Annotated in this window: 44 protein-coding genes, 9 tRNA genes and 2 pseudogenes (1 of these 55 running past the window's edge); 10 read left to right on the top strand and 45 right to left on the bottom strand. The window is 34.2% G+C overall.

Annotated features, from left to right (window positions below; translation table 11 throughout):
• On the bottom strand, positions 1 to 1,140 hold the 5' portion of the coding sequence (fdhF, locus tag V7S50_RS24115) for a formate dehydrogenase subunit alpha (RefSeq protein ID WP_242255458.1). It extends 1,797 nt beyond the left edge of the window; 1,140 of the gene's 2,937 nt are visible here — the first part of the coding sequence; its start codon is at positions 1,138 to 1,140; the stop codon falls past the left edge of the window.
• A 301-nt stretch (positions 1,141 to 1,441) separates the two neighbouring features.
• Here fdhF and fdhD point away from each other — a divergent pair, with 301 nt between their 5' ends.
• Both fdhD and V7S50_RS24105 read left to right on the top strand, forming a co-directional pair.
• Positions 1,442 to 2,248: a formate dehydrogenase accessory sulfurtransferase FdhD gene (fdhD, locus tag V7S50_RS24110; RefSeq protein ID WP_242255468.1), complete on the top strand. Its 807-nt coding sequence runs from the start codon at positions 1,442 to 1,444 to the stop codon at positions 2,246 to 2,248.
• A gap of 276 nt (positions 2,249 to 2,524) precedes the next feature.
• On the top strand, positions 2,525 to 3,031 hold the full coding sequence (locus tag V7S50_RS24105; protein WP_336376600.1) for a GNAT family N-acetyltransferase: 507 nt from the start codon (positions 2,525 to 2,527) through the stop codon (positions 3,029 to 3,031).
• Positions 3,032 to 3,402: 371 nt separating this feature from the next.
• Here the strand turns inward: V7S50_RS24105 and V7S50_RS24100 are convergent, their stop codons facing one another.
• The gene (locus V7S50_RS24100) at positions 3,403 to 3,525 is read right to left on the bottom strand and encodes a hypothetical protein (RefSeq protein WP_001068389.1); all 123 of its coding nucleotides are present in this window, start codon (positions 3,523 to 3,525) and stop codon (positions 3,403 to 3,405) included.
• Positions 3,526 to 3,854: 329 nt separating this feature from the next.
• On the opposite strand from V7S50_RS24100, the gene V7S50_RS24095 reads away from it, so the two are divergent.
• From V7S50_RS24095 to V7S50_RS24085, 3 genes are all read left to right on the top strand, one after another.
• The gene (locus tag V7S50_RS24095) at positions 3,855 to 4,526 is read left to right on the top strand and encodes a response regulator transcription factor (protein ID WP_000238951.1); all 672 of its coding nucleotides are present in this window, start codon (positions 3,855 to 3,857) and stop codon (positions 4,524 to 4,526) included.
• 64 nt (positions 4,527 to 4,590) lie between these two features.
• Entirely contained in the window at positions 4,591 to 6,054 is a 1,464-nt protein-coding gene (locus V7S50_RS24090; protein ID WP_242255474.1) for a sensor histidine kinase, read from the top strand.
• A gap of 292 nt (positions 6,055 to 6,346) precedes the next feature.
• On the top strand, positions 6,347 to 6,859 hold the full coding sequence (locus V7S50_RS24085; protein WP_000351216.1) for a GNAT family N-acetyltransferase: 513 nt from the start codon (positions 6,347 to 6,349) through the stop codon (positions 6,857 to 6,859).
• 33 nt (positions 6,860 to 6,892) lie between these two features.
• On the opposite strand, the gene pdxR is transcribed toward V7S50_RS24085, so the two are convergent.
• The gene (gene pdxR / locus V7S50_RS24080; protein ID WP_242255476.1) at positions 6,893 to 8,293 is read right to left on the bottom strand and encodes a MocR-like pyridoxine biosynthesis transcription factor PdxR; all 1,401 of its coding nucleotides are present in this window, start codon (positions 8,291 to 8,293) and stop codon (positions 6,893 to 6,895) included.
• A 120-nt stretch (positions 8,294 to 8,413) separates the two neighbouring features.
• On the opposite strand from pdxR, the gene V7S50_RS24075 reads away from it, so the two are divergent.
• Entirely contained in the window at positions 8,414 to 9,340 is a 927-nt protein-coding gene (locus V7S50_RS24075; protein WP_242255478.1) for a DMT family transporter, read from the top strand.
• Positions 9,341 to 9,455: 115 nt separating this feature from the next.
• Positions 9,456 to 9,980, top strand: a complete 525-nt coding sequence (locus V7S50_RS24070; RefSeq protein WP_242255480.1) for a DUF4871 domain-containing protein — start codon at positions 9,456 to 9,458, stop codon at positions 9,978 to 9,980.
• A 293-nt stretch (positions 9,981 to 10,273) separates the two neighbouring features.
• On the opposite strand, the gene V7S50_RS24065 is transcribed toward V7S50_RS24070, so the two are convergent.
• The 14 genes and pseudogenes from V7S50_RS24065 to V7S50_RS24005 all read right to left on the bottom strand — a co-directional run bounded on the left by V7S50_RS24065 (position 10,274) and on the right by V7S50_RS24005 (position 24,887).
• On the bottom strand, positions 10,274 to 11,473 hold the full coding sequence (locus V7S50_RS24065; RefSeq protein WP_242255482.1) for an NAD(P)-dependent malic enzyme: 1,200 nt from the start codon (positions 11,471 to 11,473) through the stop codon (positions 10,274 to 10,276).
• Positions 11,474 to 11,532: 59 nt separating this feature from the next.
• Positions 11,533 to 12,879, bottom strand: coding sequence for a 2-hydroxycarboxylate transporter family protein (locus tag V7S50_RS24060; RefSeq protein WP_242255484.1), 1,347 nt, complete (start codon positions 12,877 to 12,879; stop codon positions 11,533 to 11,535).
• A 122-nt stretch (positions 12,880 to 13,001) separates the two neighbouring features.
• Positions 13,002 to 13,709 (bottom strand): response regulator, encoded by a 708-nt coding sequence (locus tag V7S50_RS24055; RefSeq protein ID WP_063225187.1) that lies wholly within the window; start codon positions 13,707 to 13,709, stop codon positions 13,002 to 13,004.
• Positions 13,706 to 15,307, bottom strand: coding sequence for a sensor histidine kinase (locus V7S50_RS24050; RefSeq protein ID WP_242255486.1), 1,602 nt, complete (start codon positions 15,305 to 15,307; stop codon positions 13,706 to 13,708). Before V7S50_RS24050 ends, V7S50_RS24055 begins: the two co-directional genes overlap by 4 nt.
• 78 nt (positions 15,308 to 15,385) lie before the next feature.
• Complete coding sequence (locus V7S50_RS34120; RefSeq protein ID WP_435817077.1) at positions 15,386 to 16,204, bottom strand: methyl-accepting chemotaxis protein; 819 nt, start codon at positions 16,202 to 16,204, stop codon at positions 15,386 to 15,388.
• A 120-nt stretch (positions 16,205 to 16,324) separates the two neighbouring features.
• A pseudogene (locus tag V7S50_RS34115) lies at positions 16,325 to 17,338 on the bottom strand (HAMP domain-containing protein); the annotation flags it as partial.
• A 271-nt stretch (positions 17,339 to 17,609) separates the two neighbouring features.
• Positions 17,610 to 18,347 carry a C39 family peptidase gene (locus V7S50_RS24040; RefSeq protein WP_242255490.1) on the bottom strand — a complete coding sequence of 246 codons (738 nt, stop codon included), beginning with the start codon at positions 18,345 to 18,347 and terminating at the stop codon, positions 17,610 to 17,612.
• A 13-nt stretch (positions 18,348 to 18,360) separates the two neighbouring features.
• Positions 18,361 to 19,182, bottom strand: a complete 822-nt coding sequence (locus V7S50_RS24035) for a transporter (protein ID WP_242255492.1) — start codon at positions 19,180 to 19,182, stop codon at positions 18,361 to 18,363.
• 205 nt (positions 19,183 to 19,387) lie between these two features.
• Positions 19,388 to 20,638, bottom strand: coding sequence for a sensor histidine kinase (locus tag V7S50_RS24030; protein ID WP_242255493.1), 1,251 nt, complete (start codon positions 20,636 to 20,638; stop codon positions 19,388 to 19,390).
• Entirely contained in the window at positions 20,635 to 21,306 is a 672-nt protein-coding gene (locus tag V7S50_RS24025) for a response regulator transcription factor (protein WP_063225193.1), read from the bottom strand. Before V7S50_RS24025 ends, V7S50_RS24030 begins: the two co-directional genes overlap by 4 nt.
• A gap of 165 nt (positions 21,307 to 21,471) precedes the next feature.
• A complete protein-coding gene (locus V7S50_RS24020; protein ID WP_242255495.1) occupies positions 21,472 to 22,176 on the bottom strand; it encodes a metallophosphoesterase family protein in 705 nt (234 codons plus the stop codon).
• A 514-nt stretch (positions 22,177 to 22,690) separates the two neighbouring features.
• Entirely contained in the window at positions 22,691 to 23,563 is an 873-nt protein-coding gene (locus tag V7S50_RS24015; protein ID WP_242255498.1) for an ankyrin repeat domain-containing protein, read from the bottom strand.
• Between the two features lie 437 nt (positions 23,564 to 24,000).
• Positions 24,001 to 24,504, bottom strand: a complete 504-nt coding sequence (locus tag V7S50_RS24010) for a nitrous oxide reductase accessory protein NosL (RefSeq protein ID WP_242255500.1) — start codon at positions 24,502 to 24,504, stop codon at positions 24,001 to 24,003.
• A gap of 128 nt (positions 24,505 to 24,632) precedes the next feature.
• Positions 24,633 to 24,887, bottom strand: a complete 255-nt coding sequence (locus tag V7S50_RS24005) for a hypothetical protein (RefSeq protein WP_242255502.1) — start codon at positions 24,885 to 24,887, stop codon at positions 24,633 to 24,635.
• Between the two features lie 256 nt (positions 24,888 to 25,143).
• On the opposite strand from V7S50_RS24005, the gene V7S50_RS24000 reads away from it, so the two are divergent.
• Positions 25,144 to 26,448 carry a CitMHS family transporter gene (locus V7S50_RS24000; protein WP_242255504.1) on the top strand — a complete coding sequence of 435 codons (1,305 nt, stop codon included), beginning with the start codon at positions 25,144 to 25,146 and terminating at the stop codon, positions 26,446 to 26,448.
• 41 nt (positions 26,449 to 26,489) lie between these two features.
• Here V7S50_RS24000 and V7S50_RS23995 read toward each other — a convergent pair whose 3' ends face one another.
• The 7 genes and pseudogenes from V7S50_RS23995 to colA form a co-directional block, all read right to left on the bottom strand.
• Positions 26,490 to 27,182, bottom strand: a complete 693-nt coding sequence (locus V7S50_RS23995; RefSeq protein ID WP_242255505.1) for a response regulator — start codon at positions 27,180 to 27,182, stop codon at positions 26,490 to 26,492.
• The gene (locus V7S50_RS23990; RefSeq protein ID WP_431169047.1) at positions 27,182 to 28,792 is read right to left on the bottom strand and encodes an ATP-binding protein; all 1,611 of its coding nucleotides are present in this window, start codon (positions 28,790 to 28,792) and stop codon (positions 27,182 to 27,184) included. The genes V7S50_RS23995 and V7S50_RS23990 overlap by 1 nt, the downstream gene beginning before the upstream one ends.
• Positions 28,793 to 28,937: 145 nt before the next feature.
• The gene (locus V7S50_RS34110; RefSeq protein ID WP_435817076.1) at positions 28,938 to 29,798 is read right to left on the bottom strand and encodes a methyl-accepting chemotaxis protein; all 861 of its coding nucleotides are present in this window, start codon (positions 29,796 to 29,798) and stop codon (positions 28,938 to 28,940) included.
• Positions 29,799 to 29,879: 81 nt separating this feature from the next.
• Positions 29,880 to 30,914, bottom strand: a pseudogene (locus tag V7S50_RS34105) (HAMP domain-containing protein); the annotation flags it as partial.
• 242 nt (positions 30,915 to 31,156) lie between these two features.
• Positions 31,157 to 32,731, bottom strand: coding sequence for a flotillin family protein (locus V7S50_RS23980; RefSeq protein WP_063225201.1), 1,575 nt, complete (start codon positions 32,729 to 32,731; stop codon positions 31,157 to 31,159).
• A gap of 12 nt (positions 32,732 to 32,743) precedes the next feature.
• Complete coding sequence (locus V7S50_RS23975) at positions 32,744 to 33,292, bottom strand: NfeD family protein (RefSeq protein ID WP_242255509.1); 549 nt, start codon at positions 33,290 to 33,292, stop codon at positions 32,744 to 32,746.
• A 397-nt stretch (positions 33,293 to 33,689) separates the two neighbouring features.
• Entirely contained in the window at positions 33,690 to 36,587 is a 2,898-nt protein-coding gene (gene colA, locus V7S50_RS23970; protein WP_242255511.1) for a collagenase ColA, read from the bottom strand.
• A gap of 420 nt (positions 36,588 to 37,007) precedes the next feature.
• On the opposite strand from colA, the gene opuD reads away from it, so the two are divergent.
• On the top strand, positions 37,008 to 38,558 hold the full coding sequence (gene opuD, locus V7S50_RS23965) for a glycine betaine transporter OpuD (protein ID WP_242255512.1): 1,551 nt from the start codon (positions 37,008 to 37,010) through the stop codon (positions 38,556 to 38,558).
• Positions 38,559 to 38,659: 101 nt separating this feature from the next.
• On the opposite strand, the gene V7S50_RS23960 is transcribed toward opuD, so the two are convergent.
• The 13 genes from V7S50_RS23960 to V7S50_RS23900 all read right to left on the bottom strand — a co-directional run bounded on the left by V7S50_RS23960 (position 38,660) and on the right by V7S50_RS23900 (position 55,531).
• Complete coding sequence (locus V7S50_RS23960) at positions 38,660 to 39,523, bottom strand: GNAT family N-acetyltransferase (RefSeq protein WP_242255534.1); 864 nt, start codon at positions 39,521 to 39,523, stop codon at positions 38,660 to 38,662.
• A gap of 160 nt (positions 39,524 to 39,683) precedes the next feature.
• Positions 39,684 to 42,761: a leucine-rich repeat domain-containing protein gene (locus tag V7S50_RS23955; protein WP_242255514.1), complete on the bottom strand. Its 3,078-nt coding sequence runs from the start codon at positions 42,759 to 42,761 to the stop codon at positions 39,684 to 39,686.
• Between the two features lie 258 nt (positions 42,762 to 43,019).
• Positions 43,020 to 44,195 carry a sporulation protein YhbH gene (yhbH, locus tag V7S50_RS23950; protein ID WP_063225207.1) on the bottom strand — a complete coding sequence of 392 codons (1,176 nt, stop codon included), beginning with the start codon at positions 44,193 to 44,195 and terminating at the stop codon, positions 43,020 to 43,022.
• Positions 44,196 to 44,640: 445 nt separating this feature from the next.
• Positions 44,641 to 46,536, bottom strand: coding sequence for a PrkA family serine protein kinase (locus tag V7S50_RS23945; RefSeq protein WP_000353280.1), 1,896 nt, complete (start codon positions 46,534 to 46,536; stop codon positions 44,641 to 44,643).
• Between the two features lie 396 nt (positions 46,537 to 46,932).
• On the bottom strand, positions 46,933 to 49,002 hold the full coding sequence (locus tag V7S50_RS23940) for a sensor domain-containing protein (protein ID WP_063225208.1): 2,070 nt from the start codon (positions 49,000 to 49,002) through the stop codon (positions 46,933 to 46,935).
• A 128-nt stretch (positions 49,003 to 49,130) separates the two neighbouring features.
• Positions 49,131 to 49,619, bottom strand: coding sequence for a tRNA (uridine(34)/cytosine(34)/5-carboxymethylaminomethyluridine(34)-2'-O)-methyltransferase TrmL (gene trmL, locus V7S50_RS23935; protein WP_000538147.1), 489 nt, complete (start codon positions 49,617 to 49,619; stop codon positions 49,131 to 49,133).
• Between the two features lie 58 nt (positions 49,620 to 49,677).
• Positions 49,678 to 50,565: an amidase domain-containing protein gene (locus tag V7S50_RS23930; protein WP_242255516.1), complete on the bottom strand. Its 888-nt coding sequence runs from the start codon at positions 50,563 to 50,565 to the stop codon at positions 49,678 to 49,680.
• A 43-nt stretch (positions 50,566 to 50,608) separates the two neighbouring features.
• Positions 50,609 to 51,751 (bottom strand): tRNA epoxyqueuosine(34) reductase QueG, encoded by a 1,143-nt coding sequence (gene queG / locus V7S50_RS23925; RefSeq protein ID WP_242255518.1) that lies wholly within the window; start codon positions 51,749 to 51,751, stop codon positions 50,609 to 50,611.
• Between the two features lie 198 nt (positions 51,752 to 51,949).
• Positions 51,950 to 52,023 (bottom strand) — tRNA-Gly (locus tag V7S50_RS23920).
• Positions 52,024 to 52,137: 114 nt separating this feature from the next.
• Positions 52,138 to 52,791: a DsbA family protein gene (locus tag V7S50_RS23915; protein ID WP_242255521.1), complete on the bottom strand. Its 654-nt coding sequence runs from the start codon at positions 52,789 to 52,791 to the stop codon at positions 52,138 to 52,140.
• A gap of 187 nt (positions 52,792 to 52,978) precedes the next feature.
• Positions 52,979 to 53,755 (bottom strand): transglycosylase domain-containing protein, encoded by a 777-nt coding sequence (locus V7S50_RS23910; protein ID WP_016089400.1) that lies wholly within the window; start codon positions 53,753 to 53,755, stop codon positions 52,979 to 52,981.
• Between the two features lie 446 nt (positions 53,756 to 54,201).
• Positions 54,202 to 54,663, bottom strand: a complete 462-nt coding sequence (locus V7S50_RS23905) for an NUDIX hydrolase (protein ID WP_242255528.1) — start codon at positions 54,661 to 54,663, stop codon at positions 54,202 to 54,204.
• A 148-nt stretch (positions 54,664 to 54,811) separates the two neighbouring features.
• Complete coding sequence (locus V7S50_RS23900) at positions 54,812 to 55,531, bottom strand: YebC/PmpR family DNA-binding transcriptional regulator (RefSeq protein ID WP_000532949.1); 720 nt, start codon at positions 55,529 to 55,531, stop codon at positions 54,812 to 54,814.
• Between the two features lie 629 nt (positions 55,532 to 56,160).
• Between V7S50_RS23900 and V7S50_RS23895 the strand changes: the two genes are divergently transcribed.
• A complete protein-coding gene (locus V7S50_RS23895) occupies positions 56,161 to 56,481 on the top strand; it encodes a DUF3884 family protein (RefSeq protein WP_242255530.1) in 321 nt (106 codons plus the stop codon).
• Positions 56,482 to 56,838: 357 nt separating this feature from the next.
• On the opposite strand, the gene V7S50_RS23890 is transcribed toward V7S50_RS23895, so the two are convergent.
• From V7S50_RS23890 to V7S50_RS23855, 8 genes are all read right to left on the bottom strand, one after another.
• Positions 56,839 to 56,920, bottom strand: a tRNA-Leu gene (locus V7S50_RS23890).
• Between the two features lie 10 nt (positions 56,921 to 56,930).
• Positions 56,931 to 57,001 (bottom strand) — tRNA-Cys (locus V7S50_RS23885).
• A gap of 14 nt (positions 57,002 to 57,015) precedes the next feature.
• A tRNA-Gly gene (locus V7S50_RS23880) sits at positions 57,016 to 57,090 on the bottom strand.
• Positions 57,091 to 57,095: 5 nt separating this feature from the next.
• Positions 57,096 to 57,170 (bottom strand) — tRNA-Gln (locus tag V7S50_RS23875).
• A gap of 63 nt (positions 57,171 to 57,233) precedes the next feature.
• Positions 57,234 to 57,309: transfer RNA gene (locus V7S50_RS23870), tRNA-His, on the bottom strand.
• 19 nt (positions 57,310 to 57,328) lie between these two features.
• Positions 57,329 to 57,402: transfer RNA gene (locus V7S50_RS23865), tRNA-Trp, on the bottom strand.
• Positions 57,403 to 57,409: 7 nt separating this feature from the next.
• A tRNA-Tyr gene (locus V7S50_RS23860) sits at positions 57,410 to 57,493 on the bottom strand.
• Between the two features lie 10 nt (positions 57,494 to 57,503).
• Positions 57,504 to 57,579: transfer RNA gene (locus V7S50_RS23855), tRNA-Thr, on the bottom strand.
• Positions 57,580 to 57,671 lie beyond the last annotated feature (92 nt).

Raw genomic sequence — 57,671 nt, 5'->3', positions numbered from 1 at the left:
TTGTCGAGCTAGTTTTTGCATAAGGTAATTTTCTTCATTCGTTACTTTTGAAGAAGAAATAAATCCAAACGCATCGCTGCCGTATTCTGATTTAATATGCTGCATATTAGATGCAACCACTTCAAGAGCTTCTTCCCAAGAAGCTTCAACAAACATATCTCCTTGGCGAATTAATGGCTTTGTAATACGATCTTCGCTGTTTACAAAATCCCATCCAAATTTACCTTTTACACATGTGGAAATACCATTAACAGGTGCATCTGAAACAGGTTGCACTTTCAAAATTTGACGATCTTTCGTCCATACTTCGAATGAACAACCGACACCACAAAATGTACAAACTGTTTTTGTTTTATTAACTTTCGTCTTACGCATCGCAGCCTCTACTTCTGAAACCGCTAAAATACTACTATATCCAGGCTCTACATCCTTTACAAAATCAATCATAGGATCTAACACATCTGGTTTTAATCCTGTCATAAATCCAGCTTCACCTAACATTGATTTTTCCATCAACGCATTACATGGACATACTGTTACACATTGCCCACAACTCACACAAGATGAGTCATTTATGCTTATACCATGATCCCATATAACACGTGGACGATCTAAGCTCCAGTCTATCGATATAGTTTCATTAACCTGTAAGTTTTGACATACTTCTACACACTGTCCACAAGCAATACATTGATTTGGATCATACCGATAAAACGGATGTGACATATCCACTTCACAAGCACTTACTTTTGGCTCATACGGATATTTCTGTTCTTCAATTCCCATCATATGCACTGTGTTATGGACTTTACAGTTACCATTATTGTTATCACAAACAGTACAATACAATAAATGATTCTCTAATATTCGATCCATTGCCTCAGTCTGTGCCTCTTTTGCACGCTGTGACTGTCTTTCAATATGCATACCATTCTCAAGCTTCGTTGAACAAGCACGCATTAACTTTCCATCTACTTCTACAATACACGTATCACAAGTTTGAATTGGATCTACTTCTGGTACATGACAAATTTGAGGATGTTCCAAATTACTCTCATTAAATAATTGTAGTATTGTCTTTTCACCTGATGCTGAAAATTCTTTACCATCTACGGTTACACGGACTGTCTGTTCTGCCATAGTTTCCCCTCTCCTTACAACCAACTGTACAACATATTTATGAATCCGTTTTCATAAATAGATTACTGTACATATTTTTGAAACGCTCTGTCCAAATACTTTTCTTATGAAGTCGATTCTAGATGTTTATAAGGTATCACTACGAAAGCTTGAAAATTTCACTATTCTACATTTCTATTATATCGTATATATACAATAATAACCAAAATAATCTGATACCTTTCTTCTAATAGATGTTTTTATTTTTTCAATGTTTTATGATAAATGTGGGAGAGAAATACGTATAAAAGGGGAATTTAATATGGGGCCTACGCAAGAGAATTATACAATTGTACGCTATCAGTCTGGTACATTTTCAAAACAACTTGATGAGATTGTTACAGAATCTCCTATCACTATTAAAATAAATAGCGAAGAGTATGTAACAGTCGTATGTACACCAAATTACATCGAAGATATGGTAATTGGTTTTTTAATTTCTGAAGGAATTATTTCTTCCTATAAAGATGTTGGAGAACTATGGATTCAAAAAGATAATGGAATTGTCCATGTAATATCATCAAAAGTAAATCCGCTCTATCAAAATTTATATAATAAACGATATATCACTTCCTGTTGTGGAAAAGGTAGACAAGGTTTTATTTTCGCTAACGATGCTGCAAAAGCAAAAGATTTACATGATATACATGTGAAAATTAGTCCTGAAGAATGCTTTCACTTAATGAATACTTTACAACAATCTTCCACTACATTTCGCCAAACTGGTGGGGTTCACAATACCGCGCTATGTGATCGAAACAATATCCTCATATCAAGAATGGATATTGGAAGACATAATGCATTAGATAAAATATATGGTCATTGTTTGCGCAACGATATATCCGTTAAAGGAAAAATCATCGCATTTAGCGGGCGTATTTCATCCGAAATTTTACTCAAAGTTTCAAAAATCGGATGTGAAATTGTTCTATCTAAATCCGCTCCAACAAAACTAGCATTGCAACTCGCTCAAGATTTAGGCATTACAGTCGTAGGGTTTATTAGAAATGAATCTTGCAATATTTATACACATCCACATCGAATTGATGGTTATCAATCGAATAACTAAAATAACTCCTCGATCGAGGAGTTATTTTAGTTATAAAAATGTAATATATTAAACACTTGAATAGTTAATAAAGTTAATATATAATTTCATTACATAAAGTGAAACTTTAATCAGTGGGGAGCTTTATTTCCCGTTAATGCGGGGTAATTAAAAATAAAACATTATAGCATATATCTTTTCATTCTTTTACAAATTAAAAGAGACTGCTAACAAAACGCATATACAATCTTATACAAGTAATGGATTTATTTGAAATCAACCAAGGAGGTTACAACGATGGAAATTCGCTTATTAATGACAGAGGATGCAGAAATATATTTAAAAGTTTGTATGGAAGGTTTAACGAAGAACCCGGAAGCTTTTAGCTCTTCTTATGAAGATGTTCTTAAACATGAGGATCCTGTAGCTGCTATGGCAAAACGATTAAGCAATCCGGATAAGTATACTCTAGGTGTCTTCAAAGATAACGATTTAATTGGTATCGCTACTTTAGAAACAAAACCATTTATTAAACAAGAACATAAAGCAAAAATCGGTTCCGTTTTTGTTTCCCCAAGAGCTCGTGGCCTTGGAGCAGGACGAGCGCTTATTAAAGCAATTATTGAAAATGCCGATAAATTACATGTAGAACAACTTATGCTCGATGTTGTAGTTGGTAACGATGCTGCAAAAAAATTATATGAATCATTAGATTTCCAAACTTACGGCGTACAAGAGCGTTCATTAAAACATAACGGTCAATATTGGGACGAGGAACATATGGTTCTGTTCTTAAATGATTAATACTTCAATATAAGTTTTCCAAAAGCACCTTTTTATTAAAAAGGTGCTTTTTTCATTACAACAATGTAATCTTCATGTCACCTTTATCGATCGTACCAAACCTTTCCATTCATTATACTAAAAATATAAAGTGAAACTTTACTTAGTGAGGAAATCCACCCTTAACTGCTCATGAAATGAACGTATAGCATTCAATTGATATGTAGAGGAGAATGTGACATGAAACAAAACAAACGAGCTATGCTTTTAATATTTACTACAGCGATTGTAACTTCTGGGTTAGCAATTTTACCTTGGTTTATTATATAGAACTATTCCCCTAATAATGAAAAAAGCTCATTGCTTCTTACGAAGCAATGAGCTTTTATATATTATAAAATCCCCCAAATTTTATTTACACAACTTATAATAATAACCATAGATACGGCAATGCACATGACAACCGTATTACGATCTTGCTTTTCTTTTTTTGAAATTTCTTCTTTTGGATTCATGTGTATGATCTCCTTTTAAAAAAAGTGTGAGATAGGAAATTTTTCTTATCCGATGCGAGGTGAATACGAAAACCCTCTCTATCTCACATACACAATAGAATGGAATTGTCATTTTATAAATAAAATGACATGACGTTATGTCGCAACATAGGGTATTTTGTGTCGCTACGTTTTCTATTATAAGAAATAGTTGTGCAAAACTAGTGCATTTTTTATGTCAATTACTCTGAGCGAAAAATAACTCTTCCACTCAATCACATAAAAAGAGTTTTTTATTATTTTCATGTAAACTATACAAGTAGAATGAACAGTTTGGGGTGCACAAGATTATGGTAAAAATTTTATTAGTAGACGATGAAGAACGTATGTTACGATTATTAGATCTGTTCTTAAGCCCTCGCGGCTATTTTTGTATGAAAGCTACCTCTGGCCTTGAAGCGCTAAAATTAATAGAACAAAAAGACTTCGATATTATTTTGTTAGATGTCATGATGCCAAATATGGATGGATGGGATACTTGCTATCAAATTCGTCAAATTTCCAACGTTCCAATTATTATGCTAACAGCTCGTAATCAAAATTATGATATGGTGAAAGGTCTTACTATGGGCGCAGATGACTATATTACAAAACCATTTGATGAGCATGTATTAGTTGCACGAATTGAGGCTATATTACGCCGTACAAAGAAAGATGGATTTGTTAGCTTCAATGGTATTGAGTGGGATAAAACGAAACATACTGTCACAGTTTATAATGAGAAAATCTCACTAACACCTATCGAATTTTCGTTACTTGGACTATTTTTACAAAATACAAACCGCGCTTATAGCCGAGATGATTTAATCGAAAAAATTTGGGGTTATGAAACAGACATCGAATATAGAACAATCGATTCACATATTCGCAATATCCGTGATAAATTACGCAAAAAAGGATTTCCAGTTGAAAATTACTTAGAAACTGTTTATAAAGTCGGATATAAATGGAAAAGTGAATAATTACTTCGGTCAGTGGAAATATCATACCACTGACCCTTTATTATGAATAAGGTATGGTGAGAAAATGAGTAAACTTTCACTTAAAATTGGGACATACTTTTTAATATTAGCCTTATGTATTGAAACAATTGCTTTCGTTTCTTTTTACAAAAGTATTTCAACAATGCGGATTGAGGAAGAAACACTTGCTCTTTTAGAAAAGGGTAATCGCTATAGTGACAAAATTACAAAACGCGCAAAGTGGAATACAATTGCTAAAGAAAAGAAACACGTCGAACGCGCTGAATACAATAAAAATCCTAACCGTCCTGTGTACCCAGAGTTCGATATCGCTGATGAGGCTGAACACTTAGTTGAATCAGAAGCAATCGCTAACTCTGATATAGCTATCATTATAACAGACGATAACGGAAAAATTATTTCCACTTCAGAACCAGTAACAAAAGCAATGCAAAAACAACTTACTTGTAAAACAGAACCTATTCCAAAAGGCGGATTGATCGTCGAAAAGAACTGGAAAAAATCAAAATTCATCACAACGGTAAGCCCACTTAACACAGCAGAGTTTCAAGGAAAGTTATATATGTTATTAAAAACATCTTTCTTAGAAAATATGTTACTTAAACTCATGAAGCAATTTCTTATCATTAGTGTTTTGACAATTATTTTAACGACTATTTCTGTCTTTGTTTTTTCTCGTGTTATTACTGAACCGCTTATCAAAATGAAGAGGGCAACAGAAAAAATGTCAAAATTAAATAAGCCAATTCAATTAGGTATTAAACGGAATGATGAACTTGGAAGCTTAGCAAAAACGATTGAAGATTTATCCAGTGAACTGACTTATATGAAAAAAGAAAGAAGCGAATTTCTCGCTAGTGTTGCTCACGAATTATTAACTCCATTAACCTATATGAAAGGTTATGCGAAAGTGGCAAAGAGAGACTCTTTAACGAAAGAAGAGCGTGAAGAATACTTGCAAATTATTGAGGATGAAACAGATAGTGTAACCGATCTCGTCCAAGATTTATTTATGCTGGTGCAATTAGAACAACACCAGTTTGTTATAAAAAAACAAACAGTGCTTCTTAGGCCATTTTTAGAACGAATGGTTGAAAAAACAAAAACTACATTAACAAATAAACAAATGCAACTCCATGTATATTGCAAAGATGATTTAGAAGTTTGCATAGACGAAAGACGTATGGAACAAGTTATGTTAAATTTATTACACAATGCTTATCAACACTCACTAGAAAACACAACTATTACGATACGCGTACTCATAGAAACAGATTCTTTTACAATAAGTGTAGAAGATGAAGGAGAAGGTATTCCTGAAGAAGATATTCCACATATTTTTGATCGTTTTTATCGTGTTGATAAATCCAGAACGAGAGCTACTGGAGGAAAAGGTATCGGGCTAGCTGTTGCAAAAGAAATTATAGAATTGCATAACGGTTCCATTCTAGTAACAAGCCAATTAGGAGTAGGAACAAACTTTATAATCGAACTACCTTTTGAGTAATATGTGTGTGAAAACACCAGTAGTAGTAAACACTACTGGTGTTATTTTGTTCATAAAATCAGCTCATATAAGCTAAGCTTTTGAAATTATTCTTATTTCAATATAAAATAAAGTGAAACTTTAATCCATGGAAAGGTTCACCCCATGGATTATTAGTTGAACCAATCGGGCATTTATAGGCAGTTATCTCCCACCTAAATTCCGCGCATTCGCCGAATTTTAAAGTTGGAGTCTTACTGCCCGTTAATGCAGGGTAAAGATACATTTGTCAAAGATTTGGAGGGTGATATAATTGGATATCCATGTATTAACAAAAGACGAAGCGGAAATTTACTTAGAACTTCGTGTAGAAGGATTAAAGCAAAACCCTGAAGCTTTCAGCTCTTCTTATGAAGATATTATTAATAAAGAGTGTGCGATTGAATATAAAGCACAAAAATTAGCACAAGATGAAAACTATACGCTAGGTGCATTTAAAGATGGGCAATTAATCGGGGTTGCAACGCTGGAAACGAAACCATATGTAAAACAAGAACATAAAGCTAAAATCGGTTCTGTATATGTGTCTCCAAAAGCACGCGGACTTGGAGCAGGAAAAGCACTTATTAAAGAATGTCTTGAACTTGCTAAATCTTTAGAGGTAGAACAAGTTATGCTTGATGTTGTTGTTGGCAACGATGGCGCAAAAAAACTTTATGAATCATTAGGATTTAAAACATTCGGTGTGCAAGAACGTTCATTAAAATATAACGGACAATATTGGGACGAAGAGCATATGGTCTTATTCTTAGATGAAAATAAATAATAAAAAACATCCTCTCATGTATGAGGATGTTTTTTACTTTCTTGTAACCCATGCCTTATGTAATAATTGAATCGCTTTCGCAATTTCTTCTTCTGATAAAATTGCAAACCCAAGTAAAACTACATTTCCAGGTGCAGTACCGTCTTCATAGTACGTAGAAACAGGATATATTTTAATACTATATTTTGCTGCTTCTTTAATTAGTTCTTCTTCGTGCATTCCATTATGCACTTTTAATAAAATGTGTAATCCCGAATCTTCTCCTATCACTTCAACACAATTAGAGAAATACCTCTCTATTTCAAAAACGAGTCTATCTCTCTTCTTTCGATAGACGACACGCATTTTATGAATATGTTTTTCCCAATAGCCTTCATTTAAAAATCTTCTTATCACTTCTTGGTCCATTCTTGAAACACTTTGTGTATAAAACAAATATTCCTTTTGATACTTTATAATTAAATTCTTCGGTAATACTATATAACTCATCCGTAATGAGGGTAACAAAGCTTTTGATAGCGTCCCCATATAAATAACTTTCCCCTCTGTATCTAACCCTTGTAGCGCTGGAATTGGCTTTCCTGAATAGCGAAATTCACTATCGTAATCATCTTCAATAATATACCTGCCTCCTTCTTTCTTCGCCCATTGTAAAAGTTGCGTCCTTCTTGTAATAGGCATAATCATTCCATATGGGAATTGATGAGAGGGAGTTACAAATACAACATTTGCATCGCTATTTTCTAAATCTGCCATACAAATGCCATCCTTATCTAAAGACAACATTTGAACCTTTTGTTCTCTCTGTTCAAAAACGACCATTTTCCTATGATAACCTGGGTTTTCAACAGCATAATTACTTCCCTTCAACAATTGAAAAAGTAACTTTACTAATATTTGTGTTCCCGCTCCTAATACAATTTGACTAGCAGAACAACGCACACCTCTAGATTCATACAAATAGTTCGCAATTTCCTCCCTTAAGCTCAATTCCCCTTGAGGGTGTCCAAGAAAAAGCAACTCATTATTATGTGGCTGCCATACATCATTTATAAGCTTGCGGTACATAGTGAAAGGAAAAGTATTCGTATCCACCCCTGTTTGAGTGAAATCAAATGTATAGTTCTCCTCCTGAAACGGTATTTCTTCTACTTCCGCTTCGCTTCCTTCTACATCAATCATGTGTTCAATTTCACATACAAAGTAACCTTTTCTCGATGCCGACTCAATATAACCTTCTGCAAGTAATTGCTCGTAAGCCGCTTCTACTGTATTCTTACTCACTTGTAAATAGCCCGCCAGCTTTCTCTTTGCAGGTAATTTTGTAAAAGCCGGAATCGTTCCATCTTTAATCTCTTTTTTTATATACTCATACAATTGCACGTACAATGCCTTTTTACTATTCATATTTAAATTAGGCGTTAATTCTAACATAATATCTGACCCCTTAATAAAACTAAAATCTGATACTTTTTACAGTACCAGAAGTTATATATAATTCCTTTTATCATGTCACACATAAAAAATCAAATACTCGAGAGGAGATGCATGATTATGAACAATAGTAGACGTATTGGACTCATTATGATTATTACAGGAGCTACCTTATGGGGATTATCTGGTCCAATGATTCAGTGGCTATTTCAACATACTAACGTATCATCAATTGATTTTTTAACAATTCGCTTGTTGCTTGCGGGAGTATTTATTTTATCTTTTTTACTTATAAAGAAACAAAACATATTTCAAATTTGGAAACATCCTAGATATTCTATACAACTTATTATTTTCTCTATTCTCGGGATGCTCGGTGCTCAATACGCCTTTATCGAAACGGTTCATATTAGTAATGCGGTCACAGCAACATTATTTCAATTTCTTGGTCCTGTTCTTATTACTATTTATGTTGCATTTGAGCAAAGAAAATTCCCTGTTTCTATGCAACTATTCGCAATTATAGCCGCGCTAACAGGGACATACTTTATTATTACAAACGGTTCGATTGAAAATATTATTTTATCAAAAGAAGCGATTATTTTTGGCCTATTAACGGCAATTGGATTTGCATTTTATACCCTTCATCCAGCTTCTCTTATTAAAGAATGTGGAACAACTATAGTAATTGGCTGGGGGATGTTAATTGGCGGCATCGCCCTGCTTATTTGCAATCGTTCGTTTGGATGGAGTCAGCTTTCACAAACCTTTACACCAAAAACTTTTTCTATGCTTATCCTTATCATTATAAGTGGCACTCTTTCTTTCCTTCTTTATATCGGTAGTCTGAAATATTTAGCCGCAACAGAAACAAGCATTCTATCTAGCATTGAACCACTTGTAGCTGCCATCGTTTCAATCGTTTGGCTGAATGAATCCTTTGGAGCCTATCAATTATTAGGTGGCGTATGTATCGTTCTTTCAGTTATTTTCTTAACAATGCCTCAAAAAGAGAGAGAACCAACCTTTTCAACTGAGCAAATATAAAAAATGTCAAAAGAGGTCGTACAAAACTTACGACCTCTTTTAACGTTTTAAAGGAATTGTCCTGCTTTCTAGCAAATACAATTACACTAACAATAAAAATTAGGAGTGTGGCACCATGAAAAAAATCGGAACTATGCTACTTTTCTCCTTTCTCATCACTGGATGCGCACAAGCACAGCCTGATTCAGAAGTACCTAAAAAAGAAAGCATTACAACATCATCCACTCAAGTTAACGCACCTTCCTTTTTTCATCTTAGCGTTTTAAAAGATGTGAATTGGGAAGAAGCTCCATCCTTCGTAGATGGAAAAATACCGTTAAAAGGCATTGAAGGAAAAATCGCAATGGCTGATACCTCTATTATCTCAAATGAACAAAATGAAATAATGTGGTACTTTCTAGATCCTGAAATACCAACTGGAAAATTGTCTATCATTGCGCTAAAACAAGGATCTGTCACTCCGGCGCCGGTACTCTTTCAAAAAGACACTTCTAAACAAACTTGGACTACTTCAAATATAGTCGATACTACAATAACAGAACTCCCTCTCGTAATGTCATTACCTTCATCTGGATTATGGATATTAAACATATATATAAATGAAAAATATTATGATCAGTTTGTAATTACTGCTGAGTAAAGTGACAAAACTAAAACACTTTCTTACAACAATGTAATTTCTACGTCATGTACTTCGATAGTTGAAGTAGCTCTCTTCTCTTATACTTAAAGTAAGAAATGACACGAGGAGAGATGAGAGATGAAAAAAATGATAGAAATAATCGTAGCAATAACTGAGGTTTTAGTAAATGGTAAACAAGTTGCAATGGAATTAAATGAATAATGAAGAAACATAAATAATTCTACATTTCTTCATTATTTTGATTTCTTATCTCAAAAAAGCAGTGCCTTTTTAGGCACTGCTTTTAGCTATTAATAAATTGGTATTTTCGTAATTTGCGCCACACCTGAATCAATGGCTGCTTTCGCTACTGCTTCCGCAACACTTGGAACAACTCTTTTATCTAATGGATTTGGGATTACATAATTCGCATTACGTTCTTCGTCCGTAATTATGTTAGCGATCCCATATGCTGCCGCTAACTTCATCTCTTCTGTAATATCAGTCGCGCGCACATCTAACGCACCGCGGAATATTCCAGGGAACGCCAATACATTATTTACTTGATTCGCATAATCCGAGCGCCCGGTTCCTACTACAGCTGCTCCAGCCTCTAATGCATCCTCAGGGAAGATTTCTGGAATTGGATTCGCCATTGCAAACACAATTGCTTTCTCATTCATCATCTGTACAAGTTCTTTCGTTAATACGTTAGGGGCCGATACACCGATAAAGATATCAGCCTGATGAATCGCTTCTTTTAACGTTCCATGCACATGTTCTCGATTTGTCTTTTTTGAAACTTCAATTTGCGCTTCGTTCATCCATGCTTCACCTTCACAAACAATACCTTCTAAGCTAACTAACGTAATGTGCTTTGCACCAGCCTTTAATAATAATTTTCCAATCGCAATTCCTGCCGAACCCGCACCGTTAATAACAATTTTCACATTATCCATTTGTTTGCTAACAACTTTTAATGCATTAATAACAGCCGCTAAGACGACAATAGCTGTTCCATGTTGATCATCATGGAATACAGGAATATTCGTTTCTTCTTTTAATCGTTTTTCAATTTCAAAACAACGCGGTGCTGCAATATCTTCTAAATTGATCCCTGCAAATGTAGGCTCTAAATTTTTCACAAGGGTAACGATTTCATCCACATCCGTCGTCCCTAAACATAATGGGAAAGCATCTACATTCGCAAATTTCTTAAATAATATACTTTTTCCTTCCATAACAGGCATAGCCGCTTTCGGTCCAATGTTTCCTAAACCAAGTACCGCTGTTCCATCTGAGACAACTGCCACCATATTCCCACGTGCTGTATAGTCATACACCGTTTCTTCATCTGCTGCAATTGCTTTGCAAGACTCCGCTACACCTGGTGTATATGTCAGGCTTAAATCATCCGCTGAATTTACTTCTACTTTACTTGTAATCTCAATTTTTCCTACTAATTCTTTATGCAATAACAATGATCTTTCATTAATTTGATTTTCTAACATACTTATAATCTCCCCTTAATTTGACAAGCTAGCTATATGAATATAGCTAGCTTGTTTGATCATGAAAACATTTTTAATAAGATTGTAGCTGTTACAACCATTGCTGCCCCGCCTAAACGAGTTGAAATTTGCGCGAATGGCATTAATTCCATTCGATTTGAAGCTGATAAAATAGCAACATCTCCAGTTCCGCCTAAACCGCTATGACATCCAGTTACAATCGCTGATTCAACTGGATACATTTTCATCACTTTTCCTACAAGAAAACCTGACGCTACCATTGTAAGAACAACCGATGCACACACAACAACATATCCTACTGAAAGAACTGCCGCTACGTCTTTTAACGGAATATATAGCAATCCTAGTCCAACCATTAACGGCCAAGTTAAATTCTTCGAAATAAATTTATATAGATGGAATGCTCCTTGCTCCATTTTTGCCGGCATTAATTTAAAGTATTTCACAAGTGCTGCTGAGAAAATCATAATGATTGCCCCAGGGATACCGATGAACTTAGAAGCAAATCCTCCGAAGATGAAGAACGTACACGCGATTAATAAACCCGCTCCCATTAATGAGAAGTCAATTGGCTTCTCTGTATTTTGTTCTTTTAATAACTCTGCTTGATTGTCTGTTTTTACTAATACACCGTTACCACTAAGCTCCGGTTTCTTCTCACCTAAACGCTTCATATACCCTGCACTCACAATTGCAAACATATTCCCAATAATAGCTGCTGGAATAAGCTGTGATACAAACGTTGCTGATGATTCGTTTAAAATATCACTATAAGCTAGCGATAATGGTAAAATCCCTTCCCCAATACCACCACTCACAATTGGTACGATGATGAAGAAGAATGTTTGCTTCATTTCAAATCCAAATAGTGAACCGACCAATAATCCTACTGCTACAGAAGCTAAGGTCCCTACTACTAAAGGAATAAACATACGAACGAAACCTTGTACTAACACTTTACGGTTCATTCCTAAAATACTTCCGACTACTAAACAAGAAATATATAAATATAAAAAGTTCGATTTTTTCATTAACATAGTCGCAGCTTCCATTGAAGCTGGATTCATCCAGTTAAAAAATACAAGTAATGATGGAATAAATAACGAAAGTATTGCCGGACCACCGATATTTTTTAAAATTGGAATTCTCATCCCAATGTCTCCTAAGAAAATACCCATGATCATAATAACTGCAAATCCACCAATCATATCTGCTGGCAATTTATTATATACAGATGCCCCATAAATAATAGCAGCCAATACTACATATAACGGTAAAGGTATAACACCGATTTTTACATTCATAATTTTAGAAGCGAAAGATTCTCTTTGTACTTCATTTCCTTCAGAAAATGATACCGCTTCCATATCCTTTTGAATTCCCATATGGCACCCCCTTGTTTTCTTAATAACAATATTAAAACGCTTTCAATAGTAAAAATAGTTTTTGTAAGTTTTGTAATTGATTTTGTAATTAAAAAAAGTATAAGCGACTTATAATAAGTCGCTTATACGTAAAACTCTATTTTCTTTTGATCAACACATCTTAGTTTACTTACAGGTCTTCCCACATGTTGGTACATCATTTCGTTTTCTAACACTCCAATGTCAGTCAAAAACATTACATATTTTCGAATAGAAACTCTTGAAATCCCAACTAATTTTGCCATTTCATCTGTTGTAAACGCTCGTCCATTCAGCGACTCGATTTTCTGCCAAATTAATTGCAACGTTTGCTTCGTTAATCCTTTCGGAAGCTCTTTAGTGACAATAGGCTCTCTTTTTTCTTTTTGCAAAATTAACGAATCTAATTCCGATTGACTAATTTTTTGTTGTTCTTTCATGAAAGTAAGTTTTTCTCGATATATAGTTAATGCCTCTTTAAATCGTTCAAATGTAAATGGCTTAATTAAATAATCTACTACGCCATATTGTAATGCTTTTTTAATACTCCCCATATCATGTACAGCTGAAATCATCATAATATCGATTTCTTTTTCTTGGTTCCGAATATACATTAAAAGCTCAAATCCAGTCTCTTCAGGCATAAAAATATCAAGTAATACTAAATCTACTCGTGATCCCTCTAATACTTCTATCGCCGATTTTACGGAGTTAACTGCTTGAACAAGTTCAAACTCTCCTACTTGCTCTAAATAATGCGTATTTAACATTGCTACCATCGGGTCGTCTTCTACAATTAAAACTTTAATCATATTTGCCTCTCATCCCTACCTTTAGGTATTTCAATTGTTATCTTTGTTCCCTTTCCTACTAATGAATGCATATGAATTTCCCCATTTATTCGCTGTATACTTTCTTTTACAAGATACAAACCATAACCGCGGTTATCTCCCTTTGTGGAATAACCTTTCGTAAATAACACCCCTATTTCTTCTTGTATACCTTTTCCCGTATCTTGTACTGTAATAGTTAATGTATCCCCATATTGTATCTCAAATTCAACTTGCTTCTTTTCACAATTCGTCACTGCCTCTAATGCATTATCAATTAAATTTCCGACAATCGTAATCAGTTCATGAGTAATACTTTCATCATCTATTTCCGGCATATAAGAATCTTCACTTATAATTAATTTTATATTTTTCTCTCTAGCATAGCTAAGTTTCCCGAGTAAAAAACCAGCAAATACTGGACTTTTTATTCTTTTCATAACTCCACCAATTTCATATTGATGCTCTGACACCATACCGCTTATATACTTCTGTAATTCTTCATACTGCTTCATGTGTGTAAGCCCTAATACGACATGCATTTTATTCATAAATTCATGAGATTGTGCCCGTAACGCTTCCGCATATAGTCTAATACCAGTTAATTCTTCTGCTAATTTTCTAATCTCTGTTTTATCACGAAATGTTGCAATCACGCCAACTATTTCTCCTTTTACATATAAAGGAACACGATTCGTTACAATCGTAATTCCATAAATATTTTGTTCTTCGTTTAATTGTACCTCTCCCGTTTGTAATACTTCTTTTATACGCGAATTAGGCATATACAAATCAACATCTTTACCGATAAAATCTTCTTCAAGTCCACTTTTCTTAAACAATCGCTTTGCCTCATTATTTATTAAAGTTACATTGGCCTCTTTATCTACAGCAATAATACCTTCCTTTACAGATTGTAGCATCGTATTTCTTTCTTCAAGAATTTTCGCTATCCTGTGAGGTTCAAGACCGAATAAACTTTTCTTTATATGTCTAGCTAGCAATATTGCTCCTATAATTCCGACTAGTATCCCAACTCCAACGCCAATATAAATGATATGTCTACTTTCCTTGACTCTCTCTTTTACATTATCTGCTGAAATACCAACGGCCACCGCTCCAAGTTGTTTACCTGTTTCAGAAAATACAGGTACAAACACTCGCATTGAAATACCTAAAGTTCCTTCTGCCAGCGATACATGTTCCATTCCTTTCAATACAGGTCCTTCATCTCCCCCAATAAAATGATGACCTATTTTTTGAGGATTTGGATGTGATTTTCTTATTCCATTCATGTCCATAACTACAATAAATTGAACACCTGTGTTTTTTAATATTCTATTTGTATACGTTTGGATTGCAGAAGTATCTGCTTTCCCAATTAAACCATGGATTACAATTGACTCATTCGCCACAATGTGTGCAATTGTTTTTGCTTTCTCTGCTTGACTATCCTCCGTTGTCCGTTCTACATTATGACTAATTAATATATCTGTCACAAGTAAAGAAAAAATTACAACTGTACAAACTAACAATGTAATCGTTTTCCATAAATTCCATAGTCTTTTTCTTTTTTTCATCCCGTTAATGACTCCCCTAATTGCTGAATAGAAAAATAAGTAAGGTGATATTATTTTCACCTTACTTATCTGCTGTTATTATACTTTAAATTTACTAGTCATCGCTTGTAGTTCTTCGGCCATCTCAGCTAAGCTTTGCGAAGCTGAACTAATTTCTTCCATTGAATTTACTTGTTCTTCTGTTGAAGCAGCAACATTTTGCATACTAGCTGTATTTTCTTCTGCAGCTGCTGCAATTTCATCAATAGCATTTGTCACTTCATTTGCATCTCCAGCAATTCTCTTCGTTGTTTCTACCATTTGATTAACTTGAGAAACAATATGTGTAGTAGAACTTAAAATTTCCGTAAAACTTTCTTTCGTTTTTGTTACAACATCAAGACCTTGTTGAACTTCCCCATTCACATTATCCATTGCCTTAACAGTATGTTCAATATCAGCCTTAATTTCTGCAATTAAATTTGCAATCTCTCCAGATGATTCTCCTGATTGCTCCGCTAATTTTCTAACCTCATCTGCTACAATAGCAAACCCTCGGCCCTGTTCACCCGCTCTTGCTGCTTCAATAGCCGCATTTAAAGCTAATAAGTTCGTTTGAGTAGCGATGTTTTGAATTGCTTCAGAAATAGCTCCTACCTGCTTTGATTTCTCATCAAGAAGTTTAATAATAGCATCCGACTCGGATACCGATCTAGAAATAGACTGCATTTGTGTTGCAGTTTGTTCAACCAAGTCTTCACCCTCTTTAGCTCGCTCTCTCGCATGTAATGAGGAAATAGAAATGGATTCCGCACTTCCAGTCACATCTTGAATTGCTGTATTTACTTTTTGTAATGTAGCCGCACCTTCTTCAACACCTTGACTTTGTGATTCAGCCCCACCTGATACTTGTTCCATTGCAATTGTAATTTGATCTGTCGCATCATTTGCTTGCTGTACGCTCGCTGTTAACTCTTCAGCCGATGCCGCCACATGCTCTGCTGAAAAACTAATTTGAGTAATAATATCTTGTAAAGAGGCAGACATTTCATTAAATGAATTCCCTAATTTTCCTATATCATCATTTGAATGAATTGTAATTTTCTCTGTCAAATCCCCCTTACTAATTTTATATGCCGAGTCAGCTATTTTTCTTAATGGTCTTGTAATAGACTTTGTGATGAAATAAATTAATACACTACCAAATACAATAGCGATAGCAATGACAATAAAAGTCTTATAAAAAACTGGATTCGCAGCTTGGGTAATTTCTTCATCAAACATGACTCCAACTACTTTCCAGCCCGTTTTCTCATTTGTTGCAAAGATTAAATTCTTTTTATCATCTTGTTCTGTATAAGAAACATTTCCTTGTTTTTCTTCATAGATTGGTTTAACCCAAGGATCAGTAACTTTTGCACCTGGTTTTCTAGATGGATGACTAACAATTTGCTTATTTTGATCTAAAATAACTGCATAACCTTTTTCCCCAATGTTAATCATTTTGGAGATTTTTAAAATATTATCTAAATTTAAGTTAATTCCTATAACACCTTTACCATCTTTTACTTCTTTAGCAATTGTCACTACCATATTTTTTGTAGATGCTGATTGATATGGTGCAGTAACAATTACTTTCCCTTTATTTTCATTTGCTTCTTTATACCAATCTCTCTCTGTTGGATTATACCCATCAGACATTTGGATAAATGGTTCTCTTATAAACTTTCCCGTCTGCGTTCCAATATAAATACCTTCTACTTCTGGATGAAGTTTTATATATTGCGCTAATTTCGTTCTTACTATTTCTTCTTGTCCGTTTGGATATGTATCCTCTGTTAAAATGTCTGCAAAATATGCTGCATCAACAAATTTCTCTTCTATATTTTGAGAAATAACAGTATTTAAAATCGAAATATTTTCCTTTGCTTTACCTGTAATTTGTTGTTCAAAATTTGTTTTGGCAGTTTGATATGAAACACCACCGATAATAAGTCCTGGTATAGTTAAAATAAGAAAAAATGAAATGATTAATTTTTTCTTGATACTCATACATTTAACCCAGTTAAATATTTTTTGCATAATAAACCTCCTTTATGTAGTGTGGATACTTGTGTAATTTTATACAAGTGACATATATAAAACAATATATAATGATAACATGTAATATTTTTGTCAATTATGCATTTTTACATATTCACTACTTCTAAATATTTAATTATAAAAAATAAGAGAACTTCAGCTCATATAATAAGCTAAAGTTCTCTTATTTCTTAACAAAAAAACACCTCTTATAATTCCTTACATCTCTTTCCTTACTAATTCATTTGGAGCTTTTCACATAACTAATCGCCTGACTCCCCATTTGTATCCACGCCTTTTCAAAGCTTTCTCTCGGTACTTTTACATCTAAACTATCACTGAGAGGATCTCGAATATATACAAATTCCTTATCATATCCAATCAGTACAGCGCAATGTTCATTATACGTAATAGAAACATCTCCACTATTTGTCTCCCATGTAGTGAATTCATCCTCATCTAGTGGCGCAAATGTTGCATTTGTAATCATAACTACCGGTTGTCCTGCCTTTACACTCTTATACATTTCTTCTATACCCTTCCCCGTTAAATCTACAGCTTTATTAGGTAAATACTTTTTCGCTAATTGAAAAAGCGGCCCATGATATACACCATATCCAGATTCAGAAAAGGTATAAATATTTCCTACAAATCCTTCATTCGGATTCCCACGTACACCATCGTTCATAAAATCAACTTTCTTTATTTCATTTGCTAATTTCATCTTATCCACTGTAATACCTGCGTATTGTAACATCATCGCTAAGCTCGTTACTTCACATCCTCTATCTAACTCTGGTAATTGCTGAATTAATGGTACATTTGATAAGATAACCTTCTCATCATTATTACTAAACCCCGTTCGTTTTTCACTTTGTATATTGAAGAATGTTAATTTTGTAATTCCATTTGTATATACACTCCATACTGCTATACCGAGTAAAGCCATACATATATACCACTTCCATTTCCTTATCACTCTCACACCCTTTTTAGTTCGTTAAATAAGAATAAAATGCGTCCGCATCCGTTCGAATCACTGGTACAAAATTTAGTTCTTTTCCTTTTTCAGGCTGATCTTTTTTTATTTTTTCTGCTAATTCTTGAACATTCATATTCGTTTTATCCATATTAAGCTCATCTGCCATTTGTAACACTTTTTGTTCATTAATTTCGCTTAATACTTGATATATATCTTTCCCATACAAATCGATATGATATTTTTTTGCTTCTTCCTGTACTTTTTGTTCGTACACTTCTTGCGCTAACTCTTCTATCTCTTTTCCTTTTTGTGAAATACCTAACTTCCCTGCTTCCTCTCTTACTTTCGTTCCATAGATTTCTTCCGCAATTTCTTCTATTTCTTTTCCATTTGTCGAAATGCCTAATTTATCCGCTTCATCGCTAATTTTAATCGTATTAATTTGAGTAATCAAATTTACAATTGATGTATTTTCTATAGATATGCCTAGCTTTAACGCTTCTTGCTTCACTTTTGTTTCATAAATTTCTTCTGAAAGAGTTCCAACATCTTTTCCTTCAATCGAAATTCCTAACTGTTCCGCTTCTCTTCCTACTTCTGTTTCATGGATCTCTTTTTCTAGCGTAATTTGTTCTTTCCCTTCCGTTTCAATACCTAGATTCTCCGCCTTCTCTTCTGTATGCACCGCATGTATCTTTCCGTTATTTAATTGTTCTTTACTGCGCTGCGTGTAATCTGTCTTTCCTTTTGATGTTTCAGAAGGAGAGGCACCCCCTAATATACTTAAACTCATTACTCCAATAGTGAATACCGTCATCATTTTCTTTTTCAAAATTAATTCCTCCCTCTTACACTTTCTTTTCCATCATTCCCTATACATAATCAAAATAACATTATGATTGATATAATCTGTTCAAATATCTTTTTATAATCACTTCTTCATGTGACGAACTTTCTGTATATAATACATGTTACAAATTGTTTCTTAACTTTCCCTTAAAAAAGACGACCTTGTAAAAACAAGATCGTCTTCTCACTTATATTCTTTGATTTTTAGGGAAAATCACGTCAAAACAAGTACTCTCTCCCCATTTGCTCTCTACTGATATTTTCCCATAATGCTTTTCTACAATCCAATTCGCGATTGAAAGGCCTAATCCCGCTCCTTCTGACGCACTCCTCGCTTTATCTCCTTGATAAAAACGGTCAAATAGTTTTGGGATGTCCTCATCTTTCACTCCTATCCCATCATCTTTCACTCGTATACGAATCGAACTGTTCGTTTGTGTACACTCGATTTGAATATGCCCACCTTTATTCGTATACTTCATCGCATTATCTAATAATATGACCATCATTTGATGAATTCTCTCTCTATCACCCATAAATGATATGTCATGTTCTACTTTCAATATCATCTCTTTTTCTTGATAGGAAGCAATTTCCTTATATGGATCTACTATTTCTTCTAACAATTTATCCATTTCAAATGTTTTCTTATCCATCTCAATTTGATTAGAATCTGAACGTGCTAACAACAATAAATTACTAACGAGCTTCGACAATCGTCTACATTCCTTTGAAATCGTAGAGATATCCATCGCCTTTTCTTCTATCGTAGCAGATGGAGATTGGAATAACACATCCGTTTTTGATTGAATAACTGCAAGCGGTGTTCTTAGTTCATGCGATGCATCAGAAACAAATTGCTGCTGTTTCTCCCATGAATTTTGAATAGGTATGAGTGCTCTGCCAGCTAGAAAAAAGCCGATACCTATCGCACATAGGCTTCCTATGCTACAACCTATAACGAGAATTAAAAATAAAGTGTTTAGCATCTCTTCTTCAGCTGTTGTATCACGTACAATTTGAACTATTTTTCCATCTTCTTGAAGCGCAAATGTTCTAAAATATCGTCCTTGCACTTCAATATCTTGTAAATATCCTAACTTTTTTGGAGAAAACTTTTCCAAATTCTCTTCAAAAATAGACCGGAATTTATGGTTATTCCCCTCTACCTCCACTATTTTCCCATTCCAAGTTATTTTAGTTACACGCGGATCTCCAATTTTAATATTCTCCATACTTTTTCTTGGTGGTATTTTAACATCTGAATTTTTTCCATACTGAGTCGCCATTTTTATAGATTGATCCATTTCATTATAAATACGCTTATATGTGTACGAATAAATAATACTACCTAATACGCCTATTAATATGATAAATACTAATGAATTCAATATAGTCAATCGAATGCGTGTCTTCTGAAACATACTTCCCTTTTTCATTGTTCTTTTAATATATATCCAATACCTCGAACGGTTTGAATATCTTTCTGATAACCGAATGGCTCTAGTTTTTTACGTAAATGATGCACATACACTTCTACAATCGCTACTGTCGTATCTGAATCAAATCCCCAAACACGATCAAAAATTTGTTCACGCATTAAAATCTTCCCGCTATTTTGAACGAGATACTCTAGTAGCTCATATTGTTTCAACGTCAGCTTAATACCTTGTCCATCCACTTGAACGTCTTTATCTTTTCCGAACAATTCAATCCCTTTATAGCGAATGGTTTGCTGTGTCGTTAAACTACCACTTCTGCGTAGTAAAGCGCGAATTCTCGCTTTTAATTCAGGGGCCTGAAACGGCTTAACGATATAGTCATCTCCACCAAAATCCAACCCTTTCACTCGATCTTCTAAAGAATCTCTCGCTGTCAAAAAGAGGACTGGCGTTTCAATCTTTTCATCACGTATTTTTTGAATCACTTCAAAACCATCCATTTCTGGCATCATCACATCAAGCAAAATAGCATCATATATATTTTGTAACGCTAAAAATAATCCATCTTCTCCATTCAATGCTGTATCTACTTCAAATTCATCACGCAAAATTTGTACGATAGACTCTAATAACGAAGCATTATCTTCTACTACAAGCAAGCGCATATTCTCACCTTCCACTATATCGTTCGATTCTATTTATGATTACATTTTTGACTATTTCCTTCTAACGTTTTTCTCGATATAAAATTTGAAAGATTTATTATAAAAGCTCTTCCTTAAATTTTGCTTAATAAAAAATTGAAAGAAATAAGATTCTCCTTATCTCTTTCAACTTTTTACTACGTACACCTTTTTACTAGGCAATTCTAAACAATTTAGCTGGCCACCATATACAGCACCACCATCAATTCCTATAATACCGTTATTCCCAAAATACACATTACAATTATCATTTCCATGAAGCGTTTTTGTTTCCGTATGACCAAATACAACAACCTTTTCGCCACTATATCCATTATGAAACTCATTACGGATCCACATTAACGCATATGGTTCAGATTCAGAAACTCGTTTCAATGGCTCAACACCAGCATGTACAAATATATACTCTTCTGTTTCAATGTAATGATCTAATTCTTGAATAAACTTTACATGTTCTTTTAAAGCATGCGATTGTAAAATCGGTTTTTGGAAGTCCTCCTCATTAACTGCAATATCTTCTTCTACAAATCCATAGCTGTATAAAGTCTTATCTCCACCATTCCTTTTTACCCAATGGTTCCATGAGCGTTCCTCATCAGTCGTTAACGCTTTAATCATCATATCTTCATGATTGCCCTTTAGAACGAGGGCTCCTTCTTCTTTTAACTCTTTTACCTTTTCAATTACTGCACGCGCATTGGGACCACGATCCACATAATCTCCTAGTAAAATTAATTGATCCTGTTTTGTATCATATTGAGCTTCTTCCAATAACTGTTCGAACTTTTCTATTTCTCCATGAATATCACTAATAACAAGAATTCTTTTCATATTATCCCCCCTCTTTCTAATTATAGTTCAAAACGACAGAAAGTTCCGAATCATGATTTCAAATCACATTTATTACAAAATAGACTATTATCCTTACAACAATGTAAGTCTCTTGTCATTCAATTCGATAGTTGCAATTGCTATATTTCCTTATACTAAAAGTAAGAAATGAAACAAAAAACAAGGAGAGATGAGAAATGAAAAAAGTGATGGAAATTGTAGTAGCAGTGGCAGAGGTTTTCGTAAATGGCAAACAAGTTGCAATGGAGTTAAACAAATAATGAAAAGAGCAAGATTCATTCTAGACCCTTTACTCATATAAAAGAGATAAGACTTCTTCATTTTTTTGATCCCTTATCTCCTTGTAAAAAACCGTATCCTTTTTCAGGATACGGTTTTCTTTACAAACAAAAATCCCATTTACATACACATTACTGAATCCATCATACTAAATGACTTCTTCATTCTGTCTATCTAAATGAGATTATTTCGTACTTTTTATTTCTTTATCTTATTATTCCACCGGTTGTAGTTGTGGCTGTACTAATTCATTCGCTCCAGCTACCCTCAACATATTTGCAATATCTTTAAAGCCTCTTTTTTCAGCATATTGCAACGGCGTAATATTTTCCTTATTGGCCATATTTACATCTGCCCCGTGGTCAATAAGCATTTGAATTACTTTCTTATGATTTTCACTACCATTTCCTAATACAATTGCTTCTACTAAAGCTGTTCCACCACGAGCATTTTTATAATTCACATCAATATCTGTATGCTCTAATAATTCTTTTACGACCTCTACATGGCCACGTTCAGATGCTGAAATGAGTGCTGTTCCACCTGACTTAGTCGTTTCTTTCGTATTAACTCCTGCATTAATTAATACTTTTACAATATCCGTATATCCTTCTCTACTTGCATAAAGAAATGGATTACTTTGTTTCTCATCTTTAATTTCAATATTAGCACCTGCACCAATTAATGCTTTAACTGTTTCTACATGATTTTGATACGTTGCTGCAAGGACAGGCGTTTCTCCGTTGTCACCTTCTACGTTTATATTCGCTCCATCTTGAATCAACTTCATAGCTGTCTCTGTGTCTCCAAGAGTTGCTGAAAGTAACAACTGTTTGTCCATTAAATTTATACTTTTTTCTTCTTTAGATTCTTCCTGTTCTTTATGCTTTTCTTTTTTCTTTTCGTTTTTCACATGAACCGGTTTCGATTCTGATTCTTCCTGCTTATCGCAAGCCACTACCGTCATTAAAAGTCCTAATAACATACATAATAAAATTTTTTGTTTTCTCACAACTACAGCTCCTATGAAAGATAATGTTTTCTTAACCATTCCTCCATCACATACAATAACTCTTCTTGAGTACATTTATCCATAAGCCCTTTATATTCCTTCTTTAATCGGATTATCTTAAACTTATACTATGTTTCTCAACCTATTGGAATGATACGCCTGATGGCCTCATCATTAACATTATGAAGCAATTAGTTTAGCACGTTTTTACCGCATTTGTATACATTTCTAAAAAGTACATAAAGTGAAACTTTAATCAGTGGGAGGGTTCACCCCACTGATTATTAGTTGAACCAATCGGGCATTTACGAGCTGTTGATCTCCCACCTAACTTCTTTGCTCCTGCCTAATTTTGAGGTGGGAGTTTTACTGCCCACAAATAGCCGGGTAAATGATTGCTTTAGGTTACTATATTCCATTGTAACCGTTCTTCTAAAAATTTTACACCTTTTCTATATTTGCACCTGAGTAATACTAAAAAAAGACAACCCTACAGTTGTCTTTTTCTAGTATTAATGATGCCCACCATGATTCCCTGTTTTTGGTTTCCCCATCATTTCTTTATTCATTTCCCATTTATGCTCTGCTAGCTCTTTATACGAAAGAACTTTCCCCTTATAGTTAGATACAAAACTCTCTGCACCTTTTTTATTTTTAAATGAAATGACATTATAAGCCATTGGTGTCGTTATTGTTTTATCATATACGTAAGTAGCGTCTTCTAACGAAACCCAATCTTTCGAATCATAATCTCGAACAAATTTTTCTTTCGTCTTTTCGCCTGGATTAATCTCCATCCATTTATACATACAACCGATATCATCAAACTTTAATGCTTTTCCATTTTCTAAAATGATTTCTGTTGCAAATTGATTATCCATTACCCCAATTTGGCAAATATCACACTTATCATGTTTCTCATCAACTGCCACCGCTTCTGCTTGTTTCTTACCACATCCTACTATTGTAAATACAAAGAATAAGCATATAGCAAGCATCACATACTTTGTTCTCATTTTATTTCCTCCCTATACGTATCTTCCACAAGGAGAATATCAAAAAATTGTGTGAGATTTGTGAAAAAACAATGTTCTTTTTGTAATACATGGAAAAAAGATGTGTAGTCATATCTACACATCTCTCATCATTCACAACCTGTAATTAATAAATCGTCTTCTAACTTAACTAATAATGTCTCTGTATGAATTGGCTGCCCAACAACTACATTTACTAATCTTATATTTCCACTGATACCGACCGCAACTTTTTCAAGTTCACCGTTATTTTTTCGGATCATCATTAATTTTTCCCACTCATATACGTAAGAAGATTCATCAACAAAAATCTCTTCTACTTTTCCTTCATAAGAACTATAAATCTCTTCCATTCTCGTTTTCATATAAAATCTACTCCCTATTTCACACTTCAATATTTTCATCTTATTCTACCATTCTTACAGAGAGCAGCTTACCTTTTTAAAAATTCAAATTAACTACCGTGAACAAAATGAACAAAATAAAAATTATGCTTCTAATGATGTTATTTTTCAAATTATTTACCATTTGAATAGATGCCACTATGATAAACAAAAAAACTATTTTCTGAATTTTTATTTTATTTTGAAAGCGTAATCATTTTTTGGAGGGGGAAATCATATGTTAGCTCTACTTGGATTTGCGATGGTATTTGTCTTTATGTTTTTAATTATGACGAAACGTATGTCTGCACTAGTAGCATTAATATTAGTTCCAATTACTTTCGCATTAATTGGTGGGTTTTATGCAAATATGGGACCTATGATGTTAGAAGGAATTCAAAAACTAGCACCTACTGGTATTATGCTTATGTTTGCTATTTTATATTTTGGAATTATGATTGATAGCGGTTTATTCGACCCTGTCATTAGTAGAATTTTAAAATTTGTAAAAGGAGATCCTTTAAAAATTGTTGTTGGTACAGCAATTCTTACTATTATCGTTTCATTAGATGGGGATGGAACGACAACTTATATGATTACTGTTTCTGCAATGTACCCACTATATAAACGCCTTGGAATGAATCCACTTATATTAGCTGGGATTGTTATGTTGGGGGCTGGTGTAACAAATCTTACGCCTTGGGGTGGCCCGACAGCTCGGGTTATGAGTGCACTTGGACTAGATGCATCAGAGCTCTTCACACCACTTATACCAGGAATGATTGCTGGTGCACTTTGGGTAGTTTTCGTTGCTTACTATCTTGGAAAAAAAGAAAGAAAACGTTTAGGAATTATGGATGTACAATATTTAAAACAAATGCAAACGATGGATGAGCAAGCTGCAACAGTCGAAGCTGCCACTCACAAACGTCCTAACCTTCTATGGATTAACTTTTTATTAACTGCTACCTTACTTGTCTGTCTCATACTAGAAGTTATGCCGTTACCTGTCTTATTTACAATCGCTTTCGCTATTGCTGTTATGCTTAACTATCCGAACTTAGAACAGCAGAAAGAACGTATTGCTTCTCACGCAGGAAACGTATTAGCGGTTGTTTCTCTCGTATTTGCCGCTGGAATTTTCACTGGGATTTTATCTGGAACAAAAATGGTAGATGCGATGGCTAAAGGTGTAGTAGCCCTTATACCAGATGCACTTGGACCACAATTACCAATTATTACAGCACTTCTTAGTATGCCGTTCACATTCTTCATGTCCAATGATGCGTTTTACTTCGGTGTACTACCTATTTTAACAAAAGCTGCTGCTACCTATGGAATTAGTGCGGCTGAAATGGGACGTGCTTCCTTACTCGGGCAACCTGTTCACTTATTAAGTCCTCTTGTCGCATCCACTTATTTATTAGTCGGAATGGCTAAAGTTGATTTTGGTGAACATCAACGCTTCACTTTATTGTGGGCAGTTGGAACGACAATGGTAATGTTGATTACTGGAATTTTAATTGGGATTATTCCAATATAAGATAAAAAAACAGTAGAGGACATATATCCTCTACTGTTTCTTTATGAACAAACGAGAAAATACCTTCTTTCTGGTCTCCCGACACTTCCATATGTAAGCTCCGCATGAACTTTCTTTCCTGATATTAAATATTCTAAATAACGCCTCGCTGTTGACCGGCTTACTCCTACCATTGTACTTAACATTTCTGCTGTAATTCCTTCTTCATTCACTGTTAACATATGCTTTTTTATTTTTGCTAAAGTTAAAGGATCTATCCCTTTCGGCGCATATTCTATTTCATTTCCCTTTACACCTCTTTGGGACCATAGATGTTCTATTTGTTCTATAGATAATTGATTATTTTTCTTTAACTGCACAATCTTTTTTTGATAACTTTCCAAACTTGCCTTAAATCGATCAAACATAAGCGGTTTTACGATATAATCTGTTACTCCACCTCGTAAAGCATGCCTCACTACATCTGTTTCCGATGCAGCTGTAATCATAATAATATCTGTATCATGTAAATTATTCCTAATATATGTGACAAGTTCCGTCCCTTGCATATCAGGTAAGTATACGTCTAATAAAACGAGCTGTGGCTTCACAAGATCTAGCCATTCTTTCGCTTGTTCTCCATTCGTTGCTGTTCCAATTACTTTAAATCCCTCAATCTTTTCAGTAAAACGACGATGAATGTCTGCAATTCGAATATCATCTTCTACAATCAATACTTCAATCTCCTCACCCATTACAATTCGCCTCTCTCTTTTGGTAATGCAATAATAAATAATGCACCACCTAAATCCCCTTTTTCGATTGCGATACTTCCATTTAAATCTTCTACTAACTCTTTCACTTTTGCTAATCCATATCCTCTCTTCCCGCCTTCTTTCGTCGAGAATCCTTTGTAGAATATGCTAGTAATGACTTCGTCATGAATCCCTGGGCCCGAATCCTCCACTTCAATTACGATTTCTTCTCCGATATCAGTTACAAACATCCTTACCTTCTTATCATTCTCTTCATTTCTTTCAATCGCTTCAAATGCATTCGTAATTAAATTTCCTAAAATGGAAACGACATAATTACTCTCAATGTGCGGGCTTAATTTGTCTAAACTACTTTCTCGATCTAGCACAAAATCAATCTTCAGCTCTCTTGCTCTATTATAGAATCCAATTAAAATTCCACCTAACCATGGATTTTGAATTCGCTTCATAATAAATTGAACAAAATCTTGATATACTGCTGTTTCCTTATGAATAAGCTCTAAAGCATCCTCATATGATTCTAGTTGAATAAGACCTGAAAGCGTATACAACAAATTGTTATATTCATGCGTTTGCGCTCGTAATGCCTCTGTATATTGCTTCGTCTGAGATAATTCTGCTGTTAACTGATCCATTTCAGATTTCAAACGTAAGCTCGATACAACGCCCGTTACTTTATTCTTTACTTTAATAGGTAGACGATTCGCAATCACAGCCTGCCCTTTTATATTTAATTGACGATCAAACTGTTCTTCACCAGTTTGAAATACATCTAGTATCGTTGAATTAGGAATTACATTTAAAATGAATTCTCCAATAATATTGCGTTGTTCATCTAGCGAAAGAATATCATAAGCTGCTTGATTGACTAAACTAATCATGCCCTTTTGATCAATGACAATAATCCCTTCACGTACAGATTGAATCACTGTACTATGCTCTTCATATAAAGATGAAATTTCTTCTGGCTCCATCCCAAACATCATTCTTTTTATACTTCCTGCTAAATACATAGAACCAATTATCCCAATTAAAAGACCTATTATTGTAATCCAAAATACACGCTTTCCATATACTTCTACCGCTCCATGAATATCATCAATTGAAAATCCAACAGACACCACGCCAATAATTTCATTTTCCTGATTACGAATTGGAACTTTGCCGCGTAATGAAGGGCCTAATGATCCAGTTGCTTTCGAAACGTAAGATTTCCCTTCTAATAGAACTCCTTTGTTATCTCCACCAACCATTACTTCTCCTATTTTATCTTTCTTAGGATGTGCATAACGAATCCCTTCTTTATTTCCAACTACAATGAAGTCAGCCTCTGTATCCATTCGAATTTTTTCTGCAATCGGTTGAATGATAGAAGCTGGATTTTCTTTTTGAAAAGCTTCTTTTATTTCAGGTATAGCAGCAACAGTTTTCGCAACATGTAAAGCTCGTTTCCCAATTTGCTCTTCTACTGTTTCAGACAATATGTAATAGAATAAATAACTCGTTAACAGAAGTACAACAAGAATAAGTGTACTAATAGTTAATGTGACTCTCGGCTGTAGTTTTAATTTTTTTAATTTCAAAACCATTCCCCTAACATAAATAAAGATGGAATTTAAAGAAAATACAGTTTTTTTACTCAATCATAACACGGTTACTGTATATTTCTTAATTTTTATCTTCATAAAAAAAGAAACGAAGTACAATTACTACTTCGTTTCTTAACGTTTGTGATTACACTTTAAATTTCCCAATCATTTCTTGCAATTCTTCTGCCATTTGCGATAAATGAACTGATGCTGCATTGATTTCATCTACTGAAGCTAATTGTTCTTCTGAAGAACCAGCAATATTTTGAACGCTTGCTGCATTTTCTTCAATCGTAGCTGCAATTTCATTAATAGATGCACTAACTTGTTTTGCATCTACCGTCATTTGTTTCGCTACTTCTACCATACTATCAATTTGTAAAACTGTATCATCTGTAGACTTCAATATTTCAGCAAAGCTTTGCTTCGTTTCATTTGCAACTACAAGTCCTGATTGTACTTCTGTACCAACTTGCTTCATAGAGCTTACTGTTTCTTTTATGTCAAATTGTATCTCTTTTACTAGTTTTCCAATTTCCGTAGAAGACTGTCCTGATTGTTCAGCTAGCTTTCGCACTTCATCTGCTACAATTGCAAATCCTCTTCCTTGCTCTCCAGCTCTCGCAGCCTCAATTGCAGCATTTAATGCTAATAAATTTGTCTGCTCTGCAATATGTTGAATCACCTCAAGGATTGCTCCAATTTGTTTCGACTTATCATCTAACAAAACAATAACTTTATCTGATTGTGAAACAGAATCATGGATTAATTGCATTTGATTCACAGTTTGTTCAACTAACTTTCCACCATCTTCAGCCTTTTTCTTCGTATACATAGATGCTGTGGATACTAATGAAGAACTATCTGCAACACGCTGAATCCCTTCTGTAACTTCTTCTAATAATGTTGCGCCTTCTTCAACTTCTTTCGTTTGTATTTCCGATCCACTCGACACTTGCTCTATTGCCTGTGTAATTTGTTCCGTCGCTTCACTTGTCTGCTTCATGCTAGCTGTTAATTCTTCTGAAGATGCTGCTACATGACCTGCTGAAGTATTTATATTAGAAATGACATGATGTAATGATGCCGCCATCTCGTTAAAGCTTTCTCCTAGCTGCCCAATTTCATCTTTAGAATGAACTGTAATTGTTTCTGTTAAATCACCTTCACTAATCTTTTTCGATGATATAACAAGTTGTTTTAACGGACTAATAATAGAAGCAATTATGAAGTAAATTAAAATCCCGCCAATTATTAATGAAATACCAATAACAGTTAGCGTTTTATAGAAAATAGGGCTAGCTGCTTCGATAATTTCTTTGGAAGGCATAATCCCTGCTATTTTCCATCCAGTCTGCTTATTTGTTATAAAGGTAACATTGCGATCATCACTATCAAGTTTGAATTTAAAATCACCTGTTTCCTGTTTGTACAATTCCTTCTCAAGTTTTTCTTCTATTTTGTCACCTGGCTTCATCGTCGGATGCGCTATTACATTTTTAGATTGGTCGAAGATTGCTACATATCCTTTTTTACCGATATTGACCATTTTTGAAGTATTTACAATATCATTAATAATTAAATCAATACCGAGAACACCACTTTTATCCTCATTTTGTTTTGCTATTGTAATAACAATATTCCCTGTTGTAGTTGATTTATATGGGGCTGTGATAACCACTTCTCCGCTTTTTTTCGCTGCTTCTTTATACCAATCTCTTTCGGTAGGATTATACCCATCTGGCATTTGAATAGACGGTGATTGAATAAATTGTCCAGTACTAGACCCCGTATAAATCGCTTCTATTTCTGGATGTAATTTATTATATTCTTCTAATTTATTTTGCACATTTTGAAGCTGATCCGTTCCATAACTTACTCCATTAAATAACTTTGTAAAATATACTGCGTCTACCTTTTTACCGTCTATCTCTTTGTTAATAACATTATTTAAAATCTTTACGTTATCTTCCGCTGATTGTAAAATTGTTTCATTAAAGTTTGTCTTCGCTTGTTGATAAGACGTCCAACCAATTACAATACTTGGAAGAATTAAAACAATAACAAATGATATAAGTAACTTTGCTTTTAAACTACTTCTCCTTAATTTCCCTTGAAGCATACTTCTACCCCTCCATACCGTTTTAAATGTAATTATCTCACATTTAATTTCTTTATATAAATTATACGATTAATATGTATCAACTCTTTGTCTCTTTTTCTATTAAAGAATTAATACATACTCTTTTCATTCTATATAAATTAAATAATTAAAACAATATATAAAAATGTATATTATTCTAAATATTATAATTCAGAGAAGAACCTCTAGTATCTCACTTACTAGAGGTTCTTCTCACTTTACTATTCTTTACCTTTTTCTACTTCTTTTTTCTCATCTTCTACTACAGATACAACAGGTTTATCATTTGATAATTGTTGTACCGCTCCCTTTCCTGCAAATCCTTCTAATAACTCTTTTAAGTCAATGCCAGAAGAAGCTTTTAATGTTTCTTGCATCGTCGCCATTAAATCAGTCGCATAACCCGCAACTTTTCCAGCGCCGCTATTTTTACCACCGCCGCCTGTATCAACAACTGTAATTTTATCAATGTTGCTAAGTGGGCTTGCAATTTCTTTCGCATAACTTGGAAGCATTTTAAGTACCATATCCATAATTGCCGCTTGGCCATATAATTCAAATGCCTCTGCAATTTTTTGTTTCGCTTCTGCTTCCGCTAAACCTTTTAATCTGATAACATCGGCTTCTGCTGTACCTTGTGCTTTTTGTACTTCCGCTTTCGCTTGACCTTGCGCTTTCTCAATTTCCGCCTTCGCTAAACCTTCTACACGTACTTCTTCTGCACGTGCTCTCGCTTCTGCTTCAATCTTATATTGATCCGCATCTGCCTTTTTAATTTGTTTTACTTTTTCAGCTTCAGCTGATTGCTCAACAGCATAACGATCTGCATCTGCCTTTTTCTTTACTTCTGCATCGTATTGCTTTTCACGACGCGCAATCTCTTTTTCTTCTAACTCAATTTGCTTTTCACGCTCAATGATTTTAACGCGCATTTGCTCTTCTGTTACACCTTGTTGCGCTTTCGCTTGTTGTAATTCATAAGAAAGATCCGCGTCTGCGCGAGCTTGTTCTTGTTCTCTCTTATAAGATTGTACTTTTAGTTCTTTATGTTTTTCAGCTTCAGCAATCTGTGCATCACGTTGGTATTCAGCTTCTTTCGCTTCTTTCTCAGCGCGAGCTTTTTCAATACGTGCTTCCTTTTCACGCTCTGCATTCGCAATTGTTGCATCACGCTTAACTGTCGCAATTTGCGGCTGACCAAGTGCATCTAAGTAACCGTTCTTATCCATGATTTCTTTAATTGTAAAGGAAACGATGCGAAGACCCATCTTCTTTAAATCTGTAGAAGCTACTTCATGCACCTTTTGAGCAAATTGCTCTCTATTACTATACGCATCTTCTACTGTCATAGAAGATAAGATAGCACGAAGATGCCCTTCTAAAACTTCTTTTGCTTCTATTTTTAACTCTTCTGTTTCTTTTCCTAGATATTGTTCAGCTGCTGTGGAAACTTCTTCAATTGTTGATCCTACTTTAATAATAGAAACACCGTTTACTGTAATTGGTACACCTTGTTTTGTATACGTATCACGTGTTCCGACTTCTAACTTGTAGTTTAATAGGCTTAAAGGCTCTGCTCTTTGCATAATCGGCACTACGAAAGTACCGCCACCGCGAATAATCTTAATCTTCTTTCCATCATCCGTGGTAACAACATTTTTCCCGCCCCCAAGCCAATTACCTGTAACAATTAACGCTTCATCTGGTCCAACTGTTCGATACTTCGTAATGAATACTAAAATGAGTAGAATTAAAATTGCGAGTAAAACTCCACCAATAATTAATGGAATCGTCATGTAAATTCCCCCTTATAATTTTGGTTTTTTTAAAGAATGAGTGATGTTTTGTACAAGCAAAACACCATCTTGGACTCCCTCGATAATAACCTCAGTTCCTTGTGAAATATCTTTTTTTCCAACTGTTTTAGCTGGGATTGCATTACTTCCAAATTGGGAAGAGATTAATACTTCACCAAATCCTTCTGTCGGAATTGTCGTAATGACTTCTCCCTTACAACCAACGAATTCATCCATACGTTGCACAGTATTTTGTTCTGCTTCTGCAATCGGCTTTAAAATTAGTATTTTCATTATGAATACACCAATAAAAGATATAGCAAATGCAGCCCCGAAAATAAGAATACTATTAAAGGAAAATAAATATTCTCCTATATAACTAAGTCCACATAACATGGCGAAAAAACTAAGTAATAAAGTAACAACGGATACCGATCCGCCTCCAAAACTAAATATGGATTCAAATATATCTCCAAAAAAGATATAAATCACAGTAAGTATAGTAGCAATAATAAATCCATATAAATAAATTGTCTCAAGTGGATAACCAAACAAAACCATTTCTTATCCCCCTCTCTTAAACAATCCCTTTTTTGTTATGTGTATGCCCCACCTCTTCCAAAGATTATCGTTCTTAATTTTCAGTTATTTATATTTTAAAGAAAAGCCTGCAGTACAGGCCTCTAAAAAAGAACAGGAGAAACCTATTGTGACAGGCTCCTCCTAGAAAATAACCGATATATTATATATCTATATAATATACCATTTTCCACAAAAAGTAAAGTTAAACATACATTGGAAAAGCACTTATTTTATCCCGCATTAACGGGCAGTAAAACTCCCACTTCAAAATTCGGTGAATTCGAGGAAGTTAAGCGAGAGATAACTGCCCATAAAAGCCCGATTGGTGTGGGCTAATAATCAGTGGGGGATGAACAGCCCCCCACTGATTAAAGTTTCACTTTACTGATAATTTGTAAGTTCCATTGCCATTATCATATTTATATACATACAAGTAATACTTACCTGGTTTTGCATTAAAGTTTGCCTCTATATGATTTCCATTTGCTTGACCGTAAGCAGCATAATTTTGCATATCTGATTCATGGTGAAGTACCCATGTCATTCCGATTCCATACTCATTTAAAACGGAAATATCAATATCTTTCGCTGATGCTACATTAAATGTATAAACATCAGTGTAATCTCCACCGATAAGGCTACCTTTTATAGTAGTGTTTAGTCCAATACGATTTGCTTCCTCTGGGCGATTATTTGGTTCTGATTCTGTTAAACTTCCATCTTTAACCGTAACCGTTGTTTCGCTTTTGCTCTCTTTTCCTTTATCATCTTTTACTATTAACGCTACTTTATATGAACCTTCTCTTTCATATACATGTACCGGATTTACTTCTGCACTTGTGCTTCCATCTCCAAAGTCCCATAAATAAGAAACGATTTTTCCATCTTCATCTTTTGAGCCATCACTTTTAAATTGAATACCTTCTTTTACAAGTCCATTATAAGGGCCATTTATATTAACCGTTGGAGCTTTATTTTCTCCGTCATCTTTTGCGATACCGTGGAAGACTACATCATATTCAAATTGATTTGAGCTATTTACACGGTAATTAACGAAATATGCTGTAACAGTTTTGTAGCCACTCCATTCTTTTTGCGCCAGTTGTTCTAAAGCTTCATTTACTTTCTTACTCATTGCGTTCCAATCTTCTGACTCACCTTTTGTTACACTACCTGTAAACGTGCCTTCTAATGTAAATGTATTAAAGAATTGGGAGCTATGTTTTGTCATTTTTGCATCTTTCATCGGTAGCGTATCACTAATTTCTTTCTTCACTTCTGTTAATGATTTCGGTGCATGTTCAGCTAAATAATCATCTGCTACTTCCGGTACATTATATTTATCTTGATTATCGATTAGCTGCTGCATATACTCTTGATACTCTTTATTTAGTTTAGGATCTTTACTTAAAGTTTCACGATATACATCATAATTTTTCACGTCATTTGCACGAATTAAATCTTGAATTTTATCAAACGTTTCAAATTGATGTGTATATAAGTAAGACTGTAATGCAAATGAGTAGTTATAGAAATCCCAAGAGCCATATTTAGCAAATAATGTTCGCTCTGCTGTATAACGGCTTGCAGGATCAGATGATAATCCACTAATGATACTCTTTCTCGGCACTACATTATTTGTTCGAGTAGACCCTGCGAAAAACTCTGCATTTCCTTCTTGGAACCAAGTTAACCTTTCATTTTGATACATATCTCCTCTTCCGAATAAACCTGGTACTTCATATCTCCCTTGAAGATAATGAGTAAACTCATGACGGAATAACTCTTCTAAACTATAAATGCTTTGTTCTGGCGTGCGCTCATATGTAAAGAATGTTCCTGTTTCTTCAATATAAATTCCACCGTTATTTGTTTCGTATCCATACAGTTGTCTATTTAACTGGTACTCTTCTGGGCTGTTATAAATTACTATCGTTAATATATCATCTGCATTGCCCGGCTCTAACGCTTTGTCATTCCCAATTACACGATGATACTGTGCTTTTACTTCCTTTGCAGCCCAGTATAGTCTCTTAATTTTTTCTTCCGATACTTTATCTCCTGTTTTAAATACGATAGATCCATTATCAAATGTATACGTTTTTGGTAAGTACTGCTCTTTTCCTTCTTTACGTATTTTCTCTAAATCTACTGTATTCCCGCTATAATCTTTTCCATTATAATTTGTTGTAATTTGTTCTACTGCGACAAAGTACGGCTCACTTAAGCGCGGATACATATGCATTGCTTGTGTAACAACTTCTAAACCTTTATTTGGATTACTGTGAAACTTCCCTAAACGACTTGCAAAATAAATTCCATTATTAACGAGCCACTTATTTTCTTGTGTTACTTCATTTAGAAGAGCGATACGATTTATTTCATTAATAAACCCATCTACTTTCCCGTACCACATCGTTTCATTCGCTTCTTTACGAGCTTCAATTAAGTAAGACTGTATATCATAGTCAATCCCTTGCATGATATCGTATATTGCTTGTCCCTTCATTCGATCATTTACATACGTAGTAAAATTATCATTGTATTGCTTTAAAATATTCGATGCGTATTGAACTGTTTCAACATCGCTTGAAGCATTACTAATTAATTTACCGTATGCAGATACGACTGTATCTTGTTCAGCTGTACCAAGCTTAAAGTTTGGATTTTTTGCGATTGCTTTTAAAGCAGGTAAACATTTGTCCTGGAAGCTTCTTTCATTTAATTCACTTAACTCGTTATTATAAAATGCCAGATAAAAAGCTGAACGTAACACTTCCGTAAACGTTTGAATTCCTTTTGAATCATCTTTCGTAAATGTACTACCCCGATGAGCTAATTCATCTATAACGACTTGCATTTTCCCTTTATCTTTATAAAAAGCTTTTGTATCTTCATTAAACTGGAATAAGTCTGTAATTTGATGCCACTTAATACTGCCTAACGTTTCAACTAATTCTTGATTATTCATTTTGTTTAAATCAGCCATTGAATAGCTTTCTTTAACTTGCTTTACTGTCGCTTTGTTCGTAATAGATGCTGGTCGCTGTGAAAAGTCTCCTACTTTTAACCGTTCTTGAAACGATAATGTTTCCTCCGCTTTAGAAACGTGTCCAATCTCATCTACTGGTTTTTCAATTCCAACTGGTTTCGTTTTCAACACATTATACGGTACTTTTTCTTCCGCTGATACAGGAGCTTGAAGCGCCCCTAATGATAGAGCCATTGTACTAATGCTAAGCATAACTTTATTGATCTTTGATTTCTTGTTCATATCCTTGCCCCCTATTCAAATATTCCATTCACGAATTTAACATAAAATCTGGATACAACAATATAAAATGCAATATTTCATATTATTTCTCCCCATATTTTGTACATATCGTGAACAACCTTACCTTTATCCCGCATTAACGGGCAGTAAGACCCCCACCTCAAAATTCAGGGGAAGCAAAGAAGTTAGGTGGGGGATCAACTGCCCGTAAAAGCCCGATTGGTTCAACTAATAATCAGTGGGGGATGAACAAAACCCCCACTGATTAAAGTTTCACTTTATCTAACCTCCAATAGTTATGAATCTATAGCGATTAAACTGTCCTTTTACATGTTTTAAAAAACGAATTTTTTGACAATTAAACCTTTAATTGTTATGGTTAATATAATTGTTAACTTTATTAAACAAGGGTGGGATTCTATGATAAAAAAAGAAAACAGTGTATTTTATATCTCCATCTTGCTTACAACATTATTCATCATATGGGGAATTACCCCGGCAAGTTGGATACAAGGCTATGATTTACAAAGTGTTACATCTTCCTTAAACTCGTTTATCCTCAATAAATTTGGGTGGTTTTACTCTTTACTTATGACCGCAATGATTATTTTAGCTACTTATTTAGCATTTTCTAAGTACGGTTCCATTCGTCTTAGTAAAGATGGAGAAAAACCAAAGTATAGTTATCCATCTTGGTTATCTATGTTGTTTGGAGCAGGAATGGGAATCGGACTCCTCTTTTATGGAATCACTGAACCGATTTCACATTTTACAGATCCATTAACAGGAAAAGCAGGCACAGAAGAAAGCGCCAAGCTCGCTATGCAATATTCATTTTTCCACTGGGGCCTCTTTCCATGGGCACTATACGCAATGGTTGCTTTAACAATTGCATATTTCACATTCCGCAAACAAAAAGGTAGCACAATTGGTGCTACAGTTACTCCATTATTTAATCGATCGAAAAATTCTCCTATCGGAAAAACAGTCGATATTTTAGCTGTTTTAGCCACAGTATTTGGTATTGTACCATCTGTTGGGATCGGTGCTCAACAAATCGCCGGAGGATTAAGCTATTTATTCCCTTCTATTCATAACACTCTACTTACACAGCTCGTACTTATCGCCATCTTCGCTGTTTTATATTTAACGAGTGCACAAACTGGCTTAGATCGTGGGATTAAATATTTGAGTAACTTAAATTTCTCTCTTGCAGGTATTTTACTCGTCTCTTTTTTACTTTTAGGACCAACTGTATTTATTATGAAATATTTCACATCTACACTCGGTTCTTATATCGGAGCTTTACCTAGTATGGGATTAAATTTAGGAGCATTTAATGAAAAATCTTCTTCTTGGATTGAAAACTGGACTATTTTCTATTGGGGATGGTGGATCTCTTGGTCTCCATTCGTCGGTACATTCATCGCCCGTATTTCTAAAGGGCGCACAATAAAAGAATTTATTTTTGGAGTTGTATTAGTCCCAACTCTCATCTGTACATTTTGGTTTACAGTATTTGGCGGCACCGCTATCCATATGGAAATGTTCCAATCGCTTGGCATAGCTGATGAAATCGCAAAAAACGGGACAGAGATTGGATTATTCGCTGTTATTTCACACCTACCATTCTCTACATTTTTAACAATTATCGGATTGATTTTAGTAGCCACATTTTTCGTTACTTCTGCCGACTCGGCAACATTTGTTGTTTCTATGCAAACGAGTAATGGAAGCTTATCACCGAAAAATAGTTTGAAACTTATATGGGGATTAACAATCGCGATAATTGCAGCTATTTTATTACAAGCTGGAGGATTAAACGCCCTACAAATTGCAGCTATAATCGCAGCACTACCATTTTCTATCGTAGTCGTTCTTATGGTTATTTCACTCTTTAAAGAGCTGCGAAAAGAAGATGTTAATTCACAAACGAAAGAAGTCTCTCAAAAAATAAAAAAGGTTATGTAACGATTAGCACCTCAAATTACTTCTAAATCCGTAATAACTGAGGGAAAAGTAGATTAATAAAACCCATTCGTATGAAATATAATTTTCATACGAATGGGTTTTCACTCTATTATATAGTATTGTAAACATGCCTTCTGCTCAAATCCTACTTTCTTGTACAACTTCATTGCACGATCATTATTCGTATTCAAACATAATTCTATCTCCTTCATTCCTTGGAAGGAGAAAATATACTGAATTGCCTTTTGTAATAACCGCTCTCCGACACCTTTTCTTCTACTATTTTCAGCGGTTGCAATAAATTCGATATTCGCTTCTTGAAACTCTGGATTTACTTCCATATATACATAACCTTCTAATTTATCATTCTTCATACTTACAAATAATTTATTCGTATCACTTAAACGTTCGATAATTTCATTTCCTTCATAATATGTATTAGGAAACACATGATTGTGTAAAGCGATAAACTGCTCAAACACTTGTGGTAAAGCCTCTTCTACATTACATACAATATGTTTCCCCACAATATTATTTAAAATGAGAATACTATGTCGATCTTGTTCTTTAGCATGTAAATCTTTCATTAAACGGGCACAATTATTATTTTCCACATGATAAAATCCATAAAATTTTTCAATATGAAAAGGCATCTTTTTTAGAAGCTCCTTCCACATATATAAAGCAACTTCCTTCCAATCGTTTGCAATAATAAACGGTCCCCAAATTTCTGCACATTTCTTTACTTCATCCACATCAAATCCTAATACACCAATTATTTTATTGTCCTCATAAGTAACAACAAAGGATCCTTCCCAACCTATATCAGAAAAATCATGAAGAATTGTATGTAATAACTCCGCTTTCTCATCTCCACAATAACCAACACGATGAGTAGCATCCTTGTTCATACTTGCAATAAATGATGCTATCTCTTCAATCTTTAAAATAGAACTAACATACATAACCATCCCTCCTCCCCCAATACATTCTTTATTCCCCACTAATTTCCTCCTCTATAAAAAAGACACTATCATAAGTAAATTTCAAATCGAAATCGCCATGATAATGTCTTCTTAAAAATTCATGAAATCTTATTGTTTAATACACAAAACAATATATTATTTACTTCTTAAATAATTTTTTTCTAAATACAAACATACTCATTGCAGATAAAACGAATGCTAGTCCAGAAAGTAAAGATACATTGCTTTCTTGCCCACCTGTTGCAGCTAAAGTGTTTTTACTCTCTTCTTTTTTATTATCCACTTGTTTATTGGATTTATTTCCTTTCGCTGATTTGTTGTCTTCTTTCGGTTGCTCTTCTACCACTGGTTTATTAGCTTCTTCTCTTGTTTTTTCTTCTACTACTGGCTTAGTTGTTTCTTCTTTTGGCTTTTCTTCTACCACCGGTTTAGCTGTTTCTTCTTTTGGTTTTTCTTCTACCACTGGTTTAGCTGTTTCTTCTTTTGGTTCTTCTACTACCGGCTTAGTTGTTTCTTCTTTTAGTTTTTCTTCTACCACTGGTTTAGCTGTTTCTTCTTTTGGTTTTTCTTCTACTACTGGTTTAGCTGTTTCTTCTTTTGGTTTTTCTTCTGCTACTGGCTTAGTTGTTTCTTCATCTACTTTTGGCTCAAGTTTCTCCACGACGTTTTGTCTTACTTCTCCACTAAACCAAATACCTAACCCCAAATAATCATTTCCATCAAACGTAAACTCATATACTTTCTCCCCTGGAGTACTCCAAGTAATCGTACCTTCTTCTTCATTAATAATTCCGCCTTCACTTTTCAGTGTAATGTCCTCAAGCGGTACTCCTTCTACATCATGAACAGGGATCTTCACAGCTTCGTTCACTTGCACATCATCTAAAGTAATTTTCTGTCTTCTAATATCCATTGTACTCCACTGAGATAATTGTATAATCGGTCTAATATCACGAATTTCATTGCCAGGTAACTTTAAGCTAATTAAATCTAGCATTGAAGCAAAAATAGAAATATCTTGAATCTTATTATCGGATAAATCTAACCACTGTAAATTTTTCAATTTACTTAATGATGTTATATCTACTACTTTATTTCCTACCAATTCAAGTTCGTTCAACATACTTATTTCACTGATCGCTTCTACATTGCTAATCTCATTATGATTTAATTTTAATACATCTAAATTCTTCAACTGTTGAATTTCTTGAAGTGATGCATCATTAAGCTTATTATTAGATACATTTAAATTTTTCAACGCACTTAATGTAAACAACGGTTTAATATCCGTCACATTATTACCATTTATATCTATTTTTTCAAGCTTATCTAATTTTGAAAGTGGTTCAATATTTTTAATTTGATTTGAAGTTAAATTTACAGTCTTCAAGTTTCTCAAACTCGAGATAAAATCCACATTTTTCAGCTCAACATTGTCTAGAGTCAACTCTTCTATGTTTGTCATATATTCTAGACCAGAAATATCTGTGATGCCTTGATTTTTCCCATCAACTATTTTTAACGATTTAATTTGTAATAAATCTTCTTTTGTTATAGATGATTCTAAGTTCGTTCTTCCTAAACCATTTTTATTAATGAATTTTTGTAAATTTTTATCTTGAATAATATTTATATCTTCATGCTTTTCAACAATTTTTTGGTAAACTGTCCCATTGAATAGTATTTTTTTTTCATAAGGAGCTGTTTCTAAATTAAATTCATATATTTTTTCTCCCGTACTATTCCATTGAACAAATCCATTATTAAGCGTTCCTTCCTCGCCCTGCCATCTAATATTTTGAAGGATTTCACCATTTAAATCGCATATAGGAATTTTTATATATTCATTGACTACTCCATCACTTAAAAAGATTTTTTGTCGCTGAAGTTTAATAGAAATCTTTTTCGCTAACTCTTTCACTGGTCTAATATCTCTAATTTCATTCGCTATTAAATTTAAAGAATATAAATTATTTAAGTTACTAATTGGTGAAATATCAGAAATATAATTTTGTTCTAAATCCAACGATTGTAACTGTTCCATTTTTGCTAATGGTGTCAGATCTCTTATTTCAGCATTTGCAACTTCTAGTTCAACAAGATTTGTCAATTTGCTAATTTCCGTCAAATTATCAATATAATTATTCCCTATCCATAATAAGCGTAAATTAGCTAATTTCTCAAGATCTGTCAGATCACTGATTTTATTATTACTTAAATATAATTTAGTTACAGAATCCATTGAAAATAGCGGCTTAATATCCGTGATTTCATTTCCAATCAAATCTAATGCTTTTACTTTTTTCAACTGGCTTAATGGTGTTAAATCACTAATTTTATTATCACGTAAAGTTAAGAATTGTAGTTTTTCTAGTTGAGAAATAGGTTCAATATTTTCGATTGGATTCAAATATAACTTCATTGTTTTTAATTTTTTTAGACTTGATACTGGTGATATATCTTTTACATTAGACTCATCCAATTCAAATGCTTCTAGATTCACCATATATTGCAAACCTTCTAAACTCTCGATACCTTTTCCTGAGTATACTTTCAACTCTTTAATTTGTGCTGCCTCTTCCTCAGTAATAGGTGCATTTATATCTGCTCGTTGTAAAACACTTTTATTAATATATTGTTGTAATTTATTATCAGATATTATGTTTTTCGCTTGTTGTTGCTCTTCTTTTTTCTCTTTCGATTCTTCTACAGTGTTATTTTCTGCATGAACTGTATTTACTTCAAACTGCACTTGATATTTTTCATCATATCCCATAGATGGAATGAAAATATGCATTTGCATTTTATATCTTTTTCCTAGTTCTCCAATTTCGAACTGAATCACTTTTGTTCCATTTTTTCTCTTATCTTCTGATAGTACTTTCACATCATGTAAAGTACCAGGATTTTGACTATCTTCTACCTTAAGATATTGGAAAAAATCACTATCATTTAGCGTAGCTGTTACAATTTTTTTACCGTTCTCAATTGTTACTTTTGGTTCTTTTATATACGTTGTAGCTCGCGATTCTTCATTTGTTTTTTCATTATATGCCTTTAAAACAACATCATACGTTCCATCCTTTAAAGTATGTCCCGCTTTATTTGCTTCACTTACTACAGCTGCCAATGCCGGCGTAGAATATGTAGCAAATGGCAACGACAACGTCGCCGCTATTAACATTGCATTTATATGTTTTCTTTTATTATTTTTCACTTTAAACTTTCCTCCAAGTTATATAAATTGTAATTTCTTAACATATTAATTTTCGGTTATTATATCCAAAACAGATATTACTCCAATAAAGGTGACCACTCATTAACATCTAATTTATTTTCTTTTCAACTTTACATCTCCTCCAAAATATATCAATCAAAATGTAATCACATCTCGAATAAATGATAATGATTTTCATTTTTAATGACAACTAGGAAAATAAAAAGTTTACTAAAAAATAACCCCTTTTTAAAGGGGTTATGCCATTTTCTCTCCAGCTTCTTCTCTAAAGAAGCTCTTCATCGCATGGAATACATCTGCTTTTTGCTTTAAAATATAATATCTGAAATTCTCATCTTTAATATTTTTATAGGCTGACATGAGGGTACTATGGCGGTTGTACTGGTTCACTTCCCCATATCCAAACATATTACACTTCTTCATTAACTCTTCAACAAGCTTTACACATCTAGCATTATCTGATGTTAAATTATCACCGTCTGAAAAATGGAATGGATAAATATTATAGCGGTCTGGTGAGTATTTATTATCAATTAGCTCGAGTGCTTTTTTGTATACAGAAGAACATATTGTTCCACCACTTTCTCCTTTTGAGAAAAATTCTTCTTCTGTAACTACTTTAGCTTCTGTATGATGGGCAATAAATTCAATATCTACTGTTTCATACTTCGTTCGTAGAAATCTCGTCATCCAGAAAAAGAAGCTACGTGCCATATATTTCTCCCATATTCCCATTGATCCACTCGTATCCATCATTGCTAATACAACCGCTTTAGAATCTGGCTTTAATACTTCATTCCAAGTGCGGAACTTTAAATCTTCTTGATGAATTGGATGGAAGGATGCTTTACCACGCATCGCATTTCGTTTATATGCGGATATCATCGTTCTTTTCTTATCGATGTTGCCCCATAATCCTGTTTTTCTAATATCATTAAATTCAACATGTTCAATCCGATTTTCATCTATTTCTTTTCTCTTCAAATTAGGCAGTTCTAACTCTTTGAAAAACGCTTGCTCTAATTCTAGAATAGAAACTTCAGCTTCATAATAATCTTCTCCAGCTGAATCTCCTGCCCCTTGCCCTTTTCCTGGTCCTTTTTGTTTTTGACCACCTGATCCATCTCTCGCAACGACATCACCAACTTTGCTGTCACCATTTCCTTGCCCAACGTGTTTGTTTTTATCATAATTGTACCTAATCTTATATTCATCTAAAGAACGAATTGGTATTTTTACAACATCCTTACCATTAGACATAACAATGCTTTCTTCTGTTACAAGATCGGGTAAATTATTCTTAATTGCCTCTTGTACTTTTTCTTGATGGCGTTGTTGGTCGTCATATCCTTTGCGATGGAGGGACCAGTTTTCCTGTGAAATCGTATAATTTGGTTGGTTTTCTTCACCCATTTCTTTCCCTCCTTACTGTAATTGTCTTCCTATATGAACAGCAAGCTAAAAATTTTGTTTTATACTGTGCCAGCTAGAATGAAAGGTAACTGCCCATCGAAAATCATCCCATAAACATATATAACGTTTTTCATATAATACTCCGAGCATCCTAAACAAAATTTTGCCACTCACATAATAGAAATGACATTTAACCGTCGATAAGAAAGAAACACAATGCATTGTTGCACACATTTTCACTTTGCAACATATTGTATTGTGTTGGCTTTTTTCGTATGAATGGTTGGTTACTCTATCATATGCATATTGTAAAAATAATTGACAATAAATTCATAAAATTGCATCTTAATTTATTATATTTGGACAAGGTATGACACTTTACACATATGAACGGATAATAAAACGCTGTCCCGCAAAATACAAGAGACAGCGTTTTGTTATCAAACTATCGATTTAACAGGCTACCTACATAGCGTAATAATTCATTTGCTGAAGAAGAATTATAGCCGTGCTCATCAATTAAACGTGCAACAACATCATTGATTTTCTTCAGCTGATTTTCGTCTGGTGTTTTCGTTGATGTTGTGATTTTCACTATATCTTTTAAATCAGCAAATAGCTTCTTCTGAATCGCTTCACGAAGACGTTCGTGCGAATTATAATCGAAGCGTTTCCCTTTACGTGCATAAGCAGAGATGCGAATTAATATTTCTTCCCGGAATGCTTTTTTAGCATTTTCTGAGATTCCAATTTGCTCCTCAATTGAGCGCATTAATTTTTCATCTGGGCTCATTTCTTCCCCTGTTAACGGATCACGTAATTTCGACTTATTGCAGTACGCCTCAACGTTATCTAAGTAATTATCCATAAGTGTCTTAGCGGATTCTTCATACGAATAAACAAACGCTTTTTGTACTTCTTTCTTAGCGATTTCATCGTATTCTTTTCTAGCTAATGAGATAAAATTCATATAACGCTCTCGGTCTTCATTACTAATCGATGGATGCTGATCCAACCCATCTTTTAACGATCTAAGCACATCTAGAGCGTTAATAGAAGGTACCTCTTTTCGAATAATTGTAGATGAAATTCGGTTAATAACGTAACGAGGGTCAATACCTTTCATACCTTCATCTTGATATTCGCGTTGCAACTCCTCTACATCAATCGCATTATAACCTTCTACCGTTTCTCCATCATACAAACGCATCTTTTTAATTAAATCAATATCTGGACGCTTCGGATCTTTTAATCGAGTTAAAATCGTAAACATTGCTGCAACTCGAAGTGTGTGCGGTGCAATGTGCACATCGGACACGTCACTTTCACGAATCATTTTTTCATAAATATGTTCTTCTTCACTAACTCGTAAATTGTATGGGACTGGCATTACGATAATACGTGAATGTAATGCTTCATTTTTCTTATTTGCTATAAAGGAACGATACTCTGTTTCGTTCGTATGCGCTACGATTAATTCATCTGCTGAAATAAGCGCAAATCTTCCTGCTTTGAAATTCCCTTCTTGCGTAAGGGATAATAAATGCCATAAAAATTTCTCATCACATTTTAACATCTCTTGGAATTCCATCATTCCCCGGTTCGCCTTATTTAATTCTCCATCAAAGCGATACGCTCGAGGATCTGATTCTGAACCATATTCTGCAATTGTAGAGAAGTCAAGACTACCTGTTAAGTCAGCAATATCTTGTGACTTCGGATCTGAAGGACTAAATGTACCAATCCCTGTACGACGATCTTCCGAGAAGAAAATACGCTCTACGACTACATCCTCAATTCTTGACCCATATTCTTGTTCTAAACGCATCACATTTAATGGTGATAGATTCCCTTCAATTCTAACCCCATACTCATCAAAGAAATCATCTCGTAAATGATGCGGAATTAAATGAAGTGGATCTTCATGCATTGGGCAACCTTTAATTGCAAAGATTGCTCCGCGATCTGTTCTTGAATAAGTTTCTAATCCTCGTTTCAACATCGTAACTAATGTTGATTTCCCTCCACTAACAGGACCCATTAATAATAAAATACGTTTTCTAACATCTAATCGTTTTGCAGATGGATGAAAATATTCCTCTACAAGGCGTTCTAAAGCATCCTCTAATCCAAATAGCTGATTACTAAAGAAATTATACTTTCTTCTACCATCAACTTCTTCAATTCCAGCGTCTTTTATCATATTGTAAATGCGAGAGTGTGCTGTTTGAGCCACCCATGGTCTTTCCTTCACAAGCTCTAAATACTCCGCAAACGTACCTTCCCATTGTAAGCGTTCTTCTGCTTCTCGATGCTGTTCAATTTTTTTAAGAATATCCATTATAGCTCCTCCCCCATCTCCTTGTTCAATCGGATTATTATAAAAGGTATGCTAGGATGTCCTCAAACATTCTTTAAATCAAAATGAAATATATAGTAGTCATATAAAATTCTCTCCAAAATTCAAAGAAAATTCTGTATAATATAGGTATTAAAGTTTTTACACCGCTATTCATTATAAATAAATTCTTTTCTTCCAAGAACCTTACATACATTTCGAATAATAATTAGGATTCATAAACCGAAAACGTAAGGAGGATATTAGTATGAAATTATTATTGATTTTAGGTGTATCACTCACATTTCTTACAGCCATTTTTACATCTGGTTACAATGATAAACCAGGTACACATAAAAAGTGATGTGCTTTTTAGCACATCACTTTTTTCTTTATCAATCATTTGTAATATGTATTTTCCACATCATATTTTGATAGCGGTCTACTATAATAATAACCTTGTACAAGCTTCACATTCTTTTCCTTCAAAAACTGTATTTGTTCCGTTCTTTCTACTCCCTCTGCGATTACATTCAATTCTAAAGTATGAGCTAAATGAATAATTGCAGCTGTAATATTCGTATCGCGTTCATCTACATGTATTCCTTCCATAAAAGAACGATCAATTTTCAAAGTATCAATTGGATACGTTTTTAAATAACTTAAAGATGAATATCCTGTCCCAAAATCATCTAAATGAATCTTTAAATTTTGTTCTTTTAATTGTAGCAATACTCTTTTCGATATATCTTTATGTATAAGGGCTCCTTCTGTAACCTCTATCGCTAATAAATGGGCTGGTACATTGTACTTATGTAAAGCACGTGTAATCATTTCTATTAATGTAATAGAGCGAAAGTGCCTGGCTGAAATATTAACTGCGATCGGGACAACTTCATATCCTTTATTTAACCATTCACGTATTTGCTGACACACTTCATTTACTACCCATTCATCAAGCTTAATAATAAATCCTGTTCTTTCTGCTAGCGGAATAAATTGATTGGGAAGGACAAATCCTAATTCTTTATTCTCCCACCTTATTAAGGCTTCCATACTAGCTATTTTTTTCGTTTCAATATTAATTTGTGGCTGATAATATAAAAAGAATTCATTTTTTTCTATAGCACGATGTAATTGGTTTTCTATTATAAATCTTTGTTCACGCTCACAATCTAATCCATTGCCATAAAAATGATAATGCCCTTTTCCTTTTTCTTTTGCTTTTTCCAAAGCAGCATCAACTCTTTGGAATAATATTTTTTCATCTTTTCCATCTGTTGGGGCCATTACAATTCCAATTGACGCACTTAAATACACGTCCTCTTCTTGTATTACAAAATGCTCACTAATCCTTTCTAGTATGTTGTTTGCAACTACCTCTACACGTTCTTTCGTTATATTTTCTATTAACATAACAAATTGATCATCGTGTTCTCTAAATAAGTGCATACCGTCTATTTGGAGACTACTTAAACATTCTGTAACTTTTTGTAATACTTTATCTCCTTCTTTATGACCAAACGTATCATTAATAAGATGAAATTCATCTAAGTCTATAAAGATAAACGCAAAATCTACCTTCTCATTTAAGAAATCATTTAACTTATTTGTACATGAAATTCTATTCATTAATCCTGTTAACTGGTCATAGTAAGCTAAATATTCCGTTCTCATCTCATTTAATACTTGCCTTGTAACATCCCTCGTAACAATATAAACCCCAACAATTTCACCATTCACAATAATTGGAATAGTTCTCAAAGAAATATAGAGCTCGTACCCTTCTTTATGAACATATTTCTTTGAAACAATTTGCTTTGCTCTTCCTTGCATAGCCCCTTTAAATATAATTTGAAAATCTTTTTCATATTCTTTATTAATAAATTCAAAAATAAATTTATTATTTAATTCTTCATATCGGTATCCGAATATTTCATACGTTGCTGGATTTGCATATGTAATTTCCCCTATAGAATCTATAGATATAATAGAGTCATTATTATATTCTAGTAATGACTTAAATAACATTTGTTTTTCCTCTATCTCAATCTTCTCCTCAATTTGAGCTGTAATATCCCTCGTAATACAAATAATAAACTGGCATACTCCTTCTTCGTCAAATACAGGATTAAGTGAAGATTCATAATGTATCTCACCCTTTGGTAAACTAACTACATCACAAAAGGTATGCGCTTTCGCTTCGCTCGCTACTTTTGCATATTGCACTTGCAATATTTCCGCCGTATCTTCCGGTAATACTTCTGCAAAAGTTTTTCCATAACATTCTTCACTTAGCTTTGCATAATCCATACCTAACTTATTTACATAAATATATTTAAAGGTTTCATCATCAATAACTTTCACAATAAATACTAAATCTTGAATAGCATGTAATAATCCTCTTCTTATTAAATCCATATCTATCATACTTAAAAAGGTATTTTGATTACGATATTGTTCCTTCATATTTATCTCAACCTGTCTGATCTATTTTTATTCATATATCCCATTCTATATGAATATGTACCCTTTTTTAAATGTATGATTACATATTTATTTTTATTTTCAGAAAAAAAGTCGCCATATGGCGACTTTTAATAAACAATTTCTAAATCTAATCCTGGATAATTTTGTTGGCGGAACGCTTCATAAATTAAAATAGCTGCTGTATTAGATAAATTTAATGAGCGCACTTTATCAGTCATTGGAATACGTAAACAATGATCGAAGTTTTCTTCGATTACATTAGCTGGTAAGCCGTTTGTTTCTCTTCCAAATACAAAATAGTAATCCTTCTCACGTTTACTATAATCAAACGCTGTATGAGCTTTCTCGCCATACTTTGTTAAATAGAAGAATTCACCGTCTTTATTTTTCTCATAAAACTCTTCAATTGAATCATAATACGTAATTTTCACGTGCTGCCAATAATCTAATCCTGCACGCTTTAACATTTTATCATCCGTTGAAAATCCAAGCGGTCTAATCAAATGTAATTCTGTTCCAGTTGCTGCACAAGTACGAGCAATATTCCCTGTATTTGCTGGAATTTCTGGTTGATATAAAACAACATGTACTCCCACGCGATATTCACCTCTGTTTTTTGTCTACTACGTATTATACCACTTGAGCGAAAAATCTCTACCCATTAATAATATGAAAGAATTTATATTTCATTTGTGGTGTATATTTACTAGAATCTTCATAGTTCCAATAACGCCGGCGGCTATTTGCTGAATGTGCATTTACAAGTGGCATACCATCTGCGTCTTTCGCTACTACAATTGTCGTATGATTCCACCTACCATCATCCTCAAAATCATAAGCGATGACATCACCAAGAATAAGGTCCTCTGGTCTTTCTACTGCTTCTGCTCGAAGCCCTGTTGTAGCACCTGACAAATACCAATAAAAAGAGTGTGCGACAGCCCAGCTCCAACTCCACTGATTCTCCCTTTGCCACCATCCTTTACGAATATTAGGATATCCATTCATTGGTACTTCTCCAGTATGAAGACATTGAGAAATAAAATTCGTACAATTATCCGGGAAATTACGATATACAGGGTTTCGATCATCCCACCAACGTTCCGCATATTTAACTGCCTCTAAACGGTTATACTGATAAGAACCGTACTTCTCTTTTATAATTTCCCTTTCTAATGTCTCACTCATTCCAACTGCTTCTGGCACTTCAATAGCATAATCACCTATTACCCGGCTATTATTTAAACAAACTCTTCGTTTTAATTGTTCCTCTTCGATATAAAATAATTCTTTATGCTTAATTAAATATTTAAAGTGTATTTGATAATCAACTTCTTGATGATTGCTATTATTTAATTGTCTTATGAAAGAAACGTCCGCAGTTGCTTTCACTATATGTGCATTACGCTTTTGAAACAATTGCTTCTTTCTCTGTGCTATTTGTAATAAATCTTCAGCAATACCATCTACATTTGTTCGTTTCTCTGTTATATATAATAAAAATTGTTGTACCTGCTTTTCAATATTTATTTTTACAACCATTTCGTCTCCCCCCATATTACAATATGAAAAAGGGAGATATTATCTACTCTTTTTTCTGTGCTAACAATTCAAGTCCGCGATTCATTTCATGAAGAACCTCTTCGTCTTTCTCACGTTGCATCGCTTTTTCAATAGCTTCGCCCACGCCGTCTCCACCAATTTTCCCAAGTGCCCACGCTGCTGTTCCGCGAAGTACTGGTCTTGGATCATCTTTCATAACACCTATTAAATCAGGAATTGCTGATGCTTCTTTAAAATGTGCAAGTGCCAAAATCGCATTTCGTTGCAACGGCTTTTTACCTCTCCATGAACCAGACATAATTCCATATTTCTCTTTAAAATCACGATTACTAATTGTTAAAAGTGGTGTTAATAACGGCTTAACTAACTCAGGATCTGGTTCCATCTCAGGATGATTATGAAAATCCATTCCTTTATTTTTTGGACAAACTGTCTGACATGTATCACATCCATAAATACGATTTCCTATTTTGTCGCGATATTCTTCCGGTAGGAATCCTTTCGTCTGTGTTAAAAATGCAATACATTTCTTCGAATCTAACTGTCCTCCTTGTATTAAAGCACCTGTAGGACAAATATCAATACATTTTGTACAGCCCCCGCATTGATCTTCAATCGGTTGGTCTGGTGGGAATGGAACGTTTGTAATCATTTCTCCTAAATATACATACGAACCAAATTCAGGTGTAATAATAGCGCAATTCTTACCGCTCCAACCAATACCGGCACGCTCCGAAACAGCTCGATCACTTAATTCACCCGTATCAACCATTGACTTAACTTCTATATCGGGAAGTTTTTCAATTAAATATGCTTCTAATTTTTGCAAACGATCTCGTAAAACAAGATGATAATCTTGTCCCCAAGAAGCACGACAAAAAATCCCGCGGCGTTCTCCACGCTTACTTAATGGTGCATTTTTTAATTTTGAAGGATACGCTAATGCAATCGCAATAATTGATTTCGCACCAGGCAATAGCAGCTGTGGGTTCGTTCTCTTTTCTATATCAGGCTCTTCAAATCCAGATTGATAATTTAATTGTTGCTGCTGGATTAAACGCTGCTTTAATTCTTCAAATGGTGAAGCACTAGCAAAGCCTATTTTATCTATACCAATTGTTTTACTATACGCAATGACATCTTGCTTTAATTGTTCAAAATTCATTCCTAATCGCCTCCTCAGATGAATCCATCCCTTATGTAACAATCTATTGGTTAGCAATTCACTTTTGGAATACTATTCTTTACTTCTATTTTCGCATACAATCACGCTTTTCAAACATTAAAAAACGCAATGCCTCGTTTATCTCGGAAACGAAACACTGCGTTGATCACAATTTATAGAAAAACATTAAATAAAATTTGGAGCGGGTGAAGAGAATCGAACTCTCGACCAGAGCTTGGAAGGCTCTTGTTTTACCACTAAACTACACCCGCAAATATGAAATACATATAAGATATTAGAATAACTTATGTAAAGTAGTATAGCATGTAAAAAAATCGGAAGCAAGAATTTTATCGAAAAAAGTCGAAAAAGTGATGAGTATCTCATCACTTTTTCAATTCTTTATCAATTGCCTTCTTCATACTATCGAAATCAGGATTTGCAAGATTTCCATTTATATATACTGAAGGAGCGCCTTGTACTTTTAATTTTTGAGCACGATCTGAATCTTTACGTACTTTTTCTTTCATTTCTTTATTATGTAAATCTTTTTTAAATTGCTCTACATCAACTTTCGGAAGCTTTTCTTTCACAATGTTAAGAAGTAATTCTTCTGTAATCCATTCTTCCGTGTCTTTCTTTTGACTTTGATAAATCTCATCATAGAAAATCCAGAATGAATCTTTATCTTGCTTATAAATTGCTTCACCAGCTGCTGCACCTAAATCAGAGTCTTTTCCGATAAATGGGAAGTTAATAAAATATAACTGCACTTTACCTTTATCTATATACTCTTCTTTTAATCGTGGTAATACTGTTACATCCCAAGTACGACAAGCAGGACATTTGAAGTCTCCAAATTCAACTACCTTAACCGGAGCATCATCTTTCCCTAAAGATTGTTGTGTGGAATAAGCAAACATCTCATTCCCTTTATCTTTTTTGTCATTTATGATGCTATACGCAATCGTTCCGATTACAATCAATACTGCAATGGAAAAAACTATACCAAGAGCCATGAGTTTGTTCGATGATTTCATATACATTCCTCTTTAAATTCATATTCTGTATACAGCATTGTACACAATACACATAATATCAATACTTACATATATCACGCAATGAACACGCTCACATAAATTACAAAAATACAACATTTGTGACGATATTGTGTCACAATTTGTCACAAATTATTCAAAAAAAGAAGTTCCTATATAGGAACTTCCCTTAGCTTACTGCTTTTTCACGTGCATTATTTAACATCGACTGCTCTGTTTTTATATCATGACGGATTACTAATTTCTCACTAACTGCTTGCACATACTCATCATGATTGATATAGCCTTCTTTCTCCATTAACCTCAAAACTACATTCCGTCTCTCAACTGCTTTATCGTAATTTTGTGCAGGTGAGTAATAAGCTGGTGCCTTTACTACAGCAGCCATCATTGCACTTTCAGCCAACGTTAATTGGCTCACCTTTTTACCAAAGTAAAGGTTTGCTGCCTTTTCAATTCCCCATGCTCCTTCTCCGTAATAAATATTACTTACATACAATTTTAAAATTTCATCCTTCGTAAATGTGCGTTCAATTTTTTTCGTGTAAAAAATTTCTTTCCACTTACGAGAAAATGTACGTTCATTCGTTAAAAAAGCATTTTTGGATAATTGCTGTGTAATTGTGCTTCCTCCTTGCACAACACCACCAGCTTTTATATTCTCAACAGACGCCCTGATAATCGCTATATAATCTAAACCGTTATGATGATAAAACCTTTTATCTTCTGTTGCAATGAATGCATGTGTTAACGATTCTGGCACCTCTAACTTAGCCGGTACATGTAATTTACTAATATCACTCTGCTCGATCATTACATTTCCAATGAATAATAACGTAAAACTTAACAATAATAATAAAATAATGGCTTTATAAAAAAATTTAGTCATTGGATTTAATGCAACTTTTTGATGATAGTTCACCCTAGATAATACTCGTTCTTTCATCTTAAACACCTCTTTTCCACACAGCGTATAACTCTTACTTTAAGAATACCTTGTTGCAAAAAAATATCCCATCGATTTCTCTTACACGTACCTTACATCATTGTAAGGTATAAAAAAGTATTGTATCACAGTCTTTTTTTATCTACTATTCATCTGAAATATCGAATATAGATTATGCTAACGCCCAAATAACAGAGTATACTTTAAGGCTATTATACTTCCCTATTAAAACACCTTATGTTCACTTTATACTTTCATTATATCATCTACAAATATATATACTTTTGAGTATCTAGTAATCTAAATGTATATAATACATCATATATTATACAGAACAAACGTTCTAAAAATCAATACTGCCACTATTATTATTTTGACCTTTTTCTTAAACAGTATACAAAAAAGAGTAGTAATTTGATTGTATCTCAAATCGGCTACTCTTTTCTTTACAATCTTCCTATTAAGTTATATGGCTGCACTTCCCACGTTTCATACGGAATAAAATGTGTTGCTCTCATCGCATCAAGCGTTCTGGATTTCATATGAGGACGCGTTATATACTCATCTATGTTCTCTTCATTTAAAACAACAAATTTAGCCTCTTGTATTTCTTCAGGCTGAATTTTTATTTCACCGCTCACATATGCCACTTTAAAAACGACAGATAAAATATGCATAGAAGCATTATAATAAACCCCTGTAATACCGATAGGCTTCACCGTTAATCCTGTTTCCTCTTTTATTTCCCTACAAACAGCTTGATCGAGCGCTTCCCCTTCTTCTACCTGTCCTCCAGGTATTTCCCACGTATCAGCTCGCCAGTGTACCTTTACTAATAACACCTCATTTTTTTCATTGGTTAAATAGCCTGCTACTGCAACGATATGCTTTGGTGTTTTATGTTCCATATTACGCCTCCTAGCAATAATGAAAATTTCACATATCCCTATAAGCATATTCCCCTGTCTACAACAAAATACCTTTACTAACTCAGCACCTTAATTAACCTCATAAAAAAAGCCCCTATTCGTTAAACGAACAGAGGCTTCTATCGTATTATTCTCCTAAGTCTACGTTGTGGTAAACTTGTTGCACATCTTCTAAATCTTCTAATGCATCAACCATTTTCTCAAATTGTACTTGAGCATCTTCAGGAAGTGTTACATCACTTTGTGCAAGCATTGTTAATTCTGCAACTGTAAATTCCTCAACGCCAGCACCTTTAAGTGCAGATTGTACTGAATGGAATTGATCTGGTTCAGCATACACAATAACAGCATCTTCTTCTTCTAGAATGTCACGTGCATCTACATCTGCTTCCATTAAAATTTCAAGAACTTCATCTGATGTTTTACCTTCAAGGCCGATAACAGCTGTCGCATCAAACATGTAAGCTACAGAGCCGTTTACACCCATGTTACCACTGTTTTTGCTAAAGGCAGCTCGTACATCTGCTGCAGTACGGTTTACGTTATTTGTAAGTGTATCTACAATAACCATAGCTCCATTTGGCCCAAATCCTTCATAACGAAGCTCATCATAATTTTCCTCTGAACCGCCTTTTGCTTTTTCCACTGCACGATCAATAATTGTTCTTGGTACATTATATGTTTTCGCACGCTCTAATACGACTCTTAACGCTTGGTTTGATTCTGGATCTGGCTCGCCTTGTTTTGCTGCCACATAAATTTCACGTCCAAATTTCGCGTATATACGGCTTGTATTTGCATCTTTTGATGCTTTTTTATCTTTAATATTATTCCATTTACGACCCATACTTTCCACTCTCTTTCCCGTTTTAAATCTACATAAAAATATTAATATAAAATATAATGTGTATTCAACACATTTTTAAAAGAAATATAAAAAGTTCATTTTTGATTCATATTACAGACATAATATAAATCACTATCATTTGGTTCTTTCAACAAGTTATATTATACATGAATTCCTACGTTTATTACGAATTTTAGAATCACATAACATAATTTAGCAAAGAAGACTCTAACATCGCCAATACCGATGAACCGACACCCCCGAAGGAACACGATTTTGAGTCTTTTTAGGTGAATTTTATATAGTTATATAAATTGCTCCCCTTAAAATCCTTTATTTTAAGCATTTTAAAATCTTTGAGCTTCTTTAAACATGATAAATTAAAATGAAACGGAGCCAAAATGGAATCACAATAAATAACTGATACTTTTTATTTTCATTTCTCTCCCTTAATTAAGTTTATCCTATTTCATTTCTTATTTTTTCTTATTTTATTATCTCTCGCTAAACAATAAGATAAAGGGATAATTTCCCATAACGTCCCCCTAATTACTTTCTGTTGCTGTATAATTAAAATAGAAATTTTTTTGGAATCCACAAATTTGAAAGAAGGATGGGAGAGAGTTATTATGACACATTCAAATGAGAAAAAAGCACATGGTCTTAAAGGGATAGGAGAAAAACTAAACCCAACTATCTATCAAGTGAGATTCATGGAATTAGATGAACCAATTCAATTTGAGTCGTTTCCTGAATTAAAGGAATTAGGGGACTGGTTGAGTACTTCAACGCAAATGTGGTCGTGTCACTCAACTATGTACAAGTACAACAGAGAAGAATTTGAAAAGAAGTTTTTAGAAATTACAAAATTACCAGCTGATCATGTGCTAATATCTACTGGTGGTGTCGGATTTAACTTCATGTCACCAGGTTGGAGCAATTCTTTATAAAGGGATAAAAACGACTGTTAGTTTTTATCCTTTTAGTGTTTCACAGTTTACTCCAACTGTATAGTATGTGCTTTGATCGAGAAAAATTTTATACTTATCTTTTGAAAAGTAAATAAGGTGGATCAATTTTTAACGTTCAGTCGTTCAAATAAACGCTTCATTTTATTGTGTGAGGTCTTAAATTTCGAAGTTGGCAACCAGTATAAAATAAATTCAATGCTTCTTCATCAGTGGTTACCATCTTCTGTTAATAATGTTCTACGTTTACTCACTTTTTGTGCTTATTTTGTCGTGTGAAGAAAATACAAAAAAACTCTACACAATTAGTGTAGAGCCTTGATGTTACGCCGTTCATGATACCGATGGTCGGGGTCGAACCGACACTCCCGAAGGAACACGATTTTGAGTCGTGCGCGTCTGCCAATTCCGCCACATCGGCACAAAAGAAAAGGCGGCAACCGGATTTGAACCGGTGATAAAGGTTTTGCAGACCTCTGCCTTACCACTTGGCTATGCCGCCATATTAAATTTCATTGGAGCGGAAGACGGGATTCGAACCCGCGACCCCAACCTTGGCAAGGTTGTATTCTACCACTGAACTACTTCCGCAAAAATGGCTGGGCTAGCTGGATTCGAACCAGCGCATGACGGAGTCAAAGTCCGTTGCCTTACCGCTTGGCTATAGCCCATCGAATTCTTACTTAATTATATGTAAGTATCAATTAGATTATTTATAATTTTAAAAATAAAAATGGGGCGACTGATGGGAATCGAACCCACGAATGCCGGAGCCACAATCCGGTGCGTTAACCACTTCGCCACAACCGCCATGTTGTGTAAATATATTTGGCAGGGGCAGTAGGAATCGAACCCACACTGGAGGTTTTGGAGACCTCAGTTCTACCTTTAAACTATGCCCCTATGTAAATGGTGGAGGGGGGCAGATTCGAACTGCCGAACCCGAAGGAGCGGATTTACAGTCCGCCGCGTTTAGCCACTTCGCTACCCCTCCGAAACTTACATGGTGCCGGCTAGAGGACTTGAACCCCCAACCTACTGATTACAAGTCAGTTGCTCTACCAATTGAGCTAAGCCGGCGTATTTTATTAAAGTAAATGGTGGCTCGGGACGGAATCGAACCGCCGACACGAGGATTTTCAGTCCTCTGCTCTACCGACTGAGCTACCGAG

Source organism: Bacillus sp. CCNWLW194, from assembly GCF_037120585.1.
Classification (GTDB): Bacteria; Bacillota; Bacilli; order Bacillales; family Bacillaceae_G; genus Bacillus_A; species Bacillus_A basilensis.
The sequence above is the reverse complement of the archived record's forward strand: the minus strand, read 5'-3'. Positions and strand labels throughout refer to the sequence as shown.

Bases quoted from the DNA above. Each gene is read 5' to 3' on its own strand.
- V7S50_RS24050 (WP_242255486.1), bottom strand. From the start codon at position 15,307: ATGAAAAAAAGAAAAAGACTATGGAATTTATGGAAAACGATTACATTG.
- V7S50_RS24070 (WP_242255480.1), top strand. From the start codon at position 9,456: ATGAAAAAAATCGGAACTATGCTACTTTTCTCCTTTCTCATCACTGGA.
- V7S50_RS24015 (WP_242255498.1), bottom strand. From the start codon at position 23,563: ATGTACTCAAGAAGAGTTATTGTATGTGATGGAGGAATGGTTAAGAAA.
- V7S50_RS24030 (WP_242255493.1), bottom strand. From the start codon at position 20,638: ATGAAAAAGGGAAGTATGTTTCAGAAGACACGCATTCGATTGACTATA.
- V7S50_RS23975 (WP_242255509.1), bottom strand. From the start codon at position 33,292: ATGGTTTTGTTTGGTTATCCACTTGAGACAATTTATTTATATGGATTT.
- V7S50_RS34120 (WP_435817077.1), bottom strand. From the start codon at position 16,204: ATGGAACAAGTATCAGGTGGGGCTGAATCACAAAGTCAAGGTGTTGAA.
- V7S50_RS23960 (WP_242255534.1), bottom strand. From the start codon at position 39,523: ATGTATGTTAGTTCTATTTTAAAGATTGAAGAGATAGCATCATTTATT.
- V7S50_RS34110 (WP_435817076.1), bottom strand. From the start codon at position 29,798: ATGAAGCAGACAAGTGAAGCGACGGAACAAATTACACAGGCAATAGAG.
- V7S50_RS23905 (WP_242255528.1), bottom strand. From the start codon at position 54,663: ATGGAACATAAAACACCAAAGCATATCGTTGCAGTAGCAGGCTATTTA.
- V7S50_RS24105 (WP_336376600.1), top strand. From the start codon at position 2,525: ATGGAAATTCGCTTATTAATGACAGAGGATGCAGAAATATATTTAAAA.
- V7S50_RS24005 (WP_242255502.1), bottom strand. From the start codon at position 24,887: ATGAAAACGAGAATGGAAGAGATTTATAGTTCTTATGAAGGAAAAGTA.
- V7S50_RS24090 (WP_242255474.1), top strand. From the start codon at position 4,591: ATGAGTAAACTTTCACTTAAAATTGGGACATACTTTTTAATATTAGCC.
- pdxR (WP_242255476.1), bottom strand. From the start codon at position 8,293: ATGTTAGAATTAACGCCTAATTTAAATATGAATAGTAAAAAGGCATTG.
- V7S50_RS23980 (WP_063225201.1), bottom strand. From the start codon at position 32,731: ATGACGATTCCATTAATTATTGGTGGAGTTTTACTCGCAATTTTAATT.
- V7S50_RS23930 (WP_242255516.1), bottom strand. From the start codon at position 50,565: ATGGTTGTAAAAATAAATATTGAAAAGCAGGTACAACAATTTTTATTA.
- fdhD (WP_242255468.1), top strand. From the start codon at position 1,442: ATGGGGCCTACGCAAGAGAATTATACAATTGTACGCTATCAGTCTGGT.
- V7S50_RS23995 (WP_242255505.1), bottom strand. From the start codon at position 27,182: ATGGGTGAGGAGATTGAAGTATTGATTGTAGAAGATGATATTCGAATT.
- yhbH (WP_063225207.1), bottom strand. From the start codon at position 44,195: ATGGGTGAAGAAAACCAACCAAATTATACGATTTCACAGGAAAACTGG.
- V7S50_RS24025 (WP_063225193.1), bottom strand. From the start codon at position 21,306: ATGCGCTTGCTTGTAGTAGAAGATAATGCTTCGTTATTAGAGTCTATC.
- V7S50_RS24075 (WP_242255478.1), top strand. From the start codon at position 8,414: ATGAACAATAGTAGACGTATTGGACTCATTATGATTATTACAGGAGCT.
- V7S50_RS23940 (WP_063225208.1), bottom strand. From the start codon at position 49,002: ATGAAGGAACAATATCGTAATCAAAATACCTTTTTAAGTATGATAGAT.
- V7S50_RS23915 (WP_242255521.1), bottom strand. From the start codon at position 52,791: ATGAAATCATCGAACAAACTCATGGCTCTTGGTATAGTTTTTTCCATT.
- V7S50_RS24020 (WP_242255495.1), bottom strand. From the start codon at position 22,176: ATGAAAAGAATTCTTGTTATTAGTGATATTCATGGAGAAATAGAAAAG.
- queG (WP_242255518.1), bottom strand. From the start codon at position 51,751: ATGAATTTTGAACAATTAAAGCAAGATGTCATTGCGTATAGTAAAACA.
- V7S50_RS23910 (WP_016089400.1), bottom strand. From the start codon at position 53,755: ATGAAAGAACGAGTATTATCTAGGGTGAACTATCATCAAAAAGTTGCA.
- V7S50_RS24100 (WP_001068389.1), bottom strand. From the start codon at position 3,525: ATGAATCCAAAAGAAGAAATTTCAAAAAAAGAAAAGCAAGATCGTAAT.
- V7S50_RS23945 (WP_000353280.1), bottom strand. From the start codon at position 46,536: ATGGATATTCTTAAAAAAATTGAACAGCATCGAGAAGCAGAAGAACGC.
- V7S50_RS24095 (WP_000238951.1), top strand. From the start codon at position 3,855: ATGGTAAAAATTTTATTAGTAGACGATGAAGAACGTATGTTACGATTA.
- colA (WP_242255511.1), bottom strand. From the start codon at position 36,587: ATGAACAAGAAATCAAAGATCAATAAAGTTATGCTTAGCATTAGTACA.
- V7S50_RS24000 (WP_242255504.1), top strand. From the start codon at position 25,144: ATGTTAGCTCTACTTGGATTTGCGATGGTATTTGTCTTTATGTTTTTA.
- V7S50_RS24065 (WP_242255482.1), bottom strand. From the start codon at position 11,473: ATGTTAGAAAATCAAATTAATGAAAGATCATTGTTATTGCATAAAGAA.
- V7S50_RS23900 (WP_000532949.1), bottom strand. From the start codon at position 55,531: ATGGGTCGTAAATGGAATAATATTAAAGATAAAAAAGCATCAAAAGAT.
- V7S50_RS23990 (WP_431169047.1), bottom strand. From the start codon at position 28,792: ATGGTTTTGAAATTAAAAAAATTAAAACTACAGCCGAGAGTCACATTA.
- opuD (WP_242255512.1), top strand. From the start codon at position 37,008: ATGATAAAAAAAGAAAACAGTGTATTTTATATCTCCATCTTGCTTACA.
- V7S50_RS24055 (WP_063225187.1), bottom strand. From the start codon at position 13,709: ATGATTAAAGTTTTAATTGTAGAAGACGACCCGATGGTAGCAATGTTA.
- V7S50_RS23895 (WP_242255530.1), top strand. From the start codon at position 56,161: ATGACACATTCAAATGAGAAAAAAGCACATGGTCTTAAAGGGATAGGA.
- V7S50_RS24010 (WP_242255500.1), bottom strand. From the start codon at position 24,504: ATGAGAACAAAGTATGTGATGCTTGCTATATGCTTATTCTTTGTATTT.
- V7S50_RS24060 (WP_242255484.1), bottom strand. From the start codon at position 12,879: ATGGGAATTCAAAAGGATATGGAAGCGGTATCATTTTCTGAAGGAAAT.